Raw genomic sequence first — 57,671 nt, forward strand, 5'->3', positions numbered from 1 at the left:
TTTTTCATCAATCCGTTAGGATTCATGAGGCAGTTTTACTCGTTGTTCAGTTTTCAAAGAGCAATCTTTTCTTTCTCGCCGTCCGCGCGTTTCTCTCGGCCGGAATTAGAATATACCATGTACAGGCCTAGAAGGTCAAGCGTTTTTTAAAACTTTTTTTCTGCATCATGTTTCTACATATAATTGATTTCATGCTATACTGCTACAAATATACTTGCTGGAGGTGCAATATAATGAAAACATACGTCATACTCTCGTTCAATGAGGATGGAATGGAAAATGTATATGTAGGGACTGACGAGGAAAAAGCTTTATCCTTGAAATCTGCCGATTTCGAAAACTGCGATGCTCTCTTCGTAGAAATTTGGGAGGACGGCGAGAAAGTAGATGATTTTCGTCTAGAGGAATTCCGCGAAGATGAGAATTCGGAATCATAGTAGACGAAGGATATCTATTAAACACCTACTATATAGTTGTAACTTGTATAGTTAGTGCCGTTTCCTGCTACATACAAATAAATGAAGCCTGCAGTCTCCTCCTTGGAGGGTGTAGGCTTCATTCTTTTCTAAATCACAGATAAAACGTTACTTCCCTTGTCGTATACTTATGAATCGGTGATTTGCTTGTCCCAGACGGCAAAGCCCCACCAGTCTTGCAAGAACAGAGCTACAAGCTATCTTTTAATACATTTCGCTTTAAACTTGCTCGCTTACCTCTTCTCTGCTAGGCTTGTTCAACGTTTTTTTCTTCAATAATAACCATATGGAGCTCGCGATATATATGGTTGAGTACATCCCGAAGATCAAGCCTAACGACATCGCAAGCGAGAACAGCTTGATGGACTCACTTCCGACAAATAGGAGAATCAGCGATGCGGATAATACCATAAGACCGGTATTAATCGAGCGCGTCAATGTTTGCGATATGCTGACATTCACCAGGTGGGCCAGCTCCTCAAACGTTTTGAGCTTTGAAAATCGCAGATTTTCACGAATACGGTCAAATATGACAATCGTATCGTTAATGGAATAACCAATAATCGTCAAGATCGCCGCAAGAAACGGCAGATTGACCTCCAGCCTGAAAATCGCGAACAAGCTGACCACCATCAATACGTCATGTAAAAGAGCAATAACACCGGCCAAGGCGAATCGCCACTCGAACCGGAAGCTGACGAACACGATGATCCCGATGCTTGCGATGATAATAGCGAAGATCGCCTTAATGCCTAGCTCCTGCGCGATACCAGGGTCAACGGTATTCTCCTCACCTGATACCTGGTCACCATATTTATTTTTAAACTGCTGCAGTATCCGGTTCACGTCCCCATCATCAGAGCTGAGAATCGATTCGAAGCGAGCGGATACACGGTCGCTCTTATCGCCGCCAACAGTAAGTGACGACGGTGTAAATCCGGCACTCGTGATCAACTCCTCAGCCTCAGCATGCGTAATCGATTGTCCGACTGCGATGTCTAAGCTTGTACCTGCTTTAAAATCTACGCCATAGTTGAGATTAAAAATAAGGAGCATCAGAATCCCAAGGACAGTAACGGCCGCGGAGACGGCAAAAAACTTATTGCGATGCTTCACAAAATCATAAACCTTGTAATAGGAAGCTGCTTTCTCTTTTCCATCCGCCAACGAATGAATATCCGCTTTTTTCACGTTAAAATATTCAGGCTTCGTCATGATGTTGCTGCGGACCAGCATAGATAACAGGAACCTGGAAAAGAATACATTCGTAAACATGCTCAGCAGGTTACTCAGGATCAGCGTAAGAGCAAAGCCTTGAATGGCGCCAGTACCTACAAAATACAATACCGATGCAGCTACGATAACTGTAATATTGGCATCCATAATGGTGCTAAGCGAGTTTTTGGAGCCCGCTTTGACCGCGGAGAGCAGACTTTTTCCAGTTCGCATCTCCTCCCGAATTCGCTCCGCTGTAATAATATTGGCATCGACCGCCATCCCGACGCCGAGCACGAATGCCGCAATTCCCGGCAGCGTAAGCGTCGCCTGCATCCAGTACATAAGGAGCAGCAAGCCCCAATTATAAACGACTAACGTGATGCATGCGATCAGACCAGGTATCCGATAGACAATAAGCATGAACAGAAGGATAAGCACCGAAGCGATGATGCCGGCGAGAATCGTCTGCTCAAGAGATTGCTGTCCAAGCGAAGCGCCTACGGATTGCGTATATATCTCTTTCAGATTTAACGGCAGCGCGCCTAAATTAATGACATCGGCCAGCTCAAGAGCTTCCTCTCGCGTATAATTGCCGGAAATTTCAGCTTTACCGTTCGTCAGAACCGAGCGTACGACCGGGGCCGACAGCTCCTCGTCATCCAGATAGATGGCTAGCGGCTTCCCGAGCAGCTTTTGGGATACGTCCCGCAGCTTCTGAGGATCCTTAACCTCAATAAGGATGATCGGGTTATTCATCTGATCGTTAGCGACCTGTGCCGCACCCTCTACGAAATCGCTGCCGATCATCTCCTTCGTGCCATCCGGCCCACGAAATGTTAATTCGGCAGGCTTCTTCATAATATCTCGAACGCTTTGCTCGTCCGTGATGCCTGCAATACGTGCTCTTATGCGATTCTCACCCTCAGGCGTCACTTCCGGCTCAGCTACGCCGTAAGCATTGGCACGCTTTTCCAAGCTTTTGGCAGTTTCCCGGAGCGCCTCTTTGGTCACAACGCCTCCCTCATTGACGGGAGTAGCTTCATACAAAATCTCGAAACCGCCTTTTAAATCAAGGCCCAGCTTAATGCCGTCAACGATTGTTGGCGAAGTGGTAATCACAAGCGTAAACGAAATAATGATGCTTAACAGAAAACCTAATAATCGTTTCATATTCATTTTTTAATAAAACCCCTTCTCGATTCATTTCCAGTAAAGCTGGTTGAAATAAATAGAGGAGCGCGCCACGAACTCCGATGTGAACTTGATCGGGTCCAGCTTAAGGTGAAGCAGACGAACAGCGATCGAATTGTCGAATTCAGAAGGGACGGTATATAGTCTTTCTGATAATAGACGGAATATTTGTTGGAGTGAGGCAACATCATTCGCAGAGAAAGGATTAGAGCCCCCTGATTGTCTCGTGCTGTTAAGGAAGCTGGATTCGTCATTTCGGGTAAAGGAGGGGTAATTGGCATCAGCGCTGGCATTTTGACTGGTGAAACCAGGTGTTAACACGGCAAATGTAACAAACGCAACCGTAAATAAAATAAACCCATGATAGTATGACAGCCTTGTACGCATCGATCCCGCTCCTCTCCTTGACAAATCCTGTTCACCTAGTTTAACGCAAATTAGGAAATGAAGCACTATCCGTTTATTAACAGAGTCATCGAAAAGCTTTAAAAAGGCTTTATAGGCTTAGGATAAAACCTTGTTATTTTATGTATAAGCACAATTGCCGATGCGCTGACAACCGCATTCTGGAGTGTCGATAATGCCGGCGTGAAGCAAGGCGACACCGTCATCGTTATCGGCTGCGGCCCGGTTGGTCTGCTGGCGCAGAAGTTTGCGTGGTTCAAAGGCGCAAAGCGTGTGACCGCGGTCGCCTACCTCGATTACCGTCTGCAGCATGCGAAACGGACAAACCATGTGGAGATCGTCAACCCGTTGTCAAAAGAAAACATTGGAAATGAGCTGAAGGAAATGACCAAAGGAGGTGCGGACGTCGTAATTGACTGCTCAGGAATGAGCGGCAAAATGTCTCCGCTGGAATCCTTGGCTTCCAGTCTTAAGCTCCATGGCGGTGCTATGGGCGGTCTCGTTATCGCATCGCAGGCTGTACGCAAAGGCGGAACGATTCAAATAACAGGTGTATACGGCGGACGATACAATGGCTTCCCGCTCGGCGATATTTTTCAGCGTAATGTCAACATCCGCACAGGTCAAGCGCCGGTCATCCACTACATGCCGTATATGTACGAACTGATCGATACAGGCAAGGTCGACCCAGGCGACGTTGTTACTCACGTGATCCCGCTCAGCGATGCAAAGCACGGATATGAAATTTTCGATACGAGACAAGATAACTGCATCAAGGTAGTGCTCAAGCCATGATTTGACGATAGAGGGATTGGAGGTACAGTTATTATGGAATATGCTCTGCACGAAACGCTTGAGGTTCACGAATTAGCGGCATTCAAAACGGTAGGTTTGACCAAGTCAAAAACGATGCAAGGGTTAGTCTCAGACCCGGCTCTAAAGGCCATTATGCAGCAAGACATTGACATCTCGACTCGCCAGCTGCAGGAGATGAGTGCAATTCTAGCTAAAGCAATTCAACAGGAGATGAAGGCATGAACACCATTCTTGAGCATTTGACAGGCCTGAATACAATGACCGATCAAGTCATTGCAACAGATTTTCTAATCGCCGCGAAGAGCGGCGTGCGGAATTATGCCATGGCGGTAACGGAGTCCGGCACTCCGGAAATCAAAGCGACGCTAACAGCACAACTAGAGGAAGCAATCGACATGCATGAGCAAATCATGCTGTACATGATCGATCGCGGCTGGTACCACCCTTGGAACGTGAATGAGCAAATCCAGTTAGACCTTCAGAATATCCAGACCGCATTAAATACACCAACCTTATAGTACGGAGAAAGCTTCGCATAAAGCGTTGCCTGATTAGCCCCGTAAGGGTGCTTTTTTTCGCGCTGACGGGCAAAAAGCCGATCCCCACGCATCCATATGCGGGGATCGGCTTCGGCTTTATTTGACATTAGGCTTTACTTACCCCTTCACCGAGCCTGCCGTCAGCCCGCGAATAAAGCTCTTCGAGCCAATGGCGAACAGGATGAGCACCGGGACCGTGCCCAGCGTGAGGCCTAATATTTGTGCTGCCAGATCGGTGCGGTAGGCATCTCCGAGCGCTGTGATGCCAAGCGGTATCGTGTACAGCTCGGGTTTATTGATTATAATAAGCGGAAGCAGGTAATTATTCCATGACCAGAGGAACACCAGAAGCGACAGCGTTGTAATCGCAGGATAAATAAACGCGATCACGATCCGAAAAAACACCCCGATGTCCGAGCAGCCGTCGATCCGCGCGCTTTCCAGCACCTCTGTCGGAACCGCGCTTTTAATAAATTGTGTCATCCAATAAACACCGAACGCATTGGCCACCCAAGGCAGAATGAGAGGCAGCAGCGTGCCTGATAAACTAAGATAACGCATCTCAATAACGTAAGCAACAAGACCAAGCTGACCGGGAATCATCATCGTAAGCAGTACAGCCGCAAATATTTTGCCCTTATACTTAAACTCATGCTTGGCAAAAGCAAAGCCTGCGAATGCACTGACCAGCACCGACAGTACTGTGCTAGCCACGGATACGATCAAGCTGTTCCAGTAAACGAGATCGAACCGGCTGGCCGCTACCGTTTTGAAATTTTCAAGCAGGTACGTACCCGGAACAAGCACGATTTTCGTAAAAAGATCCTCGTTCTGATACGTTCCCATAATCGTCATGATATAGAAGGGCAGCAGCGCGAAGAGGGATAGAAGCGCAATCACGGATGTCGCAATTGTCGTTCGAAGCGTATGGCTCATTCCTGATCCCCCCTGTAAAATCTAGCGCCAATGAAGGAGAACAACGCGATAATGACACATAAGCCATAGGCGATCGCGGCCCCAAGTCCATAACGAGTCGTACTGCCGTATGCGGTGTCGTACATATTCCATACCGTCGTTAAGCAGCATCGGTCAGGTCCTCCAATAACGGCTGTGCTCGATCCCATGCCGGAGCCGCCGAGCAGCAGCATTGGTTCCTCAAGTAATTGAAAGCCGCCAATAATACCGGTAATGACGATAAAGATGGTGACAGGCTTAAGAAGCGGCAGCGTAATCGATATGAATGTCCGGTACCCTGAGGCTCCATCCACCTGCGCAGCTTCATACAAATCCTTCGGAATGTTGGCCAAGCCAGCCAAATAGAAGATCATCGTGTAGCCGAAGCCCTTCCAGAACAGCATGACAATAATGACCATTCGAGCATACATCGGATCGCCCAGCCAGTAGATGCCCTCGTCCACCAATCCGAAATGAAGCAATATTTTATTAATAAATCCCGCTTGCCAGTCGAACAGTAGGTTGAACATCAGCCCCACCGCGACGGGTGTTACGATATACGGCATGAAATTAACCAGTTGGAAGAAGCCCTTCCACTTCACCCAGCGGCTGTAGAGCAGCGAGGCGATGAGAAGTCCGAAAATAATTTGCAGCGGCAGCGTAAACGCGACAAACAGCAGTGTATTACCGACCGATTTGAAGAAATACGAATCAGGACTGAATAGAAACCTGTAGTTTTCCAGCCCGACGAACGTTTTCTCTCCGATCCCGTTCCAGCTCGTCAGGCTGACGTATAACGAGAACACCATCGGAATAAGGCCGAAGGCCAAATAAAACAGCATATATGGCGAGAGAAAAAAGTAAGGTACCCATCTTCTTTTTACGGCATCCATCGCTAGTCAATCACTCCCATACGATGTTAGGTGCTTTCGCTTTCAGTTCTTTTTGAATTCTGTCCAGCGCCTGCTCCACGCCAAACGCCGCATCCTTAGCAAGCGTCTGGAGCACAATGTTCATCACCTCGTCCAGCACCAAATCGTTGATATTCTCCGGCATATCCTTGGTCGTTGCCGAAATGTCGACGAAGAACTTATGGCCGATATCCTGACTGCCGAAGTTCCGCCATGTCCAGTTCGTGAACGCTTCGTCCTCATAAGCCGCTTTGTAATGTGTGAACACGCCGTCTGCTTTCTGTGCGACTGCGCCCTCCTGTGACAACGAGGTGAATTCGATCCATTTCCACGCAAGCTCTGCGTTTTTGGCGCCTGTCGGAATGCCATGCGAGGAGCCGCCCCGAATGAAGCCGCCGCCCGGAGGCACCATCAGCGCCCAGCGGTCGTCCGTCTTGTCGTTTGGTCCAATCACATACTGCGGCATCCATACGGGTGAGATGGCGAAAATATATTTTTCCCCGCCGAACGTCGCATTCCAAGCCGGCGTCCACTGGTCAAGCTTATCGATTATACCGGCGTCGCGGAATTTCACTAGGTCCGTTACCGTACTCGTTAGCATCTCTGTATTCAGCTTATCGCCGTCAAAATAAGGCTCTGGACGCTGACCCTTGAGCGTCTGGAGCACATCGCCGAGACTCGGAAACATTTGCACCTTGCCTCCGCTTTGCTGCAGAGCCTCTTTCCCTTTCTCAATAAAGACATCCCAATCGGTAAAAATAGCTTCCATCTCCTCCGGATTGTCGGTTCCGAAATATTCCTTGGCAAGCGATTTAATGTAAGCAATCCCCGCTACGCTCATATCGTCTGGTATGGAGATCATATGATCGTCCTTAGAGAAGGTCGCAATGTCATAATCGAACAGAATAGATTTATCCACATTGTACGGAGGCATTTCGAGATTTTCGAGAATGTCCATATCGAAAATTTTTGCTTTTTGCCCGCGCTCGATCCTTACGACGTCCGGCAATTCGCCGCCCGATGCGATGGTCGTTTGCAGCTTTTTGGAAATATCCTCTGCTGCTACATTAACCCGCTTCATTTTTATATTCGGATACTTCTCGTTAAAGGCCGCAAGAGCCGTTGGATGCTCAGGCTCCCATGTCCATAATACGAATTCCCCCTTATAGTCCTCGTTTCCTTTGATTTTCGTTCCTGTGTTATCGCCCTCATTCCCCGTCTCTTCGCTGCTGGATCCATTTCCGTTTCCAGAGTTGCCGCCTCCACAGGCTGCAAGTAAACCAACCAGCATCATAACAGAGACCCACAAACCAATCCGTCTTATCCAAGGTTGCGTAAACATTGTATAACCTCTCCTCTTTTTCACCGGATATTGTGTACGCTTTCAATATACACGTCCGTAAATGTAAGCGTAAACATTGGAATTCAACACTTTCGGTCGAGATTCTACACTTACCTTGCTTCCAGCACCATCTTGTACGTTATAATCAATCATAGAGACGGAATGGCGGAGGTAATTGTCTATGAAGGTCATATTGGTTGATGATGAACGAATTGCCTTAGAGCATATCAGAAGTCTTCTGCCTTGGGAGGAATTGGGCTTTGAGATCGCAGCAACCGCCTCGAACGGCCGCAGTGCACTGCGTCTTTGTGAGGAAATCGGGCCGCAGATCATGATTGTCGATATTCGCATGCCCGTCATGGACGGAATGGAGCTCATACGTGCGGTTGCGGACCGCAAATTGTGCGTTAAGTTTATTGTAATGAGCGCTTATGAGGATTTCCACTATGCAAGGCAGGCCATTTCCTTTGGAAACGTCTCCAGCTATTTGATCAAGCATGAAGTCGACCGGGACAAATTGCTCCAGGAGCTGAGCAAAGCTAAGGAGTCCTGGGAAACTGACGATCGGCAGAGAAGAATGCAGCGCTCCGAACAGCTTATGAAGGCAATTATAGGTACGGAGCTAACAACAACCCTATTCGAACAGAACGAAGCCAAGCCGCCTTACGCGATGCTGCTTATCCAAAGAGACGTACCCTTCACGGCTATTCGTTCTATTCACGGAAGTGCAGAGAGCACTTCGTCGTTTACATGGGATACCGCAGAATTTCACCTGTGCGCGGATAACCCTTCCTGGCAGCTGGTTGGCGAGTTTCCCCTTCATCGCAAGCCATTCGTCGCCTTGTTTTCGCAGAAAAACAAATCCGCAGCCCTGCTGCGCGATTCGTTTCGTGAACTCGCAGCAACCATTCAACAGCATCTGAAGCGGCATTGCGACCATAGCTATTCTTTATTTTTCTCCTTCCAGAACCAAAATTTCACGTCGCTTCAGCATTCCCTGCGGCAAATCGAGGCCGCCGCACGGCATGCTGTTTTTGGAGGGAAAGAGCAGCTGCTGTGCGTGGATGAGCTCTCCTTGCTTGCTCATGACCAAGCTGATCCGATGTGGTTCCCCAGCTTTCACCTTGAGAAACTATTGGAAGGAATGAATCAGAATGAGCCTGAGCAAATTGCAAGCGCTATCCATAAGCTGTTCGAATCCGTCTGCCATCCGCAATGGAATTTGCCGGGCTTGTACGAGCTTGTTCATGCGCTGACCGCACTTGTCAATCAGCGTCTTGCCGTCTCCAAAGGGCTTCTTGAGACCAACCCGCTCGATATGAAGGAGACCGGTCCGATTTTTCACGTAGATCAGATCATGAACCGATTCATCACGATTCTTCAGAGCCTCTGCTCTAAACGAATTAAGCATGACCGGCTGTCCGCAAAAATGCGGAATGCGCTGCGCTATATTCATGAGCACTACCACGAGGACATTAACATCGAAGACGTCTCCCGCTCCACCTGTATTAGCGCCTCCTATCTCCACCAATTGTTCAAGCGTGAGCTTGAGCGGACCTTTCTCGATTATTTGACGGAGCACCGTATTCTTCAGGCCAAGCGCATATTGATCCAGGAGGACGCCAAAATGACTGAGGTCTCCGCGAGAGTCGGCTATCGGTCTCCGCAGCATTTTAGCCAGGTGTTCAAAAAAATGACAGGCATGCTCCCCCATCAATACCGGCATGGAGGCTACCCTTCATGAAGAGCCTTCGTTCTATCATCCTGCAGCGGATCGTCATTGTGGCGATCATCAGCTTCGTGCTGTCTGCAGCCTTTACCTATTATTATTATCAGACCATTCTGGTAAAACAAATGATACACGAGGATGAGACGAAGCTCAGCCAAACGGTCAGACAGTTGGAATACATGTCGGACGATATCGCCAAATTTTCGTTCTCGCTCATTATTTCCGATCAGCTTCAAGCCTTCTACAAAACGTACAACCAACTGGATACCTTCGGTCAATTCGCTATGATCGCAGACACCTTGGACTTTCTGGATGATAATAAAGGGCTCCGCAAGGAAGTAACCAGCTTTGCCCTTCTCCTCCCTGGTGGGCCAGTTTTCTGGAGCGAGGCTCGAAACGACCAGTATTTCAGTAAGCATTTGAAGGAGCCCTGGTATCAGAACCATGCTCGGTCCGGGCAGCAGTATGCCTTTACCGAGCCGCATGACATGATTATCAGCAACAATACCACGGAGAAGGGCAAGACCATCAGCTTTATTGTCACCGTCAAGGATATTGAGCAGCCGGGACGTACGATCGGTGAATTAATTTTGAATCTGGATTACGAAAGCTTTGCATCGCTGCTCGACTTCGGCAGCGAGGACTTCGAGGGCTTCATTTGGTTAAATGAAGCAGGCTATCTGCTCTACGAGAAAGAGAGTTTCGCAGAGGATGCATCGCTCACCCCCGCGCTCCTTGCAGCCGCTGCCGGGCAGCAGCAGGAAGGCACCTCTCACATCCATGGCGGCTATATGCTGATCGACCGGTTTGAGAGCAACAATTGGAAGCTTGTAACTTTTTTATCAGAAGCTTCACTCATCGAAAGGGGCAAAATCGTACTCTATCTGCTTGGCGTTTTTTCTTTGACCAGCACGACACTCATCCTGCTCCTGATGATGCCTGCGATCTTCCGCATCACGAGACCGATCATGCGTCTGTACCATGCAATGAATGCCGTCTCGAGCGGCAATCTGCAAACTTCGGTAAGCATCAAAACCGGAGACGAGCTGGAGAAGCTGGGTCAAGGGTTTAACCGGATGACCCATCAGCTTAAAACTCATTTGGAGGAGTCGATTCAATATGAGAAGGATAAGCGAGAGCTGGAGCTGGAGCTACTGCTTTCCCAATTAAATCCGCATTTCGTTTACAATACATTAAATGCGGTCATCTACATGGCACAGAAACAGGGTAATGATGATATCGTGCGCATGGTCGGCTCCTTTATCCGTATCCTGCAGGACGCAGTGAAGCTGGGCGACTCCCAGTCCCTCAACCCTCTTCGCGAAGAAATCGCCTTGCTGAGAGATTATATCGCTATTCAATCGTATCGGTATATTGATATGTTCGAAGTCGTGTGGGATATCGAGGACGAAGCCTATGATTGCCTGGTTCCGCGGAACTTGATTCAGCCTTTTGTGGAGAATGCAATATTCCATGGGATTGTGCCTAAGGAGGCGAATGGGAAGATTCTGATATCGGCAGCCGTATCGAAAAGCAAGCTAACGATTGAAATTATCGATGATGGCATAGGCATCGAGGAAAAACTGCTTGGGGACATTTGGGATAAGAAAGAAAATAAGAAGAATTCCGGCCTGAGGCACATCGGCATGTCTCATACGCGTAAGAGAGTGGAGCATTTATTCGGCAAGCAGGCCTCCATGCGAATGGACAGCCGCCCCGGTGAAGGGACGGCCGTGATAGTGGAATTGCCTAAGTTGCTTGCCTCAACAGAATAAATGGAGGAGCCGCCATAGGCTATTTCCACACCCGGTTGAGCTTAAGCGCCTCCTGCATATAGCCCCATACCGAAACCGGGCTCATTATGATTTGGTAAAGCAAAACATAAGCGAAAAAGCCGAATACATTTTTGCGGATTCGTAAATCCAACGTTTCGAACACGCGTCTCTGGTATCTATACAAGATGAAATTGACGCCGAAGGTAAGAGGCAGCACGAGCATCGTCGTAATGCCAACAATCCAATAATAGCCGAAGAGAGCTAATATTAAGCCCGGCAGCCACACAAACGTATAGACGAAATCCAGGTAAGGCATAACTAAATTGCAGAAGGTTAAATACTTAGTGTATGGCGAGGGCTGCTGCCACGGCTTAACGACCTTCAAAGCCTCGATCATCCCTCTTGCCCAGCGGCTTCTTTGCCTGAAAAAATGATAAAAGCTTACCGGCACATCCGTAAAGGCTACGGCGAGCGGTTCGAAATAAACCTTCCAACCGTTAGCGAGGAATCGCCAGGTCAATACGATATCCTCTCCAATAGCATCTGGCCAACCGCTGACTAGCTTAACCGCATCCAGCTTGTATAGCGAGAACGCGCCTTGCGCGACCAGCGTCCCTTGGAACAGGCCTTGAAGCCGCTTAATGCTTGCGATGCCGAGAAAATAGTCCCATTCCTGTATTTTCGCCAAAAAATTGTCTCGTCCATTCCGTACAAGTACGGCCCCGGCTACGGCACATACCTCCTTGGGAGCAGTTAATAACCTTGCGACAATATTACTGACTGCCGAGGTATGAAGCAGCGTATCTGCATCTAAAGTAAGGATCAGCTCGGTCTCCACATGAGCGAGCGCAGCGTTTAACGCGTGATTTTTCCCCGGCATAGGCTCATAAAGCACCTTCAAATGAAGCCCGAGCTCATTCCCGGCAGCTTGGGCAGCCGCAGCCGTTCGATCGGTGCTGTTATTGTCAATGACAATAACCGTGATTTCTCCTTCGTAATCCTGAGTAGCGATGTAGCTGATCGTATTGGCTATTCCGGCTTCTTCGTTATAGCAGGCTATCAATATCGTTATTGGCTCTGTCGGTCTGGGCACTTTCAAGGCAGGCTGCTTGTCGAATAAGAGACTCGACACCATGAAGGCATTCATATAACCGGGAATATAGGAAATACCGACAACAATGAAAACCGCTAAAGGGATGGTAATCTGCTGTCCAAGATCATAAATCCATGGAAGTGAAATGAAAATAGAGAAGGACAACCAGCATAGTGCGATGATGTGGCTCAGATAAAACTTGCTTTTAACCGGAATATACCTGCGTCTGCGGGGCTTCTTCCGTTCGGATAAGCGACTAGGAGTGTTTGATGCGGTCTGTTGATTCATGTTGTAATACTCCAATCAGAAAGCAGCTTTCAACGAAAGGAGGAGAGCTTAAGCATAAAATGAAATCCTTTCGAGGTTGCTTGTACGTAGGAGTATACTCTTTATTTGCGGTAGTGCAACATATTAAGTAGCTGTTCCATTAATTACATATTATACATATGTCCCTCATCATCCCGATACAGTCGAATCCCAATTCATTTAAGAGGTGTCCAGATTTCTCTAAAATGATAAGATGATGACCATTGCCTGTTCACGAGTAATCTTGTCATTCGGCCGGAAGGCTCCGTATTCAAACCCGTTGATCATGATCCTCATCGCTTTGGCGATTCTCATTGCGGAAGCTCCTTAATTTCATACAATTTAACCGCCAGCTGAAGCTGCAGCTTTGTCTCAGGGTCATCGAGGCGCAAGCCAAGCTCATTGCGGATTCGTTCCAGCCGGTAATTAACCGTATTATAATGAAGGAACAACCTCTCGGCAGTCTCCTTCGCATTTCCGTTGCATTGAAAATACATCCGCAAGGTATTCAACAGTGAGCCTTGATGCTTTTGATCATAATTAAGAAGCGGCTCCAGATACGTACGTTTGAACTCCTCCAGCTCCTCCGTTCCCTGCAAGCGGTAGAGCAGCAGATATACGCCCAAATCCTTGTAATGGACCATATCGTCGGTAATGCCGCATACCCGGCCTACCTCAGCAGCCCGTTTCGCTTCGCGAAAGCTGGCCGGCACTTCACTTTGGCTCGGCGCCTCCCGGCCTAAGCATAATTGAATGGAGCGATCCGGGAACATCTGATGAAAGCGCGCCAAAGCGCTTCCTGCGATGCCCATATGAAGCATATCAGCATTCTTCCCTTCCTCCGGCTTCCGCAAAGTGATGAGTACGGTCAGCTCTTCTTCAAGGACGGTCCATAGCACAGACTGCTTGCCCGCTGCTGTATCCCAGTTCATCCGCCGTGCCAATTCTTGCAGCTCGGTTACCCCAGGGCGCGCGCCACGGAAGGAAGCCATTCCCGCCACATAAGTTGATTCATCATCAATCGGGCTGCCGCACGCCTCTGCGCGCATGCGCAGATCAACAGGCGAGATGATCCGCCCTGCCATCCAATCCTGTATAAACTGATCGATGTATTTTGCTTCGATCTTCTTTCTTGTTTGCGCATTGCTAATCTCAAAGCCGACCAATTCACTGGCCCAGTTCATCGTTAACGTATCCACGATGCTATATTCATTCTCCGCCTCCAGCATGACGAGCAGAAACGGCGGAACCTGGTTATCTTGAACAACCGACACATAGGAACGGACATACTTGTCCGCAATCTGTATAAACCCGGTTTCCAGCATGCGGTCTTCACGCAGCTTCTCCCACGCCGCCTCTTTAATTTGTCTGCATAGTCGCTCTGCGGCGGGAGATGCCGTCCAACTGTTGTTGGAATCCAGGATCAGGACAGGATTTCGTACGAGCAGCTCCAAATGATGCAGAAATGCAGAAAGCCCATCCCCGTGCAGAAGCACTTGGGACAGACGTTGAACCCGGCTTTGAAGAGTTGATAAATGGCGGGATTCGGCAATGAGCACCCGTTCCATCACCTCGCGCACCACATCGGAGAAGGCCATGTCCTGCGGGAGCTCAATCAGGGGCAAGCCATGCAGATTCGCCGCTTCCACGGCAGCCTCAGGAATATGCTCAATAAACCGTTTGGTCTTAATACCGAGTGCGACTACGCCCTTCTCTGCGAGCTGCGCAATGAGCGTCATTAACACTTCAGGCTCGTTGCGGAATGCGTAGCCCGTCGTCATCAAAAACTCGCCGGGCCTCACCCAATCAATGACGTCCGGAACCTCCATCACATTGATTTTGCTAATAATCTGATCCAATCCCTTTTCACCGCCAAGAATAACCGCCGTTTTGAAATGGGGTATTGTAAGAAGATCCTTAACCGCTAATCCAAGCCCCTCTTCCATCCTCCACTCTCCTTTCCCCAAGAATCACGTTCCAGCCTGCTATTGGCCTATCTATTCATGCCTCTTACCCAATAGCTCAATGAAAGCAGTTGAAGCTGCTACCCAGCCGAATATTCCACCCTGCTGCCACACCATTCGAATCGCTGATTGATGATCCTCCGGATCGAATGCCGCAGAGGCATCCTCCAGAACCAGACATTCATAGCCCCGGTCATTCGCCTCCCGTAAGGTGGTGTGTACACAAACATGGGTAGTTACACCGCATAAGATAACTGATTCAATCTTTTTTTCTTCCAGCCAGTTCTGCAGATCCGTCTTATAAAATGCTCCCTTGCCAGGCTTATCCAATATCCATTCGCCTTCGATCGGTTTCAGCTCGGGCACAATATCATGCCCCCGCTCGCCACGAATCAGAATCCGTCCCATCGGACCCTCATCTCCGATACCCGCTCCCTGTCTTCGGCTGCGGGCAAGCTTGGAAGGCGGACAATCCGAAAGATCGGGCAGGTGCCCTTCCCTTGTATGTATAATCATTAAACCTGCGGCGCGGGCCGCTGCCAGCACATCCGCTATAACAGGAATAACCGACCGGGCAGGCGCGATGTCATTGCCCAGACGTTCGCCGAAGCCGCCAGGCGCGCAGAAATCGTTTTGCATATCAATGACAAGCAAGGCTGTCCGTTCAGGACAAAATGTATACTCATACGGCAGCGCGCCGGACAATGTCATGCATTGATTCATTATTTTACTCCCCTTTTCGCTTGTTGTCATGTTTCTAAAATCGTTTGCTGATACCCGGTCTGCAATTGCAAACGAAGCAGCGTGCTAATCAGCTTGTCCGAGGTCGAGACTGCCCCAAATACACCTCCCTGCATCGTCACCATCTTCAATGCGGCAGCATGATTGCTTATATCTGTAGCGCCGGTACAATCCTCCAGAATCAAGCATTCATACCCGCGGTCATTCGCTTCCCGCATCGTGGTCTGGACGCCGACATCGGTCGTCATGCCTGTCAGGATGAGATGTGTAATTTGACGGCTCTTCAATATAAAATCAAGGTCTGTTGCATAAAAGCTGCCCTTGCCAGGCTTATCCACAACGATTTCGCCCGGCAGCGGCGAGAGCTCAGGAACAATCTGCCATCCCGGCTCTCCCCTCACCAGGATACGTCCCGCCTTCCCCGCGGTCCCTATCTCCGCGCCGATCCGTCCGCTCCGCCAGCGCTTGTTGGCCGGCAGATCAGAGAGGTCCGGGCGGTGTCCCTCTCTTGTATAAATGATCGTAAAACCCGGAGTTGCGCGCACGACATCAAGCAGCTGCCTCGTCGGCTCGATTGCACGGGCGGTCGAAAACAAATCGTACCCCATCCGGTCCACGTAGCCGCTTTTACCACAAAAATCAATCTGCATGTCGATCACGAGCACGGCTGTCTTCTCTGGGACAAGCTCTCCATCATAAGGCCACGTGTAAGGGACTGCTTGAACAGATCGTTTATGGTTCTGATGCTTCAGATAATTGAACTCCAATACAGCTTCCCTCCTTAACAGCCTGATGTCTGTGAGCTAGCCGCGTTTATATTCACGCTCCGGCTTCGGAAAGCCTTCAGACGTACCGTCCTTCACGACAACCTCATCCTCCCATGGAAGCTTATAGGATTCATTAACCATGTCCTTCATATAGGTATAAGGACAATCGGTCGCCCCTCCATTAACGGCAACATAGCCGCGATGGCCAAGCTGGTAGATGTTATTCTCAACTCCCCACTGCTGCCTTGCTTCGCGAACCAGGTCCGGACGCACCTCTCCGGCGACAATCTCATCGGCCCGGCCGCCTCCGGTTACTAGCGGCACACCGTCAAAATTGACAATCATCGCTTCTCCCATCGAGTCGAAGGTTCCATCGCTGCCACTCATGCAGACGGAGACGGTATACATCAAATTACAGAAGGCATTCGCCTGGTTCGTAATGCTCCACGCATGACGAATCGGAGCCGTATAGCCTGCCGTTCGAATCATAATATCCGCCCCGAGATACGCGCATTCTCTCGCCATCTCCGGGAACATCCCGTCATGGCATATAATAAGAGCGAGCTTGCTCCCGTTCGGACCGTCGCAGACCGGAATGCCCAGGTCGCCCGGCTCCCAGGGCTCAATTGGTACCCAAGGATGCAACTTCCGGTAATTCAATCGGATCTCGCCTTGGTCATCAATGATGAGTCCGGTATTATAGGGATTACCGTTCGGGTTAGCTTCCATAATCGAAAAGCATCCCCATATCCGGTTGTCTATGCAAGCCTTCCGGAAAGCCTCCACCTCCGGTCCATCGACCCGGCACATAAGTGCCGGATCTGTATTCATCGATAAACCGTGCAAAGAATATTCCGGAAATACAATAAGGTCCATTCCAGCCAGGCCACGTCTGGCTTTGGCTGTCATCTCCACGATTCGGGCCGTCTGATCCGCAAGCTGCTGCGGCGTTTCCACCACCGGCAGCTTAAGCTGCGCAAGACCGATTACGACGCCGTGTTTCGATTTATTTAATCCTCCCAATCCGCTCATACGGACCCGCCTCCTGTTATTTTGGAATATTGCCGATAACGCCCTTCACTAGAAAATCTGCGGCTTCCAGCTCATCCATCGTTGGTACCGCGCCTTCTTCAATTCGAACGGCGCCCGCTTGGTCAAAAACAGGTCCAACAAACGGCTGCAGCGTTCCATCAAGCAGCTTAGCCCGTGTTTCCTGTACATATTGCTTCACGTCATCCGGCACTTCCGAGCCCATTTCCGTCAATTGCACTACATCGTCACTCATTCTTCCGCGATACTTGCCATCATAGATGCTTCCTTTGAATTTACCGTCAACCGCCGTTTGAACCATATCCACATACAGATTAGACCAGTTCCATACCGAGCCTGTAATCCAGCCCTTTGGTGCCAGCGTCGAAGCATCCGCATGGTAGCCTACCGACATCGCACCCCGGCGCTCAGCCGTCTCGATCACCGTCTTCGTACAATCCTGATGCTGGCTAAGCACATCCACGCCGCTGTCGATTAGGGAATTGGCCGCATTCGCCTGCTGACCCGGATCACACCAGCTTCCCGTGAAAACAACAGAAGTTGTTGCATCCGGATTCACTGATTGGGCGCCCAGCTGAAAGGCATTCACGTTAAGCAAAACCTGTGGAATAGGCACCGATACGATATAACCCAGCTTGCCTGTTTCAGACAGTTTGCCTGCAGCTACGCCAGCCAAATAAACCGGCTCCCAGATCGTTCCGAAATACGTTCCCAGATTGTCCGCTGTCTTCAATCCGCCCTGGTGGAAGAAGGCAACATCCGGATGGCGTTTGGCCACATTCAGCGCCGGGTCAAGATGACCGTAAGAGGTTGGGAAAATAATCTTTGCTCCGTCTTTGATCATTTGCTCCATGACCCGTTCAGCCTCCGCCGTCTCAGGAACATTCTCGGCACGCAGAACCTTTAGATCCGGAAAAGCCTCTTCTACACCCGCACTTCCCAGGTAGGCCGCTTGATTGTAGCCATAGTCGTCCTTTGCGCCTACGAAGATGAAGCCTACTGCTGTTCCATCAGTACCTGGAACAGCCGCGCTTTCCGTATTGCCCGATCCTGCATTCGAAGTAGGAGCTTGCTCGGCTCCAGGCTGACTGCAGCCGGTAATCAGCAGAATAAATGCCATTGCGAGTATTGCATACATTTTTGTTTTTTTCTTCATTGGGTTTCCCTCCACTTTTTATCTGTTTTATATGATACAGCCGAATGCTGCCGGGAACCCGGCGATCCGGCAGGTCATCCGCTTGAGGTGCCGGTGAATACCTTGCCAAGCGCCTCCGGCGTCTGGCTTCTTTTCTTCCGTTCAACTACATACAGTGCAGCCAAAGTCAAGAGATAAGGCGCCATGAAGAGGAAGAATGGCGAAATCGGGAGCCCTGCCTGTTGAACCGTAAGCTGAAGCGCTTGAGCAGCTCCGAACAGATAAGCGCCGAGCATGGCGCGAAACGGCAGCCAAGAGGCGAAGATAACGAGAGCCACCGCTACAACCCCGCGGCCCTGCACCATATTCTCCACCCAGCTGTGCGTGAAAGCGACAGACAGCTGCACCCCGCCTACACCAGCTAAAAATCCGCCGGCCAGCACCGCCGCATAGCGGACCAGCTTCGGGTTAATACCATTGGCGAACAAGACCTCCTCCCGCTCTCCTGTCGCCCGTAGAATGACGCCAAGCCGCGTCCGGAACAGGAGAAACCACAGCAGAGGTACAAGCAGAAACGATAAATAGGTTAGCGGATCATGATTGAACAGCACCTGCCCGATAAAAGGAATATCCGATAAAAAAGGAATCGCGACTGGATTAAAGCCAACGATCTGTTCACTTACAAAGCCGCGTCCAAAAAATGAGGTAATCCCCATTCCGAAAAACATAATCGTCAGCCCTGTCGCAAGCTGATTGGCATGACAAGTCAATACAAGAAAGGCGTGAATGGCCGATATGAGCAGTCCGCATATCCCGCCGGCCAGCGTGCCCAGCCAAGGGTTGCCCGTCCACACCGTGACGGCAAATCCCCCAAGCGCACCGCACAGCATCGAGCCTTCCGTACCCAGGTTAATGACTCCCGCCCGCTCGGCTATCAATTCGCCTTGGCTCGCCAGCATAACTGACGTTCCCGAGCGTATCGCACCGGTTAATATGTCTGCTATCATTTCTTCAACCTCCTTCCGATGCCTAACAAGAAGAATAAGACGAGTCCCATAAGAATGTGAACCGATGATGACGGCAGGCCTGATGAAATCTCAAGAGAATTACCGGCTACCGTGATCATCCCCAGGATAAAAGCGGTAATCGTCAACCGCAGCGGGCTGTTCCAAGCCATCCAGGCCGCCAGAAAGCCAAGATATCCATAATTTACGCCGGTTGCAGGTCTCAGCCGCCCTTCGATGCCTGCAATCTCAATCATTCCGGCCGTACCGGCAAGCGCGCCCGCTGCCAGCAGTACGCCGAACTGCATCCATTTCACCTTGAAGCCTGCGCGCTCAGCAGCCAGATGGTTGCTGCCGAGAACGCGGATCCGGAAGCCCAGCCGCGTCCGTTTCAGCACAAACCACACAACCAGTACAAGCGCGATTGCTATCGCAATACCAAAATGAAGTCTGGTGCCGTTAATAATAGGAAGCCGCAGCGCCGAGGAAATTTCCGGAGAAAACGGCCAATTGAACGAGTCAGGATCCTTCAGCAGTCCATGAACGAAGAAGCCGACCGTAAAGGCTGCAACATAATTCAGCAGCAGACTGGAGATGGTTTCATTCAAGTTGCCCTTCACCTTCAGCACAGCGGTAATGGATGCCCATACCGCGCCGCCCAATGCGCCTGCAAGCAGCATAAGCGGAATCCCGATCCACGCTGGCATGCTGTTCAGGTAAAATACAGCAAACCAGGTTGCGAAGAGCGCGCCAATCGCGAGCTGCCCTTCTCCTCCCACATTGATCATGCCGGCTCTCGCCGGGAGAGCCGCTGCCAAGCCGGTTAATATAATCGGCGTCGCCTTGATCAGCACCTCGCCGAAGCCATATAAATCTCCAAACGTCGAGCTGAGCATCGAACCATACAGCACGATTGGATTCACATCATAGAGGAGCAGAAATAATCCGAATAGAATAAAAGGGGCCGCCGCAACGGCAATTTGCAGTCCGATCGGCTTCAGCCGTTTTCGAAAGGACAAGTCTCCATTAAGCGATGATGCTGGCACAGCTTGCTGCTTCATGCGGATTCTCCTTTCAGCATTCGGTAGCCAATTTCTGTCGGATTTGTCTCAGACGGAATATACGGACCGAATAATTGTTTTCCCGAGAGCACAACCAGCCGGTCTGAAAGCTTGAACAGCTCATCCAGATCCTCGGAGAACAGCAGAATCGCCGTTCCCTGCTCAGCCAGCGTAATCAGCTGCTGCTGAATCGTATGTGTCGTTCCGATATCCAGCCCCCGGCTTGGATAGCTGATAATTAAAATACCGGGCTTTCTGATCAGCGCCCTGGAGAGCACCATTCGCTGGACATTCCCGCCGGAGAGCTCATCCGCTCTGCGGCCGGCATCCGCCAGCGCCAGCGCGCGGGCATCCTCGCTGCCGTCAAGCAGACTGCGCACCCTTTTCCAATCCATGCCCATTCCCTTGGCCTGCACCGGAATGCCGTCCAGCACCATATGCTCAAGAATGGTAAAGCCCGGTATGACCGATTCTTTTAACGGATCCTCGGAAACGAAGGTAACGCCCGCTTTCATGAATGAGCTTGGACCGCCTTTGAGCTCCTGCCCGCCAATCGTGAGCGAGCCAGCCGACAGCTGCCTTAGGCCGAACAGCACCTCAGCCAGCTCACGCTGGCCGCTCCCCGAAATGCCGGCAACTCCCGTTATTTCGCCAGCCCTTAAGGTCAAATTCAGCTGCTGCAGCACCGTTTCTCCGTGACTGCCCAGTATCGTCCCTTGCGATACCTGCATAACTGGATCGGCAGGCTTTTCCGAAGCGGCGCTATGCTTCACGACGGTATGGAGCGTCTTTACTCCCATCATCGCTTTGATTAATGTATCCCCGTCCAGCCCTTCGCTGCGGCTCGCCTGATACGTGATTTGTCCGCTTCGCAGAACGGTAACCTGATCGGCGCACGCAAGCACCTCGTTAATCTTGTGTGTAATGAGCAGAATGCCGTAATTGTCCTTGCGGAGCAGATCCAGCATCGTAAGGAATGCTTCCACCTCTTGGGGAACTAAAACGCTCGTCGGCTCATCGAATATAATAATGCGCGTTCCAGGAACGAGCAGCACTTTGACAATCTCCAGCCGCTGCCGCTGCCCGAGATCGAGCTGCCACACTTCCGCATCCGGATTGACGGCCAAGCCGTATTTTTCAGAAATGTGCACGATACGCTCGCGCAGCTGCTTTCTTTTCAGACGCCAGCCTCCTTCCGAGACGGCAAGCGCAATATTATCCAGCACAGACAATGCGGGTACAAGCCGGAAATCCTGAAATACCATGCCGATCCCTTTCGCCCTCGCCTTGATCGGCGGATGCAGCGTCACTGCCGATCCGTCCATGATAACCTCTCCCTCATCCGGCTCATACACGCCGTAGAGCATCTTCATCAGCGTGCTTTTCCCTGCTCCGTTCTCGCCAAGAATCGCATGAATGGACCCTTTTCCCACTTCCAGGTTGATGTCCTTATTGGCGACCAGAGAGCCAAAGCGCTTCGTTAACCCCTTGGCTTGTAGAAGAGAGGAGGAGGAGCCTTGCTGCCGTTTGTTCTCCATCATTCACCCGTCCCTTTTGTGTTAGTTTATATAACATAATTCTTTATCGTCATATGTCTTGAGTTGATTATATTACGTTATAGGAAGTTTATCTTTGTAATTCAACTCTATATTTTTGTATTTAGTTTTGTCATATTTAAATAAACATTACATATAAATAACATACAGAGACACGTATTCGTTCTCTCATTCAGGAGGTGAGTGAGCCATATCAAAAAAAAGATGACCCATTGAGGTCACCTCTTTGCCAAATATCTTTCATATTTTTTTAGTACCTGTACATTCAATACGAAATTGATTTTATTTTTGCACCAGTGATGGGCAGCGTTGGTGACAATAAGTTCGGTTCCACCGAGCATTTTACAAAACAACAAGCATTCATTACAATGAAGAGATTGACTCATGCAAAGTAACTTTGGAATAATATAAGCAGAAGGGTTCGAGAATCTTTTAAAAATTCTCGAACCCTTCTGCTTATTCATTGCTTTTTCCTTTCAACACACAGCACTCCACATGTATCGGTTGCGGGAAATCACTCTCGTATAATTCTCAAAGCGTCATAGCATACCCATGCCTTGCCAAGAACTCTTCCTTTTCTTTATAATCCGGCATAATGCTTCCTACACGCCGCCAAAATGATCGATCATGATTCATATGAGTGAGATGACATAATTCATGGATGATTACATAATCGATAACTTCAATTGGAGCCATGGCTAAGCGATAATTAAAGGTTATTTTTTTATTCGAGCTGCAGCTTCCCCACTTGGTTCTAGACTCTACTATTTCAATGGTTTTTGGTTTTACTTTCAGCTGCGTTTGATATACTTTGATTCTTTCCCCTACAATCTTCTTGCAGCTTGAGAAATAGAACTTCTTCAGATTGCTTTTAAGCTCTTCTTCATTTAGCTCTTTCGTCTCAATTAGCTCGTGAAGAAAATAATATTTCCCAAGATGAAGGAACTTTCCTTCACCTTGATAATTTCTTGTCTTAGGGGTTTCTCGAGCTTCCGCCATCGTATGTAATTTTCCCAATATCCTTTTCCCATGATGTTCCACAGCGCTCATAATCATTTCATCGCTTGTTCCATTAGGAGCTTTAACTGTTATGAGACCCAAAGAATCGATATGAATCGAAATCTTTTTTCTAATTCCATATAAAACATTAAATTCTATCGTATTATTTTCAATATCAATCCTCATAATCACCATCGTTCCTGATAGGTTATTTCTAAATCACCATAGACTTTGATTATTCCACTTTGAACCATTACAATATTCAACTTCTTTGACTCGCGGGGCGGGCTGTTCTGTTATATGTCCTGCATTCTGCATCAACGAATTGTACATTTTAAACCGATTGCTAACGCTCCAAGCGCTCATCACGTACTCCTTTAATATTAGCTTTATAATTTTTAGTTTCAATGGCAAAGATAGTATAGGGTGAAATTACCAGATGGTCAAACTGAGCATAACCTGAACGTGTTTTCCGATGAGGTAACAGAAGATCGTTTATTTTGTTCTGGTATAATTCTACAAAACGGGTAAGGAGACCTGCGCCATCAGCTTATAAACCTCTCCCTTTGACTTGTACCCGGCAGCAATAGCAGCCACCATCCTGTCACCTGCAATAAGCTAAATCACAGTTATGGCAAACTATTCTAGCATGCCCACCAATATTATAGTAAGATAGTCCTAGTCATTTCATCGAGGGGGTAACGCTTTGCAGCTTGGCTTTAAAACGAAACTAATGGCTACTATGGGTATTTTCAGCATATTATTGACATTCAGCGTATCGATGGTAAATCAGAACCGCTTGAAGGAAAATTTAGTAACCGGATACAAAAGAGAGTCTTCCTTGGTTGAAGACATCGTCGTCACCGCTGTCTCGGATGCGGACAAGGCCTTTCATATTTTAGATGAAGATGTGGAAGCGCACATGCGAGCGTATTCAAATAGATTACTGCAAAAATACCGGGATAACCCGGACGTGGCAGCCTGGAACTATCAAGCCCTCAAAAATGAATTTGACGGAATGGACATCTATATTATCGATGACACCCAAACGATCCTTTACAGCAGCTTTGCCCCGGATATCGGGATGAGCTTCCGGGAAGAAGACGGCAGTATGAACACCTTCACACAGCTCTTGGCAGACCGGCTGAATGGAACCGAATTCGCAGCGGACGACCTGGATCAGGATACTAATACTGGTAAAATTAGAAAATACAGCTATGTCCCTACGCATGACCACAAATATTTGATCAAGCTTGGCTTGTATCAAGAAAACAGTCCTATCTTCAAAAACTTTAACTTCCTTGAAATCAGCAGCAGCTTAATCCATAAATACAGCTATATCAATGATATCACGGTGTTCACAACCTCGGGGAGGTCGATTGGCAAGACAGGGAAGGACAGCAAGTCACTGCTGGTCTCCGAGGAAAACAAGCCTTACCTCAACAAAGCGTATATTGATTCCACAGTACAACAAGTACAAAGAACACTGCATGGCAACCTCGTTACTTACCGCTATGTGCCTTACCGCACACACTTTGATGACGATATGGTTAAGTTTACAGATCAACGCATTATTGAAATTATATATAATGAACAGGAATTGCTGGACAAATTGAAGCAAAATAATCAGATTTTCCTGCTTCAGCTGCTGGCGACGATCGTCATTGCGCTCATTATTTCCTACATCATCACCCGTCTCGTTGCAAGACCGATGTATCTGGCATCCCATGATTTGCTTACGGGTCTTTCGAATCGTGCGGCCTTTGAGAATGCGCTTACTTTAAGCATGGAGAAGAATAAGAAAAAAGGAAAAAAAACGGCGCTGCTTCACATCGACCTGGACAACTTTAAAAAGGTCAATGACTCCCTCGGACATGATGCTGGCGATTCCTTCCTTAAAGAAGTAGCCAACAGAATCCGCTCCATCGTACATCTGCAGGGCGATATCACGGCACGCATTGGAGGAGACGAATTTGTCGTCATCCTTAATCAAATTGACGATGAGCATGCCGCTTCGCAAATCGCGCGTAAGATCATTAAAGAGCTGAAGCGTCCTATCGATATCATGGGGACCAATGTCGTCAAAGATTTTCAAACGACAGCTTCAATCGGCATCGCTCTTGCCCTAGAACACGCGCAGAACGCAGAAGAACTATACAAATGCGCCGATCTGGCGCTCTATCACGCGAAACGCGCCGGTAAAAACACCTATAGTGTGTATAACGATACGATGAAATTCAAGTCATCCGTTCGGCGTTGAGACATTAGCTTTTCATCAGAAAAAAAGCATCCGTGACGCTCAAAAGAGAGCCTGAGATGCTTTTTTTCCAATCCTATTATTTATAATCATTGTCCGACCGTAACGCACCTTCTGCCGTTCTTCTTCGAATCATATAGAGCCGTATCCGCAATAGCGATCATCTGCTCTTTGCTGCTCTTCTCCACGCCGGTGACTATCCCTGCTGAGAAGGTTACTGTAATCGAGAGATCCTCCTGAATCGGTATGGACTGTTCCTCTACATTAGCCAACAGCCTGCGGCCAATCTCCTCTGCTTCCTCCCTTGTCGTCTCGGGCATGAGAACGGCAAACTCCTCTCCGCCCCATCTGGCAACAAGGTCCGTATCGCGAATATTCTCATTTAGAACCCGGGCTACGGTCTGAAGCACCTTATCTCCAAAGAGATGACCGTAAGTATCGTTTATTTGCTTGAAATGATCCAGATCGATGAGTATAAAAGAAAGCGGCCGACCATAACGGTTAGAACGATTGATTTCATCATCAAACCGCCGCTCGAAATGTCTTCTGTTTGCAATTTGGGTCAGCTCATCGGTAGCGGACAGATCGTACAGCTTCTGTTCAATAGCCTTGCGATCGGAAATGTCGTTCAGCACAACGATCAGTCCGCTTGCAAGCCCATCATCATTCACTGGATAGGTATCCGCCAGAAATGTCGCCGTGCCGGTCCTGCTCTCGATCTTCAGCTCCACCTGCTCGACCTTTACCCGTTGCGCCAGCAGTTGAAAAACTTGTTCAATCCCTGTACCTTTTGCTCTTACTTTAACATCCCAGAAGAAATGACCCATTACTTCATTTTGTTTCATTCCCAGTAAAGCAAGCATGGCTGGATTGCATAGATCGACTTTGCCGTTGCGATCGATGCTTACAACGAGTGCTCTGGAATTTTCGACCAGAATGTCCTGCTTGTTCAGCAGCTTCGTTCTCACTTTAAGCGCCTGGTTCATGATGAAAATAATAAGAATGCTTATGCCGATTTGCAATAAACCCGAATAGACACCTTCGATCACAATATTTTCCAAATGTGTAAGCACGTTCACCGTGCTGATGACGACGCATAAGGATAATACGAAGATCGCTTCCTTCATAGAAAGAAATAATAACGCCAGCACGACAGGAACGATGAAGATCTCTATGCTGAACATATTGCCGCTATGAATCGTTCGCAATAGATCCCAGAATAGACTTAACAGCAGTACGATGCCAAGCAGCAAATAAATAACAAGCTTTCTCTTCCTTGGAAAGGATTTCATCCAAACGGGTGTTGCAATGAAATAAGAGAATAGAATCATAACTGCGCATAATAGCAGTTGAAGCAGTAAGGGTATGCTTTGATGGAGCATCCATTCCATGTAGATAAACCCGCCGTACACCCCGAGTACCCCTATATTTCGGGCGGTGGTTATCATTTTACTTTTCACATTCCGTCCACTCCTTGGATGTCTCACTAGCTTCGTATGATTACTATCTCATTATATACATCAACCTCCTTCCTATTAGCAACCTTTATTTTAGAGACAGCTCGAATCCGTGCTCGTACGATACAGCAGCCGGTCTGCCGTCATATGCGCGAGCGCCTCGATTGTATTGACAACGCTGCCATAAGGACTGTCCGCAAGTTGTCCTTCTCCTATCGCATACAGCCCTTTGCATTCATGAACCTCGCCATAGGCGTCGACAACGGACTCCTTCCGATTCCAACCCATGCGATGGGTGCCATAACCAGCTGTATTGGCGTGACCAGGCCCCGACGCCTTGCCTACCTGCCCGCTGCTATTAATATCCGATACAAGCAGCAGCCTTGCATTCTCGCGCGCATTGCCGCCAAGAATAACAATCTCCGCCTCCAGGTCCTCGGCTTCTCCCACCTCGTTAAAGAACGATACGCCGCTCACTCTCCCCTTCATATCACGGTTGATGAGACCCATATGTACAGAACAACGAAGCGCCACATTTCCGGTTTCCTCTGCGGCTTCTTTTATGCTTTTATTTTCCGCTTCCTCTCTGTGCTCAAGAACGACGACATGAAGCCCAGCGCGGGCAAGCTCTGTCACGACAATGCCGGCTGCCGTACTGCTCCCAACTACGATGACGTCCTGCTGCTGACTCATGGTCCCACTCCTCCTCAATAGCCTGTTTTGCCTTTATACTTAGCCACGTTTTCTTTCGTCACAATTGGCGCTTCCAGCTCTATGAATTTCGGCATGCTCTCGCCGGCAATCGTTTTGGCCGCTGCAATAATGCCCATTGGCATGACAATCGGATAAGCGACCGTTGCATGAATCTCACCCGCTTCGATTGCCTCCAGCGCCGTTTCCTGCGCATCCACGCTTACGACGAAGATTTCGTCCTCACGTCCTGCAGCCTTGATAGCTGCAATCGCTCCCATCGTCATCACGTCGGCATGGGATACGATTGCGCTGATCTCTCCGGACGGAAAGCGCTGCAGCACATGCTCCATCATTCTCATCCCCTTTGCCTGTTCAAAATCCGCGTTCATGCTCTCGATAATTTTAATATTGGGATAACCCTCAAACGCCTCTAAAATCCCTTTATTGCGGTCAATCGTTGTCGTAGAGGCTGCTGTTCCTTTAATCTCAACGACATTGCCCTTGCCGTTCAACAAAGCGACTACCTGTTGTCCAGCCTTTCTGCCTACCTCGACGTCCTCGGCTTTAATGAGTGTAAGCGGCTCCACATTCGTCCACCTGTCGATCAGAATAATCGGAATTCCCGCATCCTTCCCCCGCTCAAGCGCCGCATCGACGGTATCCTTCTCTACGAGGTCAATCACGAGCACATCTACCTTCTGCGCAATAAAATCATCAATAACCGCGCTCTGTATGACGGGATCGCTTTTGCCATTTCCGATGATGACATCCATGTTAGGAAAATATTTTCTAACCGCTTCGTCCGCCATTCTCATCGTTCCCGCGCCGTAAGGAAATGTACCCGATGCAACAACGCCTACTGTGCCTTTAATAGATTCTCTTGGGGCCTCCAGTGTCAACACCTCTTGACAGCCATCCCCGCAAAATAATCCATAATCTATGGTAGTTGGATCATCGAAGACGGCAGCGTCTGAAGGAATTCCCGCATCCATAGTGGAATTCGGATTGTCATAGGAGTTGCGGCATGCAGCCGTAATAAGCAATACAATGATAAGCCCCGCACAGCCGAACCATTTCACTCGTCTCATCGCCGTATATCCTCCTCATGATTGAACAACTCTATGTACATTTTAGCGCAGAAAGCGTTTTCCGTGTATGATGAAGAGCTGGAACATCTTGCATTTAGCTCTCGTTTTTCCAATATCAAGTGGATTTCATTACTTGGTGATGACCATACCAATAACTCCGATTAAAACACAAGCAGCGAAGACCATTTTCATGATCGACATCGATTCGTTAAAAAAAGCCGAGCCTAATACCGCTACAAGAACAATTGCCACACCTGACCATATGACATAGGACATCGTCATGCCCAGATGCTTGATACTTAGGGATAAACAGAAATAACAGACGGCCGTAAATCCATAACCCAAATAATAGAGGGTCCAGTTGGGCTGTACGGAATGTATTTTAAAAGAAACGACGGCCATTATATTAGTAATAATGACAAGAGTAAGATAAACCCATCCCATGATGCTCTCCCCCTACTGACCAATGAAAAAGGGCCTGACGTTTAGGTTCAACATCAGGCCCTGTAACAGGTTCGTTTAATACTAATCTACATACAGGAAGCGGTTGAAGGTATGGAATGGTTCTAGTCCGTTCTTACGCACAACCACTTGATCCTCTGTACGAACGCCGCCGATGCCAGGAACGATCAGGGACAGCTCGTATGCGAAGGTTTGGCCTTCTTCGAGAACGTTGTCGCAAGCTGGACCGATTTCCGGAATATCCTCTTCAGGGTCCATACCTGTCGCATGCGCGCCGGTACGGCCTTCACTTACCTCTACCAAATATTGCTCAACATCGTATTTGCGGAATGCTTCGCGGATGACAAGATCTGCTTCGATACCCGTCATGCCAGCTTTGATCTTCTGCAAGCAGTCCTCGTAGCCCATCGAGCAAGCTTCCATTAGACGCTTCGCTTCTGGTCCTACATTGCCGTAGCAAATGGTACGGGCGTTGTCTGACGCATAGTCGTTGACGCGGATACCGTAGTCCATCATAACGAGGTCGCCGCGGCGCATTGCACGGTCCGTTGGACGCTTGAACAGTACGTCTGTGTTCTCGCCGGATTGGATCATAATGTCATAAGCGATGGCGTGTCCGCCATTCGCGAACATAGCTGCGTATACAAGGGAGGTTGCTTCAAGCTCTGTGATGCCTTCACTGTCGCGAAGCAGTTCCATCAGCATCTCGATACCAGCGTCGCATACACGGGCTGCGCGTTTCATCGATGCAATCTCAGCTTCGTTTTTCTTCGATTTCAGCTGTTCGATGATCATCGAACGCTGTACGTCGGAGTTTTTGAACGCTTCATTGATTGGGAACCAGAACTCGAGGTCCATGTATGTGTATCCGCAAATTCCAACCTTCTTAGGCTTATCTTTCTCTGCGCGTTCCTTCAGGAATGGCGCCCAGTCCTTGCGGATTTCGCGGATGTCGCCGCCGAGCGCTGACATGGCCGAAGAGCTGTGTGCGGAAGGAATCTCGCTCATTGGCAGGAAAAATACCGGATCGCGGTCAGGCACGATGTAGAGAAGCATCGGCTGTGGATATACGCCGTCGATCGTACGATAGTTCACAAGCCAACGAATGTTCGACATCCGGTAACAGTCACCAAATACGATTAGCGCGTCCAAACCTTCATCTACTACTTTTTTCTTTGCGATTTCAACGCGGGCTTTATAGTCCTCGTTCGTAATCGTTTCGCCTGGTCCTTGGAACTCTCCATAGCGTACAAATCTTTCAAATTTATCCGGAATCCATTTCAACGCTGCATTTGAGATCATTTATGTTACCTCCTATTTGGTTAGCTTCATTCTGTGTTATTTACGCTCCACACCAAGTGCCCAGTCCGTATAGGCAGCTGCGATGTCCACATTTTCTTTATCTATAACTGTTGTCGGTACGTTAATGATTTTGTCAACGGTGTAGCCAAGCACTTCATGCATGAACACAGATTTAATGAATTCACGTCCCATATCTACTGGACCTACGTTAACGGTTGCTGTCAGCTTGCCGTCGCGAATCGATTCATAGCCGGATTTCAGACCATCCGCACCAATAGTGATGATGCCGTCTGTGCCATCCCACAGCTTCAAACCACGAGCCTCTACGGCTTGCGTTGCGCCTTGCGCCATTTCCTCGTTCTCACCATAGATCAAATCAACGTCAGGGTTTGCTTGGAGCAGGTTCTCAGCAGCTTGCATCCCTTTGTCACGTACATAGTCACCACGCTGCTCACCTACGATTTTCATATCTGGGTAAGGCTTGATCGCTTCAAGGAAGCCGTTCTTACGTGATGTCGACCAGTGACCAGGAAGGCCCCATACCAATAGGATATTTCCTTTTCCGTTCAGCTTCTCAGCCGCATACTTACCTACGATATAGCCGGATTGGTAATGGTTGTTGTAACCGATAACCGAGACAGCCTTAAGCTCGCTCTCATCCCACATTTCAGCTGGCATGTTGAACATGAAGATCGCAGTACCCGCATCCATCGCTTTCTGATAAACGGCATTCATGGAATCGAAATCGCCTGCCGAGGAGACCAGAATCGCATCATACTCTTTCGCCGTCCAGTTCTCGATCGTTGCGACCTGAGATTCAACGGATTGATGCTCATTCGGTGCCGACATCTCGAACTCGAACTTCACGCCGAAGCGATCGCTAAGCTCGTTCATCATCGTATTCGCACCATGCTCAATAATGTCATAGAATTCCGAAGCAGCCGGAGGCGTGAAGCCGATTTTCAACGTACGCCCTTCCGATGCTTTTCTTACGAAACTCTCGAAATTTTTGTCGCCCCACTGGTAAGCCGTGGATGATCCTTCTGAAACGACCGTGTTTGTGTCAGTTGTCGTGTCAGTCGTCGCCGCAGGGGCGTTATTGTTCGTGCAACCTGCTGCGATCATGCTGACTACCAGGACTAGCAACAATACCAATTTCATACTCATTCTTGTACGTGACATGCGTTTGACCTCCTCGAATTTTCATACATCCAATGTTTAGTGCCTCGAGCCAAACCTGAACCCCTTGCCCTTTGCCTGTGTCATGCCATTTCTGTTTTAGCTTGGCTTCACCTCCTTTAATGACTTTCGGTTAAACAGCTTGAACTTGCCCGAGCCGCCCCAAATGTTAACCGACACGGCCACGAGAATGATGACGCCGACGACGATTGTTTCCCAATACGGGTGCACGTTGAGAAGATTCATTGCATTTTTGATCATGAACAAAATAATTGCTCCAAGCGCCGTTCCGACTAAGCTTCCTTTACCGCCGGATAAGCTTGTTCCTCCGATGATCGCGGCAGCTATGGCTTCAAGCTCATAGTTCTTGCCCATCTCCGGGTGTACCGTAGTCAGACGCGAAGCGAGCAGAATACCCGCGATTGCCGCGATAAGACCGGACAAGGCGTATACCTTGATGCGCAGCCGGTCGACCTTGATACCCGAGATCCTTACGGCTTCTTCACTGCTGCCGAGCGCCAGCACGTGGCGGCCGAATCTCATCCTGCGGAAGACGAACAGCAGCAGGAGTAGAAGAACAACCGCTACAATGATTGGGAATTGGATGCCCGCAATACGGCCTTGACCGAGAAACTCGAAATTGCTTTTCATGTACTCTCGGAATGGAATCGCTTCCGTCCAGACGTAGAGGACGCCGCGTGCGACAATCATCATAGCCAATGTCGCAATGAAAGGGGATATGCCCAGCTTGGTAATGACCAGCCCGTTAATGATCCCGATTGCTGTACCGACAATCATGCCGCCAATCACGGCCAGTACAATATTCACATCATGGAATAGCAGCCATGCCGTCATGCCGCCGGAAATACCGACGACCGAACCAACGGATAAGTCTATACCTCCCGTCGAGAGAACAAAGGTCATCCCGAACGCCAGAATCATTACGAATGCCGACTGCTGCAGTACGTTGAGCAGGTTCGTGTAGGTAAGGAAATGTTCTGAAGCAAATGACATCCCAATGATAATGACCGCCAAGAAAACGAGAAGGCCAATAACTTGTCGATCGATTCTGAATGGTATGCGTAAATCTTTAATCTGATCGGAATTCGTTTGTGCGAGCGGTTCTGGACTTTGATTAGCCAATTTCGTAGCCTCCTTCAGAAGCGGCTTTATTTATTCAGGTTATAGTTAGGCCGTCTTCGCTCTTGTGGATGTGTAACGTTCAACGCCCACCGCGATAATGATGATTAAGCCGGTTATGATCAAACGATAGAACTGATTGACCGCCAGAAGATCAAGGCCATTCGATACAAGCGCAAGGATGACAGCGCCGATCGCAACGCCGACCACGCTTCCCTTGCCTCCAAACATGCTCGTTCCGCCAATAACGGCTGCCGCGATCGCGTCCAGCTCATAGGATGTTCCCATAAGCGGCTGCACGGCCGTCAGCCTCGAGGTCAACACAACGCCGGCAGCTGCAGCGAGAATTCCCGAGAGCGCATACACACGAATTTTAATACCGTCCGTGGAAATGCCGGATAAATGCGAAGCTTCTTTGTTAGAGCCTACAGCAATAACAAAACGTCCGAAGCTGGTCATATTGAATACGAAGTAGCAAATGATTAATACGATAAGAGCAATCCAGACCGGCATCGGTATGCCGAGCAAATAGCCTTGTGCAATGAACTTAAATTGCGGCGTTGCAAAATCACGGATAGGCTCATTGATCGTAAGCAGAAGCAGCAGTCCGCGTGCAATATAGAGCATCGCGAAGGTTGCCAGAAACGGCGATATTCGAAGCTTAGTAATAAGAATCCCGTTAAACGTTCCGATTACGCCGCCTAAAATAAGTCCGGCCAAAATCGCAACCCACATGCTGATCCCTTGCATCATAAGCCAGCCGGTTACCCCTCCGCAGAGGCCTAGTACCGAACCGACCGATAGGTCGATACCGCCCATGGAGAGCACGAACATGACTCCAAAGGCAACGAGCATAACGAACACGGATTGCATCAGCAGATTCGTTACGTTTTCTACGGTCAGGAAGTACGGTGACGATAAGGATAAAAATATAAACAATACGACAAGGATCAACGATACGCCTAGTCCTTCACGAGAACTTAGCTTTGCTAGTTTTTTGGTTTGTGTGCTCATTCATGTCCTCCCGAAGCGTACATCATAATATTTTCCTCTGTCGCTTCTTCACGTGAAAACTCATGAACAAATTTCCCTTTGTGCATGACATAGATACGGTCGGAGAGTCCCATCAACTCAGGGAGCTCCGAGGATACCATCAGAACGGCTCCTCCATTACGCACAAACTCAGCGATCAGGTTATAAACCTCTATTTTTGCCCCTACGTCTATACCCTGCGTCGGCTCGTCGAAGATCAATACCTTCGGCTGCGTGAATAGCCATTTGGCCAAAATAACCTTCTGCTGGTTACCGCCGCTGAGGAATCTGACCCTCTGATTGACATGCGGCGTCTTAATGCCAAGACGCTTCACGTAATCCTCGGCGATTTCTGATTCCTTCTTTTTCTTCAGCACGAGCTTATTGGATACTACGCGGTCAATGGCAGCCAGCGTAATGTTGTTTGCGACCGACAGTTCGATGAGTGCGCCATGCAATTTCCGGTTTTCCGGCAAAAGGCCGATACCCGCTTTGATCGCGTCTCGCGGCGACCGAATCCGGTACGCCAATCCATCCATCGTAACCGTTCCCGAGTTGATCGGGTCCGCGCCTACAACAGCCCTTACCGTCTCCGTTCTTCCTGACCCGGCAAGTCCGGCAATACCAACGATTTCCCCTTGACGAACATGGAAGTTAATGTCCTGCAGCACACCGTCGCGGTTCAAGTTGCTGACCTTCAATGCCACATTGCCAAGCTTTACTTCTTCCTTTACGATGTGATTCGATAATTCGCGTCCAACCATCATAGAGACGAGTTGGTCGATATTAGTATCCACCTTGTTCACCGTAGCGACGAATTTTCCGTCACGCATAACCGTGATGCGGTCAGCCAGTAAGAACAGCTCCCGCAGGTGATGCGATACGTAAATGACCGATACGCCTTGTGCCTTAAGCAGCCGGATGAAATCAAATAAAACTTCCCGCTCTTGCTCAGCCAAAGCGGCTGTCGGCTCATCCATAATGACGACGGAGCATTCAATGGAAAGCGCTTTCACAATCTCGATTACGCGATTTTTCAGTGCGTCCAATTCACTAACAGGCTTAACGAGATCCTCTACCGTAGGGAAAAACTTCCGGTAAAGCTTCGCTGTTTCCTGATACATTTCTTTCTCACTCAGCGATTGCAGCGCTTTGCCCATCACGGACTTTAGAAGCTCTCGACCGAGATACACATTTTGTACAGCGTTCAGATGCGGAGCAAGCGAAGGCTCTTGAAAAATCGTGCTGATGCCAAGCGACTGCGCATCCTTGGTGCCATTGATTTCTACCGGCTTGCCTTTTACCCGGATCTCTCCGCTATCCTTGCGATATAATCCCGAAAGAATCTTGATCAACGTGGACTTGCCAGCGCCATTTTCTCCTACCAGCGCAAGCACTTCACCCTTGCGCACATTCAGTGAAACGTTCTCAAGCGCAAGCACGCCTGGAAATCTCTTCGTGATTCCGCTTAACTCAATGAGGACTTGATCGTCTGCTGTTTCCATTTGTTTTCCTTCACTCCCATCCAAATCATGTGAAGTCCTGTCCTATAGGGCGAAGCCTATTTTCTCTACACTCCAGCTTTAGCTCATCGCCATGTTTAAGGGCTGCCTCTGCCCTGTCGCTTATTCGCTACAGGGCAGGGACAACTATAACTTGAAGCCAGCGATTAATTAATCAACATACAAGAAGCGGTTGAAGGTGTGGAATGGCTCAAGACCATTTTTGCGAACAACGACTTGATCCTCTGTACGAACGCCGCCGATGCCAGGAACGATCAGGGACAGCTCGTATGCGAAGGTTTGGCCTTCTTCGAGTACGTTGTCGCAAGCTGGACCGATTTCCGGAATATCCTCTTCAGGGTCCATACCTGTCGCATGCGCGCCAGTACGGCCTTCACTTACCTCTACCAAATATTGCTCAACATCGTATTTGCGGAATGCTTCGCGGATCACAAGATCTGCTTCGATACCCGTCATGCCGGCTTTGATCTTCTGCAAGCAATCCTCGTAGCCCATCGAGCAAGCTTCCATCAGACGCTTCGCTTCTGGACCTACATCACCGTAGCAAATGGTACGGGCGTTGTCAGACGAATAGTCGTTGACGCGGATACCGTAATCCATCATAACGAGATCGCCGCGCTTCATTTGGCGGGTAGTCGGACGCTTGAACAATACATCCGTGTTCTCGCCGGATTGAATCATGATGTCGTAAGCGATGGCGTGTCCGCCATTTGCGAACATAGCTGCGTATACAAGGGAAGTCGCTTCAAGCTCTGTGATGCCTTCGCTGTCGCGAAGCAGGTCCATCAGCATCTCGATACCTGCGTCGCATACACGGGCTGCACGTTTCATCGATGCGATTTCAGCTTCATTTTTCTTCGATTTCAGCTGCTCGATGATCATCGAACGCTGTACGTCGGAGTTTTTGAAAGCCTCATTGATTGGGAACCAGAACTCAAGATCCATGTATGTGTATCCGCAAATTCCAACCTTCTTAGGCTTATCTTTCTCTGCGCGTTCCTTCAGGAATGGCGCCCAGTCCTTGCGGATTTCGCGGATGTCGCCGCCGAGCGCTGACATGGCCGAAGAGCTGTGTGCGGAAGGAATCTCGCTCATTGGCAGGAAAAATACCGGATCGCGGTCAGGCACGATGTAGAGAAGCATCGGCTGTGGATATACGCCGTCGATCGTACGATAGTTCACAAGCCAACGAATGTTCGACATCCGGTAACAGTCACCAAATACGATTAGCGCGTCCAAACCTTCATCTACTACTTTTTTCTTTGCTATTTCAACGCGGGCTTTATAGTCCTCGTTCGTAATCGTTTCGCCTGGTCCTTGGAATTCTCCATAGCGTACAAATCTTTCAAACTTATCCGGAATCCATTTCAACGCTGCATTTGAGATCATTTGTTATTAACCCCTTTCACCGTTTCAGATTTGGTTTGCCTTGCGGCTTCAAGAGCTTGTTGCTCTTGTTATCCTTAATTTACAGCATTAAAGGCCGCCATCTAAGTAAACAATCCTCTGATAGGGGGGACGATTCTCGGGTACCTGTATTAATCAAAAAGAAGGATACCCCCCGTAGGAGATATCCTTCTGCTTATGACTAGCGTGACTTCTTATATTCCGAGGGCAGCCTCCCCCACTTTTGCTTGAACAGTCTGCTAAAATATTTTGTATCCTGATAGCCGAGCAGCTGCGAGATTTTGCCGACATTAAAGTCCGTATCCAGCAGCAGATCGCGCGCTTTCTCGAGCCTGACATCCGTAATATAATCCAATACGGTCTGCCCCGTCTGCTTCTTGAAAATTTCGCAGAAATAAGTCGGATTCACATACACCTGATCGGATATATCCTTAATCGCAATTTTCTGGTTAATATTGTCCTTGATCCACGCTTTCGCCTTCATGACGGGGTCATGCACGTGATCCTGCTTAAAATGAAGCAGCTTCTCATGCACCTGCAGGAAACATTGCTTCAGCAGACTCTTCATCCGATTCAGGTTAGATTCCACCTTAAGAACCTCGAACAAATCATCTAATTCGCTTAAGAAAATGCCGGATTCCGTATGCTCCAAACATATCTTATACATTTGAATCATGAAAAAATGAATCGCGTATTGGATGTCATCCGGCGTTCTCAGCTTCGTAAGCTCACTGAAAAAAGCATTCAGCTGAAGCTCGATATCCGGCTTCGTCGCTTCACCCAGCATGAAGGCAGCCTTACTCGCCATTTCCTTCAACTCGGAGGAGACAGCAGTCTTGGCGTCCTTCATCGCCATCTCTCCCGCTGACCGGGACGAGAAAACCTTATTCCCGCCAAAGGCCATCCGGAATCGAATGAGCGACAGCAGCTGCTTCTTCATCACCAGCAGCACCGATAGATCCTCGAAGGGCTCACTCACCGCTATTGAAGCGCTAAACGGCGAAAACTGACTAATGCATGACTTCAGATGATTGGAGAAGCCCTCGCCCACCGCGGCATAATCTTTGGTTTGTTTATCCGGGTTGCATAAAAGCACCCAGAAATTAAACCCGCCGTCCCGCCACCACCAGCCTGCATGATGCTCGTTGTCAAAAAAAGACATGACCACCTCATCAATAATGTTCTGGACCGCATAAGCCATAATTCCCCAATCCTTCGGGGTGTACTCTCGTGTCTTATACGGAAACTCATCCATGCTGACGTACAGCAGCTGGTAAATCCCTTCGGGAAAATCCTTTATCCAATACATCGTGGAAATATCCTCGGATACCGCAGAAACCGTCTCGCTTAGAAGCTGGGTTTGCTTCGTCAGCTCCAGCTTGTCGGCCTCCTTCAGCAAGTCGTTCCATCGCTGGTTTTTGCGTCGCAGCTGCTCAATTTTATTTTCAACATTGCCTAAAATATCTGCAAACTGCGCGCGGTCGATCGGTTTCAGCACATAATCAGAGGCTCCTTCGCGTATCGCCGTTTGCAGGTATTGGAAGTCATCGTATCCGCTTACGATAACTGAGCAAATCTCATTCTCCTGAAGCTTCTTCACTTCCTTAATCAGCGTAAGTCCGTCCATCTCCGGCATCTTCACGTCGGTAATCATCAGATCAATCTGCTGCCCGCTTTCCTTCAGGAACGCAATGACCTCAATGCCATCGGCGAACGTTCCGATAATGTCCCATTGCTCGCCGCATGAGCTGACCAACCGCTCAACGCCTCTACGAATCCGATCCTCATCATCCACAATAATGGTTTTAATTTTATCCACGGTAAGAGTCGTCCTCGATTCTTTCATATTTTTCAACGGTTAGCATATCGGTAATGACAGGAATCAGAATGACGACCTCTGTCCCTTCCTTCCACTCGCTTTCAACCGTCAGACCATACTCTATTCCGAACAGCATCGCAATTCTTGCATGCACATTAATGAGGCCGAAGCCGGAGTCCCGCTTCGCGATTGGATCTGATTTTAACAATTGATGAATTCTTCCCAGCGTCTCCTCATTAATTCCCGTTCCGCTGTCTTTCACGGCAATCGCAATATCCTCCGTATTCGGACGTACCCCTTTTACTTTGTAAATTTGAATATGGATGCTTAGCGCTTTCCGGGTTTCCAGTCCGTGCTTAATACAATTTTCAATTATCGGCTGCAAAATAAACTTAGGCGTATAATACTGCTGCAATTCAAGTTCTGAGTCAATCGTGAAATCCAGCCGCTGCTCGAACCGGTATTTCTGAATCTTCAAATAATTGTTGATGTGCTCGACTTCCTTGTTCATCGCGACGATCCGGTCTTTGTTGCTTAAAGAGAAACGCAGCATTCTTCCGAGCAGTGTAACCATTTCAACTACGGTCTCCTTCTCGTCCTCCTCCACCGCCATATTGATCGTTTCGAGCGTATTGTACATAAAGTGCGGATTGATTTGGGATTGCAGCGCATAAAGCTCTGCTTGCTTTTGTCTGATCTCGATATGATAATTCAGCTGGACGAGCTCTCTTATTCGAGAAACCATTGAATTAAAGCTTCGCGCCAGTATGCCCATCTCATCCTTCGAGTCGATAATAAGATCCACCTGGAAATTGCCCTTCTCCACCGTTCTCATAAGGCGGCTGAGCTTATAGATCGGCTGGCTGACGCTCCAGGCCATGAATACAGATAGAATGATGGTTGCCAGGACGATCGATACAAATATCCAGATAACAAAATCTCGAATAACGTCTGCTTGCTCGGTTAAATATTTGAACGGAATCTGGTGAACGGTGATCCAGTCCATCCGCTCGGATTCACTGACGCTCACGAGCATCCTCTCTCCATTTTTGTACGAGCGGAAGCTCCCGTTGCTGAGCGGAAAGCGAGCTATATCCTCGACCGTACCGATTTGAGCAGGGTCCGTATGATAAATGACTTTGCCCTGCTTATTCATCACCCAGATCTCCGCTCGATCTTGGTCTTTAATATCCATGAGTACCTTTTCCATAAAAGCCAGCTTGACCGCAATCGTGATTGTTCCGATATTCCTTCGGTTCTCGACATCCTGAATTTGCTTGACAATCAAGAAAAACGGCGGCTTCCCCTTGAAGCGCAAATCTGTCTGATCCTGCAAAATAATCCCATCCTGGCCAAGCCATTCCGGCTCCTTCTCGAAGCCTGTATAGGACACAGCCGTACTGGAAAACAGCCTCTGTGTCGTCGTCCACACGAATACACCCAGCAGTGTATCTTTTTCCGTAAAATAAGTGCTGGAGAGATAGCTGTTCATAATAAAGCTGTCATTCAAAAATTCAGAGCGTGTAGGATAATCATATTTGCGCAAAATAGACAGCACTTGGCTGGAATTATACAGCAGCTCCGGCGCATAGGTGAGTTCCTCCATCTGTTTATCGATATTCTCATTGGCTTGATCCAAAATTTTCGGAACGTATTCGCCAACCTGTGCCTCGACTGTTCTCGTATACTGGGAATAAGATATGTAGCCAAGCAGCGAAATCGGAACAACCGTTAACAGAATATAAGTGATGATCAGCTTTGACCGCAACCGATAATTTTTTGGATTTAACCACTGGATGATGTTGAATTTAGAAGTCATATTGATCTATATTTTCCTTTGTAAACACGATTGGTACCCCCATGATGACTACATTATCTTTGAAGCGAATATTACCAACGTTAGGAATCATTTGCTGATCATGCGGAAGCTGTCCATCCAATAAATTTTTGGCCAAGGCCACCGTCAAATATCCTAACCGCTGGGGACTCCAGAGCGTAATATTTGGCGTTATCCCTTCCTTGATATATTCTCGCATCGCATTGGGCAAGGACAAGCCAACGACCTTAACTGAATTGGTCTTTCCTGCTTCCTTGATCGCTTTGGCCGCAGCGGACGGAGCAACTGCGCTCACCCCTATGATACCAGACAGGTCCGGGTATTCCTTCATCAAATATTCTGTTGCGACAAAGGCGCTGTCATAATTATCGTTGCTGGTCACGATTTCAGTTAGCTGCATGTCGGGATAATATTCTTTTTGCTGGATTTTGATCCACTTGATCCAATCCGTTGTATTCGATGCCGTAAGTGAGCTTGTAATGATCGCGAACTTTCCTTTCTCACCCAGGCTGAGCGCAAGATTGTCCATCAAATGACGACCTAGCGTCTGGGGATCGACCATGTTCACAAAAAAATCTCTGCCGATTGGGTCCGTATCTCCATCCCAAGTAATCACTTTAATATTCTGTTCGCGGGCCTTCTTGAGCACGGGCAGCAGCTTAAAAGGATCCGTAGCCGATACGGCAATCGCGTCGACCTTGCGTGCAATCAAATCCTCGATTACTTCTGTCTGCTTCTGGGGATTGCCGTCCAGCGGACCAGTGAAAATCACATTCACATTCAAATCCTTGGCTGCCTCCAGAGCCCCCTCCTCTGCCGCGTCATAATAAGAAATGCCCATCAATTTCGGGACAATGGCAATGGTGTAAGGCTTGCTCTGTACATCCCTCAGCTTCTGGGCAATTCGTTCTTCTTTATCTTGATTGACATACACAACCTCATCATCATTTGAGCCCGAATTCACAGCCCCATTGCTGCAACCGCTTACAAATAGAGTAAAAATAAAAGCAATTATCGTCAGCCTGTACATGATTGTCCCCCTTCGTATTGAATTGGTTCAACACTAGCTAGCTGCAAAGCACATCATGCGGTCTATGTCCTAATTGCCGCACAGGTCTAAACTAAGTCCATAATAGCTTTAATTGCCGGTGATTTCAAGACTGCGCGTCAAACCTCAATGCGCTCTAAATCACACCTGTCTGAAAATCCAATCCCCGGGTCTGCGCGTACGCAGTAAAAGAAAAGGTCCGAGAATACTCGGACCCTGCTGCATTGTTGTTATGCTCTATCAATCCTATTAAGCAGCAGAACTACCGCTTCCGCACGAGTTGTAGAAGCTTTAGGCGTAAACAGATTATCGCCGCGTCCTTGAATCATGCCCTCTTCCCGCAGCGCAGCTACAAAACCCTGCGCCCAGCCGCTTAGATCAAAGTTCAATGCGCCTTGCATAACCCCTCTTTGTGCAGGTGATTCCCGATGATAGCCTATTCATTCTATGAATTGTCTGCAGTCAGCATCCCGTAAAGAAATAATCGCACGATTTCCCCAGCAAGCTCCTCCGGCGTCTTCAGACCAGGCAGCAGCTTTGTTATCGTCAATCGTTCTATCATCCCTACAAGACTCTCGGCAATCGTGCTCATATCCATATCCCTATGGAAGTAACCGGCCTGCTGCTCGGATTCCAGATTGCCTTGCACTTGAGCGGCCAGCTGCCGCTTGATCTCTTCAGCCTCCGGCGCGAGCAGGAAGCCAATCCGCATCAAATGCGGCTCCTCCTTGAAGAAATGGAAGAGCGCTTCAAGGCCTGCCGCGATGCGGTCAGGCAGAGAATCCGTGTCTATATCCGGCTCCAGTCGGCTTCGCAAAGTAAGATTGAACAGCTTCGCCTGAAACTGCTCTACTAATTCCTGAAAGACGGAATCCTTTGTCGGAAAATAGATATAAAAAGTAGGCTGGGTGACACCGGCCCTTTTGACAATGGTGCTTATCTTCGTTTCATAGTAACATGCTCGGCAAATTCCTCCGCCGCGATGGCAAGCAATAATGAACGGCTTTGCTCCCCGCTCGATCCTTTTTTCCTTCCTCGTTGTACCACTCTCATCCATCTCCGTATCTATTATAAGCACCCCGAAATCAAGGCGCGTTCACTCTTGTACAATAATTCGAGCAGTCAAACTAGATCCTGAAACATCCGCTCCCTGTCCTCATCATTGCTTTGCTCCTTCACATTCTGCTGCGGATGCAATGGCAGTCGCAGCAGAAACTCACTGCCCTCGCCCTTCTTGCTCCTAAGGCTAATTGTGCCTCCCAGCAGCTTGGCAAGCTTCTTGCTGATGGTGAGGCCCAAGCCTGTACCCTCGTATTTCCGTTTCAGTGTGCCGTCCTCCTGATGGAACGCATCAAAAATAAGCTGGTGCATATCCTGCTCGATCCCTATTCCGGTATCTCTTACCGCAAATACAATCCAGCCTGAGGACTGCTCAACCGACACATGGAGGGCAATGCTGCCGCGTACCGTAAATTTGACTGCATTCGAGAGCAAATTGCGTAAAATTTGGCTCAGACGCAGCCCGTCGGAAACCATCAGCTTAGGCACCTCTGCTCCTACAATGACCTCAAAAGACAAGTCCTTCTTTGCCGCAAGCGGCGCAATCTGGTAATAAAGCATTTGCGTAATATCCTCGATTGAGACATTTCCCCATTCGATTTCCATTTTCCCTGCCTCCACTTTGGACAGATCAAGGATATCATTAATAATTTGGAGCAGCTCGGTGCTGGAATTATGAATAATATCCGCGTACTGAAAGGTTTCACTCTGACGCCCATCGTTTTCATGTTCACGAATGAGCTGTGACAGCAGGATAATGCTGTTTAGCGGCGTTCTGAGCTCATGCGACATATTCGCCATAAATTCCGATTTATATTGGGAGGCCTGCATGAGCTGATGCGTCTTGTTCTCAAGCTCCTGCTTCGCTTCAAGCAGCTCCTGTCTCTGCCTCAGGAGAAGCTCATTCTTAGTCTTCAGCTCTTCCACGCGCAGCTGCTCCTGATAGAAATCCCGGATGATAAACAAAAAAAACGCGCCCAGCAGCACAGCAAGCGGAAACGTATACGGCAAAACATGTGTAATATACATCTCACGCGGTATTGCGCCGAATAGAACAATCCCTGCAGCCTGGGCGGTATTAATTAATAGAAGCGAGATCGTGGCTTTACGGCGAAAGCTCCACTCTTTTTTCCGTCTGTATAGGAGGACAAGGCCTGTTGCAATCACGCCTAACATGGCTATATTTAGTGAGCCAGTGAACGAATTCGCCGTTAGCCCATTGACGCCCAATCTGGAGACTGCGATGCCCAGCCCGATGATAAAAACATGTCTTGGATCTCGGAATAGAAGTGTAGCAAATATGATCGGAACGGCACGCAAATCAAAGACGGGCCCTTCCCTCATTTGAACGCCAAACTTCATCGCCAGCCAGCCCGAAAAAATAAATATGACGATCAGCATGCCGTCTCGAACGACTGGAGAGAGAGAGAGCTTTTGAAGTAAAGATTTAAACACTAAATTAAAGAGATAGGCAAAGGTAATAAGAATGCTCATATTCGTAAAAAATGTCGTATAAAAGTTCATTTTACAGCCGCCTTTCAATGGCTATATTGTACTATAAGCTAGCTGCGAATACTACGATTGTCCACCTTACCCGGCACCGTCTTCATCCTCTCTTTCAGCCGTTTCGCAACTAAGTGAGGCCATGTCGAAATTTCTCCTCTTATGTCGGAAAGTATAAATAATCCACTAGCAGTTATTTGTACCCAACTGCTTCTAGACTAGTGATTATTCATATGCACACGGTAAAATGCTTTGCGATACTCCGTCGGCGTCATGTTTTCGTATTTTTTAAATAATCTCATAAAATATTTCTCGTCGTGGATTCCCACCTTGTCCGCAATGTATTGAATACTTCTGGAGCTCCTGGTCAACAACTCCTTCGCTTTGGAAATTTTCATCAAATTGATGTATTCCTGTAAATTAAAGCCTGTCTTCTTCTTGAAAAACCGCGAAAGATAATTTCGGTTATAAACAAAATGCTCCGCAACATCGGATAGCGAAATATCATCAAGCGCATGTATTCTCACCCACTCAATGATTTCCGCAATATTGCGGTCTCCTTGGGGCTTGTCGGGGGATGCCTGATAGCTTCCGATCATCTGGTCGGAGAGCTCGATCAGCAGCAGGGTAGCAACATAATGCGCTGCCTGTTGGGTGTAATAGTTGGACATTCCTACATGCTGAAGCTGCTGGAACAAGATATTGACCCGCTCAATGCTGGACGGTTTGAAATATAAGGGGAGATAGACATCCCTGCACAGCTTGCTTGAATCCGGCTTGTTAAACTCAAGCAATTCCTTCGAAAAGTTTTCCTCATCCATAAATTCAAACGATTCATAAGCAAGGAAATGAAACCAGAAAAAAGACACGCCCTCCTCACAGGAACGGTAGCCCTCGTGGACAAGCCCCGGCAGCAGCACGAGCACCTCTCCAGGATTGACCTCGAATTTTTCATCTCCTTGCGAAATATACAGACATTTGTCGATGCCGATAATCACTTCGAACGAATCGAGACAACGGTTCGTGTGGGTCCATACTCCATCTGCGATAAAGTGGCCGCCTGATAAGAACTCAATGGGTTTGCTAATATTGATTTTTGTATAATTCAACACTCCCGCTCCTTCCTCCCGTTTTCATATAATTTATAACTTTTAGTCATTTTTGTCCACTTAATGTTAAGCGATGACTACTTACTTTGCCTCAAGCAGATGGTATGCTTATCCCTGTAAACGTTTACATAAAGAACGGTTCAAAATGAATTGCAGCCTGTTTCATCATCATTATGAGGAGGGTCTGTCAATTGAAAAAAACTAGATTTCTGATCATGATTTTGCTTTTAGCCTTCGCGGTATCCGCTTGCTCTGGCGGAGGTTCAGGCAGCGGAGGTTCAACTGGGACGAATACGAACGGCAATTCTGCAGCATCAAGCGGCGGCGAAATCGTAACCCTGAAATTTATGGGCTGGGAAGCCAGTCCACTAGAGACCGCAGCCGTCAAAAAAGGGCTCGACGCTTTCATGAAAGCAAATCCGAATATTAAAGTCGATTATCAGCCGGTTCCGAACACGCAGTATGCCCAAAAAATTCTCACGATGCTCGCGGGCAACGCCGCGCCCGACGTTTTCTTCTTAGGCGCTACGGAGTACCGCTCCTTTCAGAAGCGTAACGTTCTGCTTGATCTGACCTCTATGTTCGAAAGAGAAATGTCGCTTGGGGATTTCATCCCGTCCTCGGCCAGAATTATGGAAATCGACGGCAGCATATTCGGGGTCAGCAGTTGTACGGTGTCACCCGTCCTTTATTACAACAAAGCTATCTTTGACGATGCACAGCTTGCCTATCCGCCAAGCAATCCGAACGATGCATGGACCTGGGAGGAATTTCGCGAAGCCGCGAAAAAGCTGACTGTCAAAGACGGAGATAAGGTTTCGCAATATGGCGCATTCGGTCTTGAGAACTTCTACATGACCACGGCTGAGATTTTCTCCAACGGAGGGCAAGTCTTTAGCGAAGACGGCGCCCGGATGGCTGTCAATACGCCGGAGGCCAAAAAAGTCATGCAAAGCATTCTGGACCTTCGCTTAGTAGACGGTGCCACACCTACGGCCAAAACGCTGGAAAGCATTGGGATGAGGCCTAATCAAATGCTTCAGACCGGTAAAGTAGCGATGGTTATCGACGGCTCGTGGGCCTTGCAGGAGCTTGCCACAATGGGATTCCCGGTCGGTGTAGCTCCGCTACCAAGCTTCATGGAGCCGAAGACGCATGGTCAAGCGCATGTTCACGCTGCGTCTGCCAAGACGGAGCATCCTCAGGAAGCATGGAAGCTCATTCAATTTCTCTCTTCTGAAGAATACCAAATCGAATTGATCAAAGAGGGTCTTTGGATGCCGAACCGCAAATCCCTGTACACCGAGGAAGGCATAGCCAAATGGTTTAACGAAGCCGTTCATCCCGATGGTTTTAAAGAAATGGTACCTTTCTTTGCCGAAGCCGAAGCCTACCCCTTCACTTTGATCACCCAGAACATCGTAAACGATATTATTACGGAAGAAACCGACAAGCTATGGTATTCGGGACAATCGGTTGAGGAGACGATGCAAAAAATCGAAGACCGAGCCAATACGGAGCTTGCAAAACAATAATAGAAAGCGCCTTGGAGCGATCCAAGGCCCTTCCGAAGGGGGGATTCGATGAATGCGAGCAAATTATTTCAAAAGGACGGGACTTGGGCGTTCCTGCTGCTCCTGCCCAATCTGCTCGGATTTCTAGCTTTTACTCTCATTCCCGTGTTCGCGTCCTTCTTTCTTAGCTTCACTTCATGGGATATGCTTACGCCCGTGAAATGGACTGGCTTCAGCAACTATATCGAATTGTGGAGAGATGAGACCTTTATCAAGGTATTCTGGAACACGTTCTACTTCGCAGGCGTTTCCGTGCCGCTCGGCATCGTCATCTCTCTGCTGCTGGCCGTTGCCCTTGACCAAAACATCAGCCTCAAAAAGTTTTACCGCGCCGCCTATTTTCTACCCGTCGTTTCCTCCATGGTCGCGGTCGCCGTTGTATGGCAATTTATTTATAATCCCGAATACGGATTTATGAACTTCTTCTTAAATTGGTTCGGCATCAATGGTCCTGACTGGCTGACGAGCACCGTCTGGGCGATGCCTGCCGTCATTATAACCAGCGTGTGGAAAAACCTCGGCTTCAACATGCTTATTTTTCTGGCCGGCCTTCAAGGGATATCCACTGACTACTATGAAGTGGCCGAGCTAGACGGTGCAAGATGGCATCAAAAGTTTTTTTATATTACTGTGCCGCTCTTATCCCCGACAACCTTTTTTGTAACTGTAATGTCCTTCATCGGATCATTCCAGGTATTCGACACGGTATTCTTGATGACCCAAGGAGGACCTGCACGCTCCACTTCCGTCATCGTCAGTTATTTGTATGAGCATGGCTTCAAATATTTCAATATGGGCTATGCGAGCGCGATGGCTTATGTCCTTTTTTTCCTGATGTTCATCATCACCATGATTCAATTCTGGCGCCAAAGAAAATGGGGAGAAAACTAAGGGAGGTATACATGTGAAGAAGCGGCTGCTCAAAATCACCTCGCACGTTATTCTCATGCTTGGGGCAATCACGATGATTATGCCCTTCCTATGGACGGTCAGCACGTCACTGAAGCAGCTTAGTGAAGTGTTCGTCTTTCCTCCCACGCTCTTTGGGGAGAAGATCATGTGGGAAAATTATTTACGCATAGCCGATCGTTTTCCGTTTGATACGTATTTCTTGAACAGCCTGAAAATTACAGTCATCGTTGTGATTGCCCAGCTTCTCACCAGCTCAATGGCTGGCTATGTGTTTGCCCGGCTGCGCTTTAAATACAGAGACCTGCTGTTCGGCTTATACTTGGCTACGATGATGATTCCAGCTCAGGTAACCCTCATTCCCAACTTTATCATCATGCGTAACTACAATCTCATCGATACGCATTGGTCGCTTATTTTGCCCGCGCTTGTATCGGCCTTCGGCACATTTCTGCTTCGCCAATTTTTCATTACCATTCCCGTTGCGCTGGAGGATGCCGCGAAGATCGATGGCTGCTCCCCCTTTGGTGTCTATTGGCGGGTATTTGTTCCTCTGTCGAAGCCGGCAATGGCAACGCTCGGCGTATTTGTCTTCATGGGCATGTGGAATGAGTTTCTGGCGCCCTTGATCTATATCAATTCCCAGGAAATGATGACCCTGCCCCTTGGGTTGGCAGCCATGCAGGGAATGTACGGAACCGACTGGCCAGTTCTGATGGCAAGCACGGTGCTTTCCATCGCCCCTCTAATTGTCATTTTTCTGTTAGCTCAGGATTTCTTTATTAAAGGCGTAACGCTCTCCGGTTTGAAGGGCGAATAACGGAAAATCGAAAGGAAGTCGTGTATGAGCAAATTAGACAATAAACAGATAAAGGCTTTGAAGGCATCCACCTTGAAGCAGGTGACGATTCTGGATGACTTCTGGTCTCCACGCGTAAGCAATGTCATTCAGACCGTTGTTCCCTATCAGTGGCAAGCATTGAACGACGAAATTCCAGGAGCCGAGCCCAGCCATACGATTGAAAATTTTCGGCTCGCGGCCGGCGAAGCAGAGGGCGAATATTACGGAATGGTATTCCAGGACAGCGACCTTGGCAAATGGCTGGAGACCGTCGGCTTTGTCCTCTCCGGTAACCGTGATCCGAAGCTGGAGAAAATCGCCGATCAGGTGATCGATCTGCTTGGCCGCGCCCAGCAGCCAGACGGCTATCTGAACACCTATTATACTGTCAAGGAGCCCGGCGGCCGCTGGACGAATCTGAGAGACAATCATGAGCTGTATTGCGCCGGTCACTTAATGGAAGCAGCAGCAGCTTACTATGATGCGACAGGCAAACGGGCTTTCCTTGATATCATGTGCCGTTATGCCGACTATATCGCGACCGTATTCGGCGTTGAGCCCGGCAAGAAGCGCGGCTACGACGGGCACCCTGAAGTCGAGCTTGCGCTCGTCAAGCTCTACCATGCCTCGGGTGAGAAAAAATATTTGGAGCTAAGCAAGTTTTTCGTCGATGAACGGGGTCAGCAGCCTCATTTCTTCGATCAGGAGGCCAGCGAAAGAGAAGAGTCGCAAACTCCGGTCAGAGGCAGGACGAAACGCAGCTACGATTATTTCCAGGCTCACCTTCCCGTCCGGGATCAAAATACGGCGGAAGGGCACGCGGTAAGAGCCGTATATCTATACAGTGCCATGGCCGACCTTGCCCAGAGCTTTAACGATCCTTCTCTTCTGGACGCCGCGAAAGAGCTCTGGAAAGATGTGACGCGCAAAAAAATGTATGTTACCGGGGGCATCGGCTCCTCTGCCTATGAAGAAAGGTTTACCGTTCCCTTCGATCTTCCGAACGATCGCGCTTATACGGAAACCTGCGCGGCAATCGGGCTGATGTTTTGGGCGCAGCGTATGCTTCAGATCGAGAAAGACCGCGAATATGCCGATGTGATGGAGCTTGCTCTATACAACGGCGTTATGAGCGGCATTTCGCTCGATGGCAAAAGCTATTTCTATGTCAACCCTCTTGAGGTATGGCCGGCAGCTTCCGACTTCCGCCATGACATGTCGGCTGTTAAGAAAACGAGACAGCCATGGTTTGGCTGCGCATGCTGCCCGCCAAACATCGCACGGTTAATCGCATCCCTCGGTCAATATATTTATTCTGAGGACAAGGACGCCCGCGAGCTTTATGTTCATTTATATATCGGCAGCAAGCTAACCCTAGATTGGGATGGCCAGACCGTGCAAGTGACGCAAGCCTCAAGCTACCCTTGGGAGGGGCAGGTTGCTCTCGAGCTGACGCTGCAGCAGCCCGTTGAATTTAACATGGCACTTCGTATACCGGGCTGGTGCCAAAGCTTCAGTCTGTCCGTGAACGGGCAAGAAATAGACGCAGTTTCGCTGGATAAGGGCTATGCCAAAATTCGGAGGACATGGCTTGACGGCGACCGGATCGAGCTGACAATGAAAATGCCGGTCGAAATGCTGCACGCGCATCCGAATGTACGGGAAAATGCCGGGAAAGTCGCCCTGCAGCGCGGACCGATTGTGTTCTGCCTCGAAGAGGAGGACAATGGCCCGAATCTTCAAGAGCTCGTGCTTTCGAGAGACGCCAAAATCGATGTACATTTCGACAAGCAGCTGCTGGGAGGTGTTTCCGTCCTTACAGGCAGCGCCTTGCGAAGCGAAGTCAATGCCGAAGCCGACGATAAGCTCTACGCATCACAACCCTATAACCAAGTACCTGCAGCCTTTAAAGCGATTCCTTACTTTGCCTGGAGCAACCGCTCGGCGGGCGAGATGGCGGTTTGGATTCGTAACCAATAATCTGGAGGGATTGAAGATGAGTATAGAAATGGCATCAAGCGCCCAAAACCAAGTAACGGCTTCCGCTTTAGGAAGCGTCAAGCTGCTGCCGGGATTGTTCCAATCCCGCGCCAAGCTGAATCGCCGCTATGTCATGAGCCTTGACAGCTCCGCCCTGCTGCAAAACTTTTATATTGAAGCTAACCTGTATATCCCCGAAACTCATGTTCATGAGCACTGGGAACCGCAGCATCTTGGCTGGGAATCCCCTTCCTGCGCACTGCGCGGCCATTTTCTAGGCCATTGGTTATCTGCGGCGGCTAAGCTGTATGCGGCAACACAAGATTTAGAGGCCAAAGGGAAGGCGGATTGGATCGTCGAAGAGCTTGGACGCTGCCAAATTCAAAACGGCGGAGAATGGGCCGGCTCGATTCCCGAGAAATATTTGCATTGGATTGCGGAGGGCAAGCAGGTCTGGGCGCCTCACTATACCCTCCATAAAACCTTGATGGGTCTGTACGATATGTATGCTTTTGCCGGAAGCAGCCGCGCGCTGGAAATCATCGACAACTGGTCGAATTGGTTTTTGCGCTGGACCGACGGTCTGACGAAGGATACACTCGCGGATGTGCTGGATGTTGAGACTGGAGCGATGATGGAAGTATGGGCGGACGTCTATGCGGCGACCGGCAAGCCGAAACATCTTGAGCTCATGCACCGTTATACCCGCCATCGGCTGTTCGAGCCGCTGCTTCGCGGCGAAGATATTCTGACCAACATGCATGCGAATACGACGATTCCCGAAATTCACGGGGCTGCAAGAGCCTATGAAGTCACCGGGGATCAGAAGTGGCGCGATATTGTCGAAGCCTACTGGAAATCGGCCGTCACCGATCGCGGCTTCTACTGCACGGGCAGCCAAACCAACGGTGAAATTTGGAGCCCGCCGGGGGAACTGTCGGCCCGCCTCGGGAGTCGCACCCAGGAGCACTGCGTCGTCTACAATATGATCCGGCTCGCCGATTTTCTGTTCCGCTGGACGGGAGCGTCTATGTACCTGGACTACATTGAACGCAATCTCTATAACGGCATTTTAGCTCAGCAGCATCCGACAACGGGGATGATCGCCTACTTCCTGCCGCTTCATGCAGGGGCGGCGAAGAAATGGGGCACGCCTACCAAGCATTTCTGGTGCTGTCACGGCTCCCTCGTCCAAGCGCATACGCTGCATGCCAATCTTGCGTTCTATCAGGATCAGGAAGGAATTATAGCCGCACAGTATATTCCATCGGAATTCACATGGCATACGGGCCAAGGCAGCGTGAGCATAAAGCAAACGATAGAACCTCAAACCAACTGGGGAATTCGCAATGCTGCTGTAGACAGCACTCGGCGGCCTCAAGCAATTTGCATGAAGCTTTCAGTAGATAGCATCCAGGAGACGGAGTTCACGATCAAGCTCAGACTGCCGGACTGGCTGAGCGACGAGCCGATTATTGCCATAAATGGCCAGCCCGCTGTCCTATCTGCCGCAGACGCCGCCTCCGGGTTTGCTTCCGTGCGCCGCATTTGGAGCAAGGGAGACGAGCTGGTTGTACAGCTGCCGAAGAAACTCACAGCCTCCCCTCTGCCCGACCGTCCCGATATGGTCGCCTTCATGGACGGCCCTGTCGTCTTGGCCGGACTATGCGAAGAGGAACGGGTATTGTACGGCGATCCGGAGCATCCCGAGAAGCTGCTTACGCCCGATAACGAAAGAGAATGGGCATCGTGGCTGCCTGGCTACCGAACGACCGGACAGGAAAGAGGCATTCGGTTTGTGCCGCTCTATGAGATAGAGGATCAAGCTTATACCGTTTATTTTCCCGTTAAGAAATAAGATTCCGCAACACTAGCAAAAAAACCGGCAATGGTCGAAGCCATTGCCGGTTTTTCGTTGCTTTTATACTGGCCTCGTTAGACCATGATTTTGCAAATATCGTTCGTGAATTCAACTGGATCCTGAAGCGGCAAGCCCTCGATGAGAAGCGCCTGACTGTACAACAGGTTCGTATATAAACTTAGCTTCTCTTTATCATCGCTGCTATACGCTGCTTTTAACGATTGGAATACGTCATGATTGATGTTGATTTCAAGAACCTTGTCTGCCTGCACGTCTTGGCTGTTAGGCATCGCCTTCAAAATCTTTTCCATCTCAATCGTTAATTCACCCTCGGAAGACAAGCAAACCGGATGAGATCTCAGCCTTTTTGAAGCTTTGACGTTTTTCACTTTGCCTGCCAGAAGGCTTTGCATTTGTGCAAAGAGCTCCTTGTTGTCGTTCTCTTCTGCACCCTCCTGCGCCTCTGCCTGATCAGGCTCAATGCCAAGGTCGCCGCTGGATACCGATTTGAACTCCTTCTCTTTATATTTCGTAATCATCTTAATCGCAAATTCATCGATATCATCGGTAAAGTAAAGAATCTCATAGCCCTTGTCGGAAACCATCTCCGTTTGCGGAAGCTTCTCAATTCTTTCGATCGACTCTCCGGAAGCGTAGTAGATGAACTTCTGATCCTCAGGCATTCTCGATACGTACTCATTCAACGAAACCAGCTTCTTCTCCTTGGAGGAGTAGAACAGCAGCAAATCCTGCAAATCCTCCTTGTTCGCGCCGTAGTCGCCGTATACGCCAAATTTCAGCTGTCTGCCGAAGGCTTTATAGAAGCTTTCGTACTTTTCCCGATCATCCTTCAGCACGCTTTGCAGCTGTCCTTTGATTTTGTTCTTAATATTTTTGGCGATAAGCTTAAGCTGTCTGTCATGCTGCAGCAGCTCACGCGAAATATTAAGAGACAGATCCTCGGAATCAACCATGCCTTTCACAAAGCTAAAATAGTCAGGAAGCAGATCCGCGCACTTGTCCATGATCAGAACGCCGTTGGAATAAAGCTCTAAGCCCTTCTCATATTCCTTCGTGTAATAATCAAAAGGCGTGTTTTCTGGAATAAACAGAATCGCGTTATAGACGACCGCACCATCCGCACTGATATGGAGATGGCTAATCGGCTTATCGAAGCCATAACGTTTCTCAAAGTAGAAGTTTTCATAGTCCTCTGCGGTAAGCTCGCTTTTATTTTTGCGCCAGATCGGAACCATGCTGTTAACAGTTTGTTCTTCCACATAATCCTCAAGCTCGTCTTCGCTGCCTTCCATAGGCCGCTGACCCAACACATCCATCTTGATTGGGTAGCGAATGAAATCAGAGTATTTTTTGATAATCGCCTTTAAACGATACTCCTCCAGATACTCATCGTATTGATCGTCCTCGGTATTTGCTTTAATTTGCAAAATAATTTCCGTACCGACCGAAGACTTCTCGCACGGTACAATCGTGTAGCCGTCCGCTCCCTTGGACTCCCACTTGAATGCCTCATCGCTGCCCAAGGCTTTGCTTATAACCGTAACCACATCCGCCACCATAAAAGCCGAGTAGAAGCCCACTCCGAACTGACCGATAATGTTGTGGCCGTCCTTCGCTTCATTTTCTTTCTTGAAGGCTAATGAGCCACTCTTGGCAATAACGCCCAGGTTATTCTCAAGATCCTCCTTCGTCATACCAATACCCGTATCGGAAAGGGTCAACGTGCGGTTCGCCTTGTCGGCAGTTATTTTAATGTAATAATCCTCGTTGTTGAACACCATTTGCTCATCTGTTAACGCTTTGTAATATATTTTGTCGATGGCATCGCTGGCATTAGAAATAAGCTCTCTCAGAAAGATTTCTTTCTGGGTATAAATGGAGTTGATCATCATTTCGAGCAAACGCTTCGATTCCGCTTTAAACTGCTTTTTTGCCATGGATGGTTCTCCTTTCAATCTGCAACTCGATTAGCACTCAAATCACCTGAGTGCTAATTCTTCCTTTTATATACCATATCCTGAATTTTGATGTCAATACGTTGCCATCAAAAACAATGACATGTTACACCGCTTATTTATTTATTGACAAGATAGGCTTATTAGCATATGTTTATGTAACTGCCGACTCAAAGTTATACAAACATTTGACAACCCTCGTTTTAAACACTAAAGGAGCATATACCTATGAAAAAACACCATGTAAAAAGGCTCAATAATTTATTCGTGAAAATTTCGGCCATCTGTATTGCGTTGATGATTGTTCCCATGCTGGTTAATTTCTTCTACACGAGCAGCACCGCATCCAAGGCACTAGAAAGCGAAGCTGGCAGCTCCCTTACAACACTTGCAAAGGAGAAGAATAAACAAGTCGATGTCATCTTTGATTTGCAGTTTCAAATATCCAATGCCATGATCAATGAAATTTTTATGGTTGATTTTTTCAAAGAAATAGCTAATGGCAAGGCAATTGACAGCTCCAAGGTAGCCAAAATTAGCGACAATTTAAATAGTAGATTGACGAATGCCAACGGGCTGTATGAAAATATTTTTTTTACATACGATGATAAAGTATTTATGGATGGCATAAAAGGCAATTCCGTAGGCTATAAATTAGATCCTCAGCTGGAAGCGTACTATTTTGAGCAGTTAAAAAATCCTGGTGTTTCAATAAGTGACTATATGTATTCCCCCATTACGGGAAGACCCGTAATCGCGATCGCCAACTCCATCGTAGATGAAACAACGAATAAGGTGCTCTCTGTGCTCGTGTTGGCTGTTGATTTAAGCAAGCTGACTGAGCAATTAGCCATAAGCAATACTGAAGAACAAATAAATACGATGATTCTTGATCCATCAGGTCTAGTGCTTGCATCCAATAATCCGGAACATACCTTGAAGCTGAACTTTAGTAAAGAAACAGGGGATATTCAAGCTTATTATGCAAAAATGAATGAGCAATCCTCAGGGCTTGGAAAAATCACCATAGATGGTGTTCAGCAAATGGCATCCTATGTGAAGGACGATAAATATGGGCTATATATTCTAACGCTTATACCTGTCGTTGAATATATGAAGAAAGTCGACTCCCTTCAATCCGGATTGCTGCTTGTTATTGCACTAAGTATTCTATTATCCGCTATGATCATTCTCTTCTATGTTAATAAAATCATAAAACCGATCAAGCTCGTTTCAAAAGCAGCGCAGCAAATTGCTCTTGGCGACCTATCGGCTGAACAGATTCACTTAAAGAACAAAGATGAAATTGGCGAATTAGCAGGTGCATTCAATGCTATGCTCTTGCATTTGCGGGATATGATCGCGCGAGTGAGCTTATCCTCTGAACAGGTCGCGGCATCATCAGAGCAATTGTCCGCCACCTCTGAATTGTCATCCAAGGTAAGCGAGCAGATCGCCAAAGCTACTCAGCAGGTAGCTGCCGGGTCCGAAGATCAATCAAGACTTGCCTCTTACAGTTCGGATATGATCAATGAGGTTGCCGCCGGGATGAGGCAAGTAACCGTAAATGCACAGCATGTGACAAATAATTCCCTTGAAACCTCTCAGAAGGCCAAACAAGGAGCAACTATTATATACGCTGCCATTGCTGATATAGAGGCCATTCATGAAAATATTCAGCATGTGGCGGAAAAAATCATAAGCCAAGGGGAACAATCCAAGAAAATCGGACAGATTGTAGAGGTTATTACCCAAATAGCAACTCAAACCAATTTACTAGCCCTCAACGCTTCTATCGAAGCGGCTAGAGCAGGAGAGCTTGGACTTGGCTTTGCTGTTGTTGCCGGTGAAGTTCGGAAGCTGGCGGAGGAATCGAAACAAGCCTCTGAACAAATAAAAGAGTTAATTACTAGCGTTCTAGGGAATACGGAACAAACAGTCCTTTCCATGGAACATACCGTCGAACAATCGTCCAAAGGAATTGAAGCAATCAAATCCGTTGAACAGACTTTTGATGACATCCAACACTCGGTTAATCAAGTGACTGACCAGATGCAAGAGGTCAATACAGCCTCTCACCAGATGATGGTGCCTATTGAGCAAATTGCAAATCATATTAACCAAATTGCCAGCATTTCAACGGAAGCAGCTTCTAAAACGCAGCAGGTATCTGCTTCTGTAGAAGAGCAATCCGCTTCATCCGGGAAAATGACCGCTTCTGCTATGTCGCTGGCCAAGTTAGCGGAAGAGATGCAGGAGCTCATTCAGAGGTTTAGGATATAGCCATTACTTATTATACAAATAGCCGCCCTCTTGGGCGGCTATTTTGATTTTATCTTGAACAGAGAATAACACCTATGTTATGTTTACTGAAAATATTTTCTGAGGAGATGGGGCTATGGGCGCTATCGATACGAATCCCATTTTATTTTCAATACCAGAGAGCTTTGAAAGCAAACGATTAGTTGGCAGCGGCGGTCTCCACCGAATGGATTGGCAATCACGAAAATTCGAAATTGGTTATTGGATACGCACTTCCTTCAGCCGGCAAGGCTATATGACGGAAGCCGTAGACGCGATAACGTATTACGCCGTACAAGAGCTGCAAGCAAATCGTATTGATATCCGCGGACGATTAATTTATCAGCAAGTTTAATTATATGTCATCCAAACTGTATTGCCCAAAACCTCAAAACCCTGCTTAAACCAAAAATTTCGTGATTTATCTAGCGTATATACATACATTTTTTTATTTGGGTATTTCGCTTTAAGCCAATTCACAAACAATGCTGCATAACCCTTGCCTTCAAATTCTTTCAAAACATCCAATGCTTCTATAAATATAAAATCCGTTTTGTTCTTAATATCAATATAGAAGTCCTTTTCCAGATATTTTTCATCATCGCTAAAATAATCCTTTTCCGCCTTTTGAATTAACTGTTTCCCGCTATCGTATTCCCAAATCACGCCAAAACCGACCATTTTATTTTCATCTTCAATTATAAATATATCTTCAGGTATGTCGGATATATCCTTCTTACTCAATTCCCCTGCATGATAACTGGACATTAATTCACTTAAGATGGTTTGCATTTCTTGATCAAATGGTTTTGCATTAATAGTAGGCATTGTCTATCTCCTTTTGCTATTTATAGCGTGTGTAGTCTACAAAGAAAAAGAAGCAGGATACTATTTCGTTCCCTGCTTCTTCGATATTATTGTGTATAGTATATATCCTTATTTACTCGTATATTCCTTATTCGCTCTTTCCAGCATGGATTGCCAATCAGCAAACTGGGTCTCTCTTGCAACATGCCGATCAAAAAATTCGTCCGGAATGTTATTGATATCTTCATGAGTCTTTACTTGAAAGTTTCCTTTCTCTAAAAACTCCTCAAAGCTCTTAAAGTTGGAATGCTTACTCATAAACGATTCATTAAACAACTCGTCTAATGTAACATGATTTGGATCTTCTTGAAACGTTTTTTGGCCTTGTAAATCCTTTAGCAATTCGTCAAAGGACATTGGTTTTTGCTTTCTCAGAATACCACCCCTAGATCTATTTTATTGATTCTAATCTATT

The 57,671-nt window shown here is 48.2% G+C and carries 50 protein-coding genes and 1 pseudogene; 14 read left to right on the plus strand and 37 right to left on the minus strand.

The window, feature by feature from the left end:
- Positions 1 to 233: 233 nt before the first annotated feature.
- Complete coding sequence (locus ACO9K6_RS07450) at positions 234 to 437, plus strand: hypothetical protein (protein WP_424766922.1); 204 nt, start codon at positions 234 to 236, stop codon at positions 435 to 437.
- A gap of 258 nt (positions 438 to 695) precedes the next feature.
- On the opposite strand, the gene secD is transcribed toward ACO9K6_RS07450, so the two are convergent.
- Together secD and ACO9K6_RS07460 are read right to left on the minus strand one after the other, a co-directional pair.
- Entirely contained in the window at positions 696 to 2,870 is a 2,175-nt protein-coding gene (gene secD, locus ACO9K6_RS07455; protein WP_424766923.1) for a protein translocase subunit SecD, read from the minus strand.
- 24 nt (positions 2,871 to 2,894) lie between these two features.
- A complete protein-coding gene (locus ACO9K6_RS07460; RefSeq protein ID WP_424766924.1) occupies positions 2,895 to 3,272 on the minus strand; it encodes a hypothetical protein in 378 nt (125 codons plus the stop codon).
- Positions 3,273 to 3,416: 144 nt separating this feature from the next.
- Here ACO9K6_RS07460 and ACO9K6_RS07465 point away from each other — a divergent pair.
- The 3 genes and pseudogenes from ACO9K6_RS07465 to ACO9K6_RS07475 form a co-directional block, all read left to right on the plus strand.
- Positions 3,417 to 4,085, plus strand: a pseudogene (locus ACO9K6_RS07465) (zinc-binding dehydrogenase); the annotation flags it as partial.
- Positions 4,086 to 4,118: 33 nt separating this feature from the next.
- Positions 4,119 to 4,328: a hypothetical protein gene (locus ACO9K6_RS07470; protein WP_424766925.1), complete on the plus strand. Its 210-nt coding sequence runs from the start codon at positions 4,119 to 4,121 to the stop codon at positions 4,326 to 4,328.
- Positions 4,325 to 4,624 (plus strand): spore coat protein, encoded by a 300-nt coding sequence (locus ACO9K6_RS07475; protein WP_424766926.1) that lies wholly within the window; start codon positions 4,325 to 4,327, stop codon positions 4,622 to 4,624. The genes ACO9K6_RS07470 and ACO9K6_RS07475 overlap by 4 nt, the downstream gene beginning before the upstream one ends.
- 138 nt (positions 4,625 to 4,762) lie before the next feature.
- On the opposite strand, the gene ACO9K6_RS07480 is transcribed toward ACO9K6_RS07475, so the two are convergent.
- The 3 genes from ACO9K6_RS07480 to ACO9K6_RS07490 are packed head-to-tail and all read right to left on the minus strand — an operon-like array spanning position 4,763 to position 7,852.
- Positions 4,763 to 5,581 (minus strand): carbohydrate ABC transporter permease, encoded by an 819-nt coding sequence (locus ACO9K6_RS07480; protein ID WP_424766927.1) that lies wholly within the window; start codon positions 5,579 to 5,581, stop codon positions 4,763 to 4,765.
- Positions 5,578 to 6,492 (minus strand): carbohydrate ABC transporter permease, encoded by a 915-nt coding sequence (locus ACO9K6_RS07485; RefSeq protein WP_424766928.1) that lies wholly within the window; start codon positions 6,490 to 6,492, stop codon positions 5,578 to 5,580. Before ACO9K6_RS07485 ends, ACO9K6_RS07480 begins: the two co-directional genes overlap by 4 nt.
- 10 nt (positions 6,493 to 6,502) lie before the next feature.
- On the minus strand, positions 6,503 to 7,852 hold the full coding sequence (locus ACO9K6_RS07490) for an ABC transporter substrate-binding protein (RefSeq protein ID WP_424766929.1): 1,350 nt from the start codon (positions 7,850 to 7,852) through the stop codon (positions 6,503 to 6,505).
- 181 nt (positions 7,853 to 8,033) lie between these two features.
- On the opposite strand from ACO9K6_RS07490, the gene ACO9K6_RS07495 reads away from it, so the two are divergent.
- The gene (locus tag ACO9K6_RS07495; protein WP_424766930.1) at positions 8,034 to 9,596 is read left to right on the plus strand and encodes a response regulator transcription factor; all 1,563 of its coding nucleotides are present in this window, start codon (positions 8,034 to 8,036) and stop codon (positions 9,594 to 9,596) included.
- Positions 9,593 to 11,356, plus strand: coding sequence for a cache domain-containing sensor histidine kinase (locus tag ACO9K6_RS07500; protein WP_424766931.1), 1,764 nt, complete (start codon positions 9,593 to 9,595; stop codon positions 11,354 to 11,356). Before ACO9K6_RS07495 ends, ACO9K6_RS07500 begins: the two co-directional genes overlap by 4 nt.
- Before the next feature lie 19 nt (positions 11,357 to 11,375).
- On the opposite strand, the gene ACO9K6_RS07505 is transcribed toward ACO9K6_RS07500, so the two are convergent.
- From ACO9K6_RS07505 to ACO9K6_RS07560, 12 genes are all read right to left on the minus strand, one after another.
- The gene (locus tag ACO9K6_RS07505; RefSeq protein ID WP_424766932.1) at positions 11,376 to 12,737 is read right to left on the minus strand and encodes a glycosyltransferase family 2 protein; all 1,362 of its coding nucleotides are present in this window, start codon (positions 12,735 to 12,737) and stop codon (positions 11,376 to 11,378) included.
- 219 nt (positions 12,738 to 12,956) lie between these two features.
- Positions 12,957 to 13,070 carry an S-layer homology domain-containing protein gene (locus tag ACO9K6_RS07510; RefSeq protein ID WP_424766933.1) on the minus strand — a complete coding sequence of 38 codons (114 nt, stop codon included), beginning with the start codon at positions 13,068 to 13,070 and terminating at the stop codon, positions 12,957 to 12,959.
- The gene (locus ACO9K6_RS07515) at positions 13,067 to 14,701 is read right to left on the minus strand and encodes a PucR family transcriptional regulator (protein ID WP_424766934.1); all 1,635 of its coding nucleotides are present in this window, start codon (positions 14,699 to 14,701) and stop codon (positions 13,067 to 13,069) included. Before ACO9K6_RS07515 ends, ACO9K6_RS07510 begins: the two co-directional genes overlap by 4 nt.
- Positions 14,702 to 14,752: 51 nt before the next feature.
- Positions 14,753 to 15,442, minus strand: coding sequence for a cysteine hydrolase family protein (locus ACO9K6_RS07520; RefSeq protein WP_424766935.1), 690 nt, complete (start codon positions 15,440 to 15,442; stop codon positions 14,753 to 14,755).
- 26 nt (positions 15,443 to 15,468) lie between these two features.
- The gene (biuH, locus tag ACO9K6_RS07525) at positions 15,469 to 16,227 is read right to left on the minus strand and encodes a biuret amidohydrolase (RefSeq protein ID WP_424766936.1); all 759 of its coding nucleotides are present in this window, start codon (positions 16,225 to 16,227) and stop codon (positions 15,469 to 15,471) included.
- 36 nt (positions 16,228 to 16,263) lie between these two features.
- The gene (locus ACO9K6_RS07530; protein ID WP_424766937.1) at positions 16,264 to 17,259 is read right to left on the minus strand and encodes a formamidase; all 996 of its coding nucleotides are present in this window, start codon (positions 17,257 to 17,259) and stop codon (positions 16,264 to 16,266) included.
- Between the two features lie 16 nt (positions 17,260 to 17,275).
- Positions 17,276 to 18,433, minus strand: a complete 1,158-nt coding sequence (locus ACO9K6_RS07535) for a BMP family ABC transporter substrate-binding protein (protein ID WP_424766938.1) — start codon at positions 18,431 to 18,433, stop codon at positions 17,276 to 17,278.
- A 74-nt stretch (positions 18,434 to 18,507) separates the two neighbouring features.
- Complete coding sequence (locus ACO9K6_RS07540) at positions 18,508 to 19,419, minus strand: ABC transporter permease (protein WP_424766939.1); 912 nt, start codon at positions 19,417 to 19,419, stop codon at positions 18,508 to 18,510.
- A complete protein-coding gene (locus ACO9K6_RS07545) occupies positions 19,416 to 20,477 on the minus strand; it encodes an ABC transporter permease (protein WP_424766940.1) in 1,062 nt (353 codons plus the stop codon). Before ACO9K6_RS07545 ends, ACO9K6_RS07540 begins: the two co-directional genes overlap by 4 nt.
- On the minus strand, positions 20,474 to 22,018 hold the full coding sequence (locus ACO9K6_RS07550; RefSeq protein ID WP_424766941.1) for an ABC transporter ATP-binding protein: 1,545 nt from the start codon (positions 22,016 to 22,018) through the stop codon (positions 20,474 to 20,476). The genes ACO9K6_RS07545 and ACO9K6_RS07550 overlap by 4 nt, the downstream gene beginning before the upstream one ends.
- A 546-nt stretch (positions 22,019 to 22,564) precedes the next feature.
- Entirely contained in the window at positions 22,565 to 23,218 is a 654-nt protein-coding gene (locus ACO9K6_RS07555; protein ID WP_424766942.1) for a M48 family metallopeptidase, read from the minus strand.
- 160 nt (positions 23,219 to 23,378) lie between these two features.
- Complete coding sequence (locus ACO9K6_RS07560) at positions 23,379 to 23,531, minus strand: nuclease-related domain-containing protein (protein WP_424767095.1); 153 nt, start codon at positions 23,529 to 23,531, stop codon at positions 23,379 to 23,381.
- Between the two features lie 207 nt (positions 23,532 to 23,738).
- Between ACO9K6_RS07560 and ACO9K6_RS07565 the strand changes: the two genes are divergently transcribed.
- Positions 23,739 to 25,292: a diguanylate cyclase domain-containing protein gene (locus ACO9K6_RS07565; protein ID WP_424766943.1), complete on the plus strand. Its 1,554-nt coding sequence runs from the start codon at positions 23,739 to 23,741 to the stop codon at positions 25,290 to 25,292.
- A gap of 86 nt (positions 25,293 to 25,378) precedes the next feature.
- Here ACO9K6_RS07565 and ACO9K6_RS07570 read toward each other — a convergent pair whose 3' ends face one another.
- The 17 genes from ACO9K6_RS07570 to ACO9K6_RS07650 all read right to left on the minus strand — a co-directional run bounded on the left by ACO9K6_RS07570 (position 25,379) and on the right by ACO9K6_RS07650 (position 44,947).
- Positions 25,379 to 26,749, minus strand: coding sequence for a GGDEF domain-containing protein (locus ACO9K6_RS07570; protein ID WP_424766944.1), 1,371 nt, complete (start codon positions 26,747 to 26,749; stop codon positions 25,379 to 25,381).
- 90 nt (positions 26,750 to 26,839) lie between these two features.
- Complete coding sequence (locus tag ACO9K6_RS07575) at positions 26,840 to 27,439, minus strand: GMC oxidoreductase (RefSeq protein ID WP_424766945.1); 600 nt, start codon at positions 27,437 to 27,439, stop codon at positions 26,840 to 26,842.
- Positions 27,440 to 27,453: 14 nt separating this feature from the next.
- Positions 27,454 to 28,527, minus strand: a complete 1,074-nt coding sequence (locus ACO9K6_RS07580) for a substrate-binding domain-containing protein (RefSeq protein WP_424766946.1) — start codon at positions 28,525 to 28,527, stop codon at positions 27,454 to 27,456.
- Between the two features lie 129 nt (positions 28,528 to 28,656).
- Positions 28,657 to 28,971, minus strand: coding sequence for a DMT family transporter (locus ACO9K6_RS07585; protein WP_424766947.1), 315 nt, complete (start codon positions 28,969 to 28,971; stop codon positions 28,657 to 28,659).
- 81 nt (positions 28,972 to 29,052) lie between these two features.
- Positions 29,053 to 30,291 carry a M24 family metallopeptidase gene (locus ACO9K6_RS07590; RefSeq protein WP_424766948.1) on the minus strand — a complete coding sequence of 413 codons (1,239 nt, stop codon included), beginning with the start codon at positions 30,289 to 30,291 and terminating at the stop codon, positions 29,053 to 29,055.
- Positions 30,292 to 30,327: 36 nt separating this feature from the next.
- Positions 30,328 to 31,473, minus strand: a complete 1,146-nt coding sequence (locus tag ACO9K6_RS07595; protein WP_424766949.1) for a sugar ABC transporter substrate-binding protein — start codon at positions 31,471 to 31,473, stop codon at positions 30,328 to 30,330.
- Between the two features lie 96 nt (positions 31,474 to 31,569).
- Entirely contained in the window at positions 31,570 to 32,613 is a 1,044-nt protein-coding gene (locus tag ACO9K6_RS07600; RefSeq protein WP_424766950.1) for an ABC transporter permease, read from the minus strand.
- Between the two features lie 45 nt (positions 32,614 to 32,658).
- Complete coding sequence (locus tag ACO9K6_RS07605) at positions 32,659 to 33,624, minus strand: ABC transporter permease (protein ID WP_424766951.1); 966 nt, start codon at positions 33,622 to 33,624, stop codon at positions 32,659 to 32,661.
- A complete protein-coding gene (locus ACO9K6_RS07610) occupies positions 33,621 to 35,147 on the minus strand; it encodes a sugar ABC transporter ATP-binding protein (protein ID WP_424766952.1) in 1,527 nt (508 codons plus the stop codon). Before ACO9K6_RS07610 ends, ACO9K6_RS07605 begins: the two co-directional genes overlap by 4 nt.
- Positions 35,148 to 35,315: 168 nt before the next feature.
- Positions 35,316 to 36,554, minus strand: coding sequence for a M24 family metallopeptidase (locus ACO9K6_RS07615; RefSeq protein WP_424766953.1), 1,239 nt, complete (start codon positions 36,552 to 36,554; stop codon positions 35,316 to 35,318).
- A gap of 199 nt (positions 36,555 to 36,753) precedes the next feature.
- A complete protein-coding gene (locus ACO9K6_RS07620) occupies positions 36,754 to 38,391 on the minus strand; it encodes a response regulator transcription factor (RefSeq protein ID WP_424766954.1) in 1,638 nt (545 codons plus the stop codon).
- Entirely contained in the window at positions 38,384 to 40,210 is a 1,827-nt protein-coding gene (locus ACO9K6_RS07625; RefSeq protein WP_424766955.1) for a cache domain-containing sensor histidine kinase, read from the minus strand. Before ACO9K6_RS07625 ends, ACO9K6_RS07620 begins: the two co-directional genes overlap by 8 nt.
- Positions 40,200 to 41,258 (minus strand): autoinducer 2 ABC transporter substrate-binding protein, encoded by a 1,059-nt coding sequence (locus ACO9K6_RS07630; protein ID WP_424766956.1) that lies wholly within the window; start codon positions 41,256 to 41,258, stop codon positions 40,200 to 40,202. The genes ACO9K6_RS07625 and ACO9K6_RS07630 overlap by 11 nt, the downstream gene beginning before the upstream one ends.
- A gap of 248 nt (positions 41,259 to 41,506) precedes the next feature.
- Positions 41,507 to 41,677 carry an S-layer homology domain-containing protein gene (locus tag ACO9K6_RS07635; RefSeq protein WP_424766957.1) on the minus strand — a complete coding sequence of 57 codons (171 nt, stop codon included), beginning with the start codon at positions 41,675 to 41,677 and terminating at the stop codon, positions 41,507 to 41,509.
- 44 nt (positions 41,678 to 41,721) lie between these two features.
- Positions 41,722 to 42,333 carry a TetR/AcrR family transcriptional regulator gene (locus tag ACO9K6_RS07640; RefSeq protein WP_424766958.1) on the minus strand — a complete coding sequence of 204 codons (612 nt, stop codon included), beginning with the start codon at positions 42,331 to 42,333 and terminating at the stop codon, positions 41,722 to 41,724.
- Between the two features lie 65 nt (positions 42,334 to 42,398).
- Positions 42,399 to 43,859: an ATP-binding protein gene (locus ACO9K6_RS07645; protein ID WP_424766959.1), complete on the minus strand. Its 1,461-nt coding sequence runs from the start codon at positions 43,857 to 43,859 to the stop codon at positions 42,399 to 42,401.
- 197 nt (positions 43,860 to 44,056) lie between these two features.
- Positions 44,057 to 44,947: an AraC family transcriptional regulator gene (locus tag ACO9K6_RS07650; protein WP_424766960.1), complete on the minus strand. Its 891-nt coding sequence runs from the start codon at positions 44,945 to 44,947 to the stop codon at positions 44,057 to 44,059.
- 191 nt (positions 44,948 to 45,138) lie between these two features.
- Here ACO9K6_RS07650 and ACO9K6_RS07655 point away from each other — a divergent pair, with 191 nt between their 5' ends.
- The 5 genes from ACO9K6_RS07655 to ACO9K6_RS07675 are packed head-to-tail and all read left to right on the plus strand — an operon-like array spanning position 45,139 to position 52,109.
- Positions 45,139 to 46,482 carry an ABC transporter substrate-binding protein gene (locus tag ACO9K6_RS07655; protein ID WP_424766961.1) on the plus strand — a complete coding sequence of 448 codons (1,344 nt, stop codon included), beginning with the start codon at positions 45,139 to 45,141 and terminating at the stop codon, positions 46,480 to 46,482.
- A 48-nt stretch (positions 46,483 to 46,530) separates the two neighbouring features.
- Positions 46,531 to 47,412 carry a carbohydrate ABC transporter permease gene (locus ACO9K6_RS07660; RefSeq protein WP_424766962.1) on the plus strand — a complete coding sequence of 294 codons (882 nt, stop codon included), beginning with the start codon at positions 46,531 to 46,533 and terminating at the stop codon, positions 47,410 to 47,412.
- 13 nt (positions 47,413 to 47,425) lie between these two features.
- Positions 47,426 to 48,250 carry a carbohydrate ABC transporter permease gene (locus ACO9K6_RS07665; protein ID WP_424766963.1) on the plus strand — a complete coding sequence of 275 codons (825 nt, stop codon included), beginning with the start codon at positions 47,426 to 47,428 and terminating at the stop codon, positions 48,248 to 48,250.
- Positions 48,251 to 48,274: 24 nt separating this feature from the next.
- Positions 48,275 to 50,251, plus strand: a complete 1,977-nt coding sequence (locus ACO9K6_RS07670) for a glycoside hydrolase family 127 protein (RefSeq protein WP_424766964.1) — start codon at positions 48,275 to 48,277, stop codon at positions 50,249 to 50,251.
- A 16-nt stretch (positions 50,252 to 50,267) separates the two neighbouring features.
- On the plus strand, positions 50,268 to 52,109 hold the full coding sequence (locus ACO9K6_RS07675) for a beta-L-arabinofuranosidase domain-containing protein (protein ID WP_424766965.1): 1,842 nt from the start codon (positions 50,268 to 50,270) through the stop codon (positions 52,107 to 52,109).
- Positions 52,110 to 52,186: 77 nt separating this feature from the next.
- Here ACO9K6_RS07675 and htpG read toward each other — a convergent pair whose 3' ends face one another.
- Positions 52,187 to 54,070, minus strand: coding sequence for a molecular chaperone HtpG (htpG, locus tag ACO9K6_RS07680; protein WP_424766966.1), 1,884 nt, complete (start codon positions 54,068 to 54,070; stop codon positions 52,187 to 52,189).
- 246 nt (positions 54,071 to 54,316) lie between these two features.
- On the opposite strand from htpG, the gene ACO9K6_RS07685 reads away from it, so the two are divergent.
- Together ACO9K6_RS07685 and ACO9K6_RS07690 are read left to right on the plus strand one after the other, a co-directional pair.
- A complete protein-coding gene (locus tag ACO9K6_RS07685; protein WP_424766967.1) occupies positions 54,317 to 56,371 on the plus strand; it encodes a methyl-accepting chemotaxis protein in 2,055 nt (684 codons plus the stop codon).
- A 115-nt stretch (positions 56,372 to 56,486) separates the two neighbouring features.
- Positions 56,487 to 56,744: a GNAT family N-acetyltransferase gene (locus ACO9K6_RS07690; RefSeq protein WP_424766968.1), complete on the plus strand. Its 258-nt coding sequence runs from the start codon at positions 56,487 to 56,489 to the stop codon at positions 56,742 to 56,744.
- Here the strand turns inward: ACO9K6_RS07690 and ACO9K6_RS07695 are convergent.
- Together ACO9K6_RS07695 and ACO9K6_RS07700 are read right to left on the minus strand one after the other, a co-directional pair.
- Positions 56,741 to 57,217: a GNAT family N-acetyltransferase gene (locus tag ACO9K6_RS07695; RefSeq protein ID WP_424766969.1), complete on the minus strand. Its 477-nt coding sequence runs from the start codon at positions 57,215 to 57,217 to the stop codon at positions 56,741 to 56,743. The genes ACO9K6_RS07690 and ACO9K6_RS07695 overlap by 4 nt on opposite strands.
- A gap of 108 nt (positions 57,218 to 57,325) precedes the next feature.
- Positions 57,326 to 57,613, minus strand: a complete 288-nt coding sequence (locus tag ACO9K6_RS07700; protein WP_424766970.1) for a hypothetical protein — start codon at positions 57,611 to 57,613, stop codon at positions 57,326 to 57,328.
- Positions 57,614 to 57,671 lie beyond the last annotated feature (58 nt).

Source organism: Paenibacillus praedii, from assembly GCF_049725345.1.
GTDB lineage: Bacteria > Bacillota > Bacilli > Paenibacillales > Paenibacillaceae > Pristimantibacillus.

What these genes read in the sequence shown, in the direction of transcription:
- ACO9K6_RS07595 (WP_424766949.1), bottom strand. Translation starts at nt 31,473, where the DNA reads ATGTCACGTACAAGAATGAGTATGAAATTGGTATTGTTGCTAGTCCTG.
- ACO9K6_RS07635 (WP_424766957.1), bottom strand. Translation starts at nt 41,677, where the DNA reads ATGCAAGGCGCATTGAACTTTGATCTAAGCGGCTGGGCGCAGGGTTTT.
- ACO9K6_RS07605 (WP_424766951.1), bottom strand. Translation starts at nt 33,624, where the DNA reads ATGAGCACACAAACCAAAAAACTAGCAAAGCTAAGTTCTCGTGAAGGA.
- ACO9K6_RS07555 (WP_424766942.1), bottom strand. Translation starts at nt 23,218, where the DNA reads ATGAGGATTGATATTGAAAATAATACGATAGAATTTAATGTTTTATAT.
- ACO9K6_RS07670 (WP_424766964.1), top strand. Translation starts at nt 48,275, where the DNA reads ATGAGCAAATTAGACAATAAACAGATAAAGGCTTTGAAGGCATCCACC.
- ACO9K6_RS07490 (WP_424766929.1), bottom strand. Translation starts at nt 7,852, where the DNA reads ATGTTTACGCAACCTTGGATAAGACGGATTGGTTTGTGGGTCTCTGTT.
- ACO9K6_RS07685 (WP_424766967.1), top strand. Translation starts at nt 54,317, where the DNA reads ATGAAAAAACACCATGTAAAAAGGCTCAATAATTTATTCGTGAAAATT.
- ACO9K6_RS07485 (WP_424766928.1), bottom strand. Translation starts at nt 6,492, where the DNA reads ATGGATGCCGTAAAAAGAAGATGGGTACCTTACTTTTTTCTCTCGCCA.
- ACO9K6_RS07690 (WP_424766968.1), top strand. Translation starts at nt 56,487, where the DNA reads ATGGGCGCTATCGATACGAATCCCATTTTATTTTCAATACCAGAGAGC.
- ACO9K6_RS07535 (WP_424766938.1), bottom strand. Translation starts at nt 18,433, where the DNA reads ATGAAGAAAAAAACAAAAATGTATGCAATACTCGCAATGGCATTTATT.
- ACO9K6_RS07675 (WP_424766965.1), top strand. Translation starts at nt 50,268, where the DNA reads ATGAGTATAGAAATGGCATCAAGCGCCCAAAACCAAGTAACGGCTTCC.
- ACO9K6_RS07505 (WP_424766932.1), bottom strand. Translation starts at nt 12,737, where the DNA reads ATGAATCAACAGACCGCATCAAACACTCCTAGTCGCTTATCCGAACGG.
- ACO9K6_RS07575 (WP_424766945.1), bottom strand. Translation starts at nt 27,439, where the DNA reads ATGAGTCAGCAGCAGGACGTCATCGTAGTTGGGAGCAGTACGGCAGCC.
- secD (WP_424766923.1), bottom strand. Translation starts at nt 2,870, where the DNA reads ATGAATATGAAACGATTATTAGGTTTTCTGTTAAGCATCATTATTTCG.
- ACO9K6_RS07645 (WP_424766959.1), bottom strand. Translation starts at nt 43,859, where the DNA reads ATGAACTTTTATACGACATTTTTTACGAATATGAGCATTCTTATTACC.
- ACO9K6_RS07625 (WP_424766955.1), bottom strand. Translation starts at nt 40,210, where the DNA reads ATGACTTCTAAATTCAACATCATCCAGTGGTTAAATCCAAAAAATTAT.
- ACO9K6_RS07615 (WP_424766953.1), bottom strand. Translation starts at nt 36,554, where the DNA reads ATGATCTCAAATGCAGCGTTGAAATGGATTCCGGATAAGTTTGAAAGA.
- ACO9K6_RS07545 (WP_424766940.1), bottom strand. Translation starts at nt 20,477, where the DNA reads ATGAAGCAGCAAGCTGTGCCAGCATCATCGCTTAATGGAGACTTGTCC.
- ACO9K6_RS07515 (WP_424766934.1), bottom strand. Translation starts at nt 14,701, where the DNA reads ATGGAAGAGGGGCTTGGATTAGCGGTTAAGGATCTTCTTACAATACCC.
- ACO9K6_RS07540 (WP_424766939.1), bottom strand. Translation starts at nt 19,419, where the DNA reads ATGATAGCAGACATATTAACCGGTGCGATACGCTCGGGAACGTCAGTT.
- ACO9K6_RS07660 (WP_424766962.1), top strand. Translation starts at nt 46,531, where the DNA reads ATGAATGCGAGCAAATTATTTCAAAAGGACGGGACTTGGGCGTTCCTG.
- ACO9K6_RS07610 (WP_424766952.1), bottom strand. Translation starts at nt 35,147, where the DNA reads ATGGAAACAGCAGACGATCAAGTCCTCATTGAGTTAAGCGGAATCACG.
- ACO9K6_RS07695 (WP_424766969.1), bottom strand. Translation starts at nt 57,217, where the DNA reads ATGCCTACTATTAATGCAAAACCATTTGATCAAGAAATGCAAACCATC.
- ACO9K6_RS07520 (WP_424766935.1), bottom strand. Translation starts at nt 15,442, where the DNA reads ATGAATCAATGCATGACATTGTCCGGCGCGCTGCCGTATGAGTATACA.
- ACO9K6_RS07495 (WP_424766930.1), top strand. Translation starts at nt 8,034, where the DNA reads ATGAAGGTCATATTGGTTGATGATGAACGAATTGCCTTAGAGCATATC.
- ACO9K6_RS07450 (WP_424766922.1), top strand. Translation starts at nt 234, where the DNA reads ATGAAAACATACGTCATACTCTCGTTCAATGAGGATGGAATGGAAAAT.
- htpG (WP_424766966.1), bottom strand. Translation starts at nt 54,070, where the DNA reads ATGGCAAAAAAGCAGTTTAAAGCGGAATCGAAGCGTTTGCTCGAAATG.
- ACO9K6_RS07500 (WP_424766931.1), top strand. Translation starts at nt 9,593, where the DNA reads ATGAAGAGCCTTCGTTCTATCATCCTGCAGCGGATCGTCATTGTGGCG.
- ACO9K6_RS07640 (WP_424766958.1), bottom strand. Translation starts at nt 42,333, where the DNA reads ATGGATGAGAGTGGTACAACGAGGAAGGAAAAAAGGATCGAGCGGGGA.
- ACO9K6_RS07530 (WP_424766937.1), bottom strand. Translation starts at nt 17,259, where the DNA reads ATGAGCGGATTGGGAGGATTAAATAAATCGAAACACGGCGTCGTAATC.
- ACO9K6_RS07475 (WP_424766926.1), top strand. Translation starts at nt 4,325, where the DNA reads ATGAACACCATTCTTGAGCATTTGACAGGCCTGAATACAATGACCGAT.
- ACO9K6_RS07510 (WP_424766933.1), bottom strand. Translation starts at nt 13,070, where the DNA reads ATGAGAATCGCCAAAGCGATGAGGATCATGATCAACGGGTTTGAATAC.
- ACO9K6_RS07550 (WP_424766941.1), bottom strand. Translation starts at nt 22,018, where the DNA reads ATGATGGAGAACAAACGGCAGCAAGGCTCCTCCTCCTCTCTTCTACAA.
- ACO9K6_RS07460 (WP_424766924.1), bottom strand. Translation starts at nt 3,272, where the DNA reads ATGCGTACAAGGCTGTCATACTATCATGGGTTTATTTTATTTACGGTT.
- ACO9K6_RS07700 (WP_424766970.1), bottom strand. Translation starts at nt 57,613, where the DNA reads ATGTCCTTTGACGAATTGCTAAAGGATTTACAAGGCCAAAAAACGTTT.
- ACO9K6_RS07630 (WP_424766956.1), bottom strand. Translation starts at nt 41,258, where the DNA reads ATGTACAGGCTGACGATAATTGCTTTTATTTTTACTCTATTTGTAAGC.
- ACO9K6_RS07470 (WP_424766925.1), top strand. Translation starts at nt 4,119, where the DNA reads ATGGAATATGCTCTGCACGAAACGCTTGAGGTTCACGAATTAGCGGCA.
- ACO9K6_RS07480 (WP_424766927.1), bottom strand. Translation starts at nt 5,581, where the DNA reads ATGAGCCATACGCTTCGAACGACAATTGCGACATCCGTGATTGCGCTT.
- ACO9K6_RS07580 (WP_424766946.1), bottom strand. Translation starts at nt 28,527, where the DNA reads ATGAGACGAGTGAAATGGTTCGGCTGTGCGGGGCTTATCATTGTATTG.
- ACO9K6_RS07590 (WP_424766948.1), bottom strand. Translation starts at nt 30,291, where the DNA reads ATGATCTCAAATGCAGCGTTGAAATGGATTCCGGATAAATTTGAAAGA.
- ACO9K6_RS07585 (WP_424766947.1), bottom strand. Translation starts at nt 28,971, where the DNA reads ATGGGATGGGTTTATCTTACTCTTGTCATTATTACTAATATAATGGCC.